The sequence below is a fragment of the Nocardia sp. NPDC058176 genome (assembly GCF_042883805.1).
Classification (GTDB): Bacteria; Actinomycetota; Actinomycetes; order Mycobacteriales; family Mycobacteriaceae; genus Nocardia.
Genome location: NZ_JBHVVA010000007.1, coordinates 288,357 through 344,291, shown reverse-complemented (window position 1 = coordinate 344,291; position 55,935 = coordinate 288,357). Strand labels below are relative to the sequence as shown.

The window sequence follows — 55,935 nt, the reverse complement described above, 5'->3', positions numbered from 1 at the left end:
GCGTGCGCCTGATCCAGCCGGTACCGCTGGCCGCGGTCGGCCAGATCGAACTCGGCACCCGCCTCGAAGCCGCCTTCTTCACCGTCGACCGCGGAGACTCCGTCGCCATCGATTTCGCCGCCCTGTCCTGATCGATCGACCACCTCGAATGGTCGTAGTCCGAGTGTTGGCGTGTGTCCGTTCTTTTCGCCACTGGCCCGCACACTCAGCTGTTCAACGCGGTGGCGCCGGGTAAGCTCGCGCCATGACGATCCCGGCCGTGGACTCGCTGCCGCATCAGATGACGGAAGCGCAGTATCGACAGCTTCCCGAGGAGGTCTCCCGGGAGATCGAAGTGGTGCACGGGCACGTCATCGTCTGTGAATCACCCACTCCCGAGCACAATCGCATCGCCCGTCGGCTGGCGAACGCGATGGAGGATTTGCCGAGCACCGAAGCGTGCATTCGGGCCGAGACCGACATCGACGTGGTGCTCTGGCGGGTGCCGAAGTTCACTTTCCGGCGGCCCGACGTGACTGTTTACAGGTGCCTCGATGAACCTGGGGACAAGCCGGAAGCAGGTGACACCCTGATTGTCGTTGAGGTGTCTTCGCCGTCGACCGCTGCCGAGGACCTGCTCGACAAGAAGGCCCAGTACGCGCGCGTCGGTATCCCGCTTTACCTCGTCGTCATGCTGGATACCAAGTTCGATATCGCCGAGGTGCTCGAGTTCCGGCTCGACGCACATGCGCGTGAGTACCGGCTCCACCAGATTCATCGCGAGGGGTTGCTTCACCTCGAACATGTGATCGTCGGCGACATCGCGTTCGCCGAACTCACCCGCTGAATCAGTTGGCGCCAGGTCGGCCGGCTTCTGGCTGCGCCCGTTCGCGCAGGACGCGTTCGCCGGCGTCGACGTAGGTGGTGAACAGGTCGGTGACATCGCGGAGGCGTTGGGTGGCGTGGGGGGTTTCGGTGAGTTGTTCGGCGGAGCGGAGGTTGCGGATGAAGACGCGGGTGCGTTCGTGGCTGGCGGCGAGGAGTTGTTCGAATCCGCCTGCGGCTTCGACGAGGAGGCGGCGGCTGCCCGCGCTGGGGATGGTGCGGGCCAGGCCCCAGGAGACCAGCTCGCGGGTCGCGGTGCTCACCGCCCCGGAGCTGAGCGCCAGTGCCGAGCGCAGTTGGTCCGACGTGGACGGGTCGCCCTGTAGCAGCAGATATCCGTAGACCCGCCCGGTCGCGCGCGAGAGGTGCCAGGTCGCCAGCGTGTCGCCCATGGCGTTCACGAACTGCTCTTGCTCGGGGTTCATCACGATTCGCCTTGTTCGGTGGGTAGGCGACCGAGATCCCACTGTTTGAGAATGCGCAGCAGTGTTTCCGAGGTCGCCTCTGGTGCGTCCCAGGTGAGGATATGGCCAGCGTCCGCGACGACGTGCTCGGTCACTCCTTCCGCCTCCGCCCACCGCGGCATCGCCGTCGCGATGTTCCCGGTGCGATCCAGCGCCCCGCGCACCAGGGCCAGCGGCACCGGCGTCCGGTAGGCCGGATCCGGATCGACGAACGACACCGTCGCCCGCCACACATCGAGGAAGACCCGCTTGGGCATCCGCGCGAAGGTGGCTTCCGTCCTGGCGATCGCGGACGGAGTAACCGCCGACGCCTTCGCCATGAGCCCCGGCAGCGTCCGCGCCGGAATCATCGCCAGCGACGGCGCCGCCAGCCGCAGCGCGAACCGCTCGAACCCCGTCAGCGGCCCGGTGTTCCACGTCGAATCCAGCACGATCAGCCCGCCCACCCGATCGGCGTGCGCGCGAATGAACGCCTGCGCCAGATTCCCCCCGAGTGAATGCCCGACCAGCACACCCCGATCCACCCCGCACTCCCGCAACAGCGCCGCGAGATCCTCCAGCGCGTCCACCGCCCCGAACCGCACCCCCGGCGCCAGCACCGACTGCCCATGCCCCCGCAAGTCCCACGTGATCACGCGATAGCCCTCCGTGGCCAGCGCATCGACCTGCGCCTCGAACATCGCGTGATCCATCCCGGCCCCGTGCACGAACACCACCGCCGACCCATCACCACCCGAATCCCCGAACGCGATCTCAGCCCCCGGCCGCCCAAGCCGCCGATCAAGTTTCACCATTCTCTGAATATAGATCACATTCCGCCCGGTGGTCGGGATCGATAGTCTTTCAGTGGAGAAGGGGGAGTCGCCAGTGAACGAATCGATGGCACTGCGGATGGCGGGATCCTGGATGGACGGCCGTAGGGCCCGTCATCTGCTCGCGGCGGGCCTGGGGATCGCCGGCGCGCTGCTGTGGGCGATGCAAGCGCTCGGCGGGTGGCTGCAGTCCCACGAAGGCAAGTGGCAGAACAACGACTACCTGTCGGTCGGCAACTCGACGATCACCGCCGACGATCTGCTGACGATGGTCTCCCTGGCCTCCCTGCTCATCGCGGGCCTCCTGGGGCTCGGCGCGACACTCCTCCTGTGCGGCAGGGTATCCGGGCGCCACCCACTGTTGGCGGGAGCGTGGCTGGTGGTCCTCGGCCAGCTGTTCGCGGCGGTACTCGCGTGGATCCCGATCGACGCCTTTTACCACTCGACCCCCGCGAACATCGTTTTCGCGACGCCGCTGGTGGCCTTGCCCCTGCTGACGATTCTCCTTCTGACAGAAGGACACGCACCTACGAAAAAGACCGGGTTTCAGCGGTGAGTGAGCCGCCGAAACTCGGTCTCCGGGTGCTGTGAGACGTCAGCCCTGCGAGATGGTGGACCAGCCCGCGACCTCTTCCGGGGTGCGGGGGCCGGGGCCGGTGTAGATGGCGGCCGGGCGCACCAGCTTGCCGAGTTGCTTCTGTTCGAGGATGTGGGCGCACCAGCCCGCGGTGCGGCCGCAGGTGAACATGGCGGGCATCATGTGGGCGGGGACCTCGGCGAAGTCGAGGATGACGGCGGCCCAGAATTCGACGTTGGTTTCGATGGCGCGGTCGGGGCGGCGTTCGCGGAGTTCGGCGAGGGCGGCCTGTTCGAGGGCGGCGGCCACCTCGAAGCGGGGGGCGTCGAGGCGCTTGGCGGTGGCGCGCAGGACGCGGGCGCGGGGGTCCTCGGCGCGGTACACGCGGTGGCCGAAGCCCATCAGCTTCTCTTTGCGGTCCAGGATGCCCTTGACCAGGGCGCGGGCGTCGCCGTCGCGTTCGACCGCTTCGATCATCGGCAGCACGCGGGCGGGGGCGCCGCCGTGCAGCGGGCCGGACATGGCGCCGATCGCGCCGGAGAGCGAGGCGGCCACGTCGGCGCCGGTGGAGGCGATGACGCGGGCGGTGAAGGTGGAGGCGTTCATGCCGTGCTCGGCGGCGGAGACCCAGTAGGCGTCGATCGCCTCGGTGTGCGCCGGGTCGGGGTCACCCTTCCAGCGGGTCATGAATCGCTCGGTGACGGTGGCACACTCGTCGATCTTGCGCTGCGGGACGGCGGGCTGATAGATGCCGCGCGCGGACTGGGCGACATAGGACAGCGCCATCACCGAGGCACGGGCGAGGTTCTCGCGCGCGGTCTCGTCGTCGATGTCGAGCAGCGGCTCGTAGCCCCAGATCGGGGCGAGCATGGCCAGCCCGGCCTGCACGTCGACGCGCACGTCACCGGTGTGCACCGGCAGCGGGAACGGCTCGGCGGGCGGCAGTCCGCGGCCGAACTGACCGTCGACCAGCAGGGCCCACACGTCACCGAAGGTCACGCGGTTGGCCACCAGGTTCTCGATGTCGACGCCGCGATATCGCAGCGCCCCGCCATCCTTGTCCGGCTCGGCGATGTCGGTGGTGAAGGCCACCACGCCTTCCAATCCGCTGACGAAATCCTGTGGTACCGAGCTGGTAGTCATGGTGACTCTCCTTGCAGGGGCATGCCGATCTCCCTGAACCATAGACCCGCAGGTACCCCGGAGTAACGTCGCCCCTATGCGTGAACTCGACCCTTCCGCGGTGCCCGCGCCCGACGCTGTCACGGTGTCGGCGGCGGCACTGGCCGACGCGGTGATCTCCGGCGCCGTCGACCTGAGCGCCATGCGGGTGGACTACGGCGATCCGCGGTCGGCGCCCGCCACCGAGGCCGACCTCGAGGAATCGTGGGTGTCGGACGGCTGGGAACCGTTGCTGCGCAACTGGATCGATCAGGCGCGCACCCTCGGCGTCGCCGAACCCAACGCGATGGTGCTGGCCACCGTCTCCCTCACCGGGCCCGCGCCGCGACCGGTGGCGCGCACGGTGCTGTGTAAAGGCCTCTCGCCCGAGGGCGTCACCTTCTATACGAACTACGACTCCGCCAAGGGCAATCAGCTCGCCGCCGACCCGTACGCCGCCGCCAGCTTCGTCTGGCCTGCACTGGCCCGGCAAGTGCACGTGCGCGGGGTGACCGAGCGGGTGTCGGCCGAGGTGACCGCGGCGTATTGGCAGGAGCGACCCCGGGAATCCCGGCTGGGTGCCTGGGCTTCGGCGCAGTCGCAACCGATCGCCACCCGCGCCGAACTCGATCGGGCGCTGGCCGAGACCGAGGCCCGCTTCGCCGAGGTCGACGACATCCCGGTCCCGCCGTTCTGGGGCGGCTACCTGCTGCGCCCCGACGAGGTGGAGTTCTGGCAGGGCAGGCGCGGACGGCTGCACAACCGCATCGTGGTGCGGATCGACGGCGCGAGCACGACCGTCGAACGTTTGCAGCCCTAACGAGCGGTGGGCTTTCTCACCGCGCGCAACCATTCTCGGATGCCGCGGCGATGGCTAGCCTGCGGCGAGTGAAACTGCTCGCCGACACCGAACCCCTGCGCAATCGGGACTATCGCAGGCTGTGGACCACCAATATCGTCACCGTCATCGGCGCGCAGCTCTCGGTGGTCGCGGTTCCGCTGCAGATCTTCCAGATCACCGGCAGTTCCGGTTATGTGGGGCTGGCGGGGTTGTTCGGCCTCGTCCCGCTGGTGGTGTTCGGGCTGTGGGGCGGCGCGCTGGCCGATGTGATGGACCGGCGCACACTGCTCATCATCACCACGGCGGGCACCGGCGCGACGGCGGTGGCGTTCTGGGTGCAGGCGGCGCTCGGCATGACGAATGTCTGGCTGGTGCTGTGTCTGTTCGCCGCGCAGCAGGCGTTCTTCGCGGTCAACCAGCCCACTCGCAGCGCGGCCATCGCCCGGTTGCTGCCGCCCGAGCAGATCGCCGCGGCCAGTTCGCTGAACATGACGGTGCAGAACACCGGCATGATCGCGGGTCCGGTGCTGGCCGGTGTGCTCGTCCCGGTGATCGGCCTGTCGACGCTGTATCTGATCGACTCCATCGCCCTGCTGGCGACGCTGTGGGCGGTGTGGCGCATGCCGGCGATCCCGCCGACCGGTACGGCCCGGCGCGCGGGCCTGCGCGAGGTGTTCGACGGCTTCCGTTATCTCACCGCGCACAAGGTCCTGCTCGCCTCCTTCGTCGTCGACATCATCGCCATGGTGTTCGGCATGCCGCGCGCGCTGTTCCCGCAGATCGCGCACGAGACCTTCGGTGATCCGCCCGAGGGCGGCGTGGCGGTGGGCCTGCTGTTCGCGGCGATCTCGCTGGGCGCGGTGCTCGGCGGGGTGTTCTCCGGCTGGGTGCCACGTATCCGCAGGCAGGGCCTCGCGGTGATCATCTGCATCATCGTGTGGGGCGTGGCGATGGGCGGGTTCGGGCTCGCGGTCGGCCTGGCCGGGCACTGGTTCGGCCTCGGGGTGTGGCTGTGGATCGCGGTGGCGTTCCTGGCGCTGGGCGGCGCGGTCGACATGATCTCGGCGGCGCTGCGCACGGCGATGTTGCTCAACGTCGCCACCGACGAGATGCGCGGCCGTTTGCAGGGGGTGTTCATCGTGGTCGTCGCAGGTGGGCCGCGAATCGGTGATGTTGCCCACGGTTTCGCCGCGGCGAGCCTGGGTACTGCTGTAGCTGCCGCCGGTGGTGGTGTGCTCGTGGTGATCGGGGTGGTGCTGGCGGCGCTGGCCTTCCCCGCATTCGTCCGCTACAGGATCACTCGCGCACACGCGGCGGTGTGAGAACACCGCTGAGTAACCCCTGGTTGCTCGTTCGGACCGAACAAGAGTTAGCGTTACATCGAGCGCCTGTGCCGACCGCATCGGTGCCTCACGGTTCGGCGCCGGGTTTCAGGGCTCGGCGAGAATCTCAACTAGCCTGAGAGGGATCCTTCCGTGCCCGCTGAGAACATCACCAACGTCGCCGACGCCAAGGCGGTACTGCAGTACCCCGGTGGCGAGTTTCCAATCTCGGTCACCTCGGCCGCGGAGGGCAACGACGGACTCGACTTGGGCAAGCTGCTGGCCAGCACCGGTTACGTCACCTACGACCCCGGTTTCATGAACACCGCCTCGACCAAGTCGGCGATCACCTACATCGACGGTGAAGCGGGCATCCTGCGCTACCGCGGGTACCCGATCGACCAGCTGGCGGGCCGCTCGACGTTCATCGAGGTCAGCTACCTGCTCATCTACGGCGAGCTGCCCACCCAGGCCCAGCTCGACGAGTTCACCGATCGCATCCGCCGCCACACCCTCCTGCACGAGGACCTCAAGCGGTTCTTCGACGGCTTCCCGCGCAACGCGCACCCCATGCCGGTGCTGTCGTCCGCGGTCAACGCCCTCTCGGCGTACTACCAGGACTCGCTGGACCCGCGCGACCCCGAGCAGGTCGAGCTGTCCACCATCCGCCTGCTGGCCAAGCTGCCCACCATCGCGGCCTACTCGTACAAGAAGTCGGTCGGCCAGCCGTTCCTCTACCCGGACAACTCGCTGAGCCTGGTCGAGAACTTCCTGCGGATGACCTTCGGCTTCCCGGCCGAGCCCTACGAGGTCGACCCCGAGATCGCCGCCGCGCTGGACATGCTGCTGATCCTGCACGCCGATCACGAGCAGAACTGTTCCACCTCGACCGTGCGCCTGGTCGGCTCCTCCGACGCCAACCTGTTCACCTCGGTCTCCGGTGGCATCAACGCGCTGTGGGGCCCGCTGCACGGCGGCGCCAACCAGGCCGTGCTCGAGATGCTCGACGAGATCAAGGCCAATGGCGGCGACGTCAAGGAATTCATCCGCAAGGTCAAGAACAAGGAAGACGGCGTGAAGCTCATGGGCTTCGGGCACCGCGTCTACCGCAACTACGACCCGCGCGCGACCCTGGTCAAGCAGGCCGCCGACAAGATCCTGTCGAAGATCGGCGGCGACGACCAGCTGCTCGACATCGCCAAGCAGCTCGAAGAGGCCGCCCTCACCGACGACTACTTCGTCTCGCGCCGCCTGTACCCGAACGTCGACTTCTACACCGGCGTCATCTACCGGGCCATGGGCTTCCCGACCCGCATGTTCACCGTGCTCTTCGCCATGGGCCGCCTGCCGGGCTGGATCGCGCACTGGCGTGAGATGCACTCCGAGCCGCTCAAGATCGGCCGTCCGCGCCAGATCTACACCGGTTACGGTGAGCGCGACTACCGTGACATCGCTGGCCGTTAGTCCGAACTGAAACTATCGAAGGGGATAGCCGCATGACCAAGCCGGAGATCGAATTCCAGGAGGGCCCCGCGCCCACCGAGCTCGTGATCAAGGATCTCGTCGAGGGCGAAGGTGCCGAAGCGGTGGCCGGTGGCACCGTCGAGGTGCACTACGTCGGTGTCGAGTTCGAGAGCGGCGAGCAGTTCGACTCCTCGTGGGACCGTGGCGAGTCCCTCGTCTTCCCGCTGCGTGGTCTGATCCAGGGCTGGCAGGACGGCATCCCGGGGATGAAGGTCGGCGGTCGTCGTCAGCTCACCATCCCGCCGGAGCTGGCCTACGGCCCGGCCGGTGCGGGTCACCAGCTCTCGGGCAAGACCCTGGTCTTCGTGATCGATCTGCTCAAGGCGAACTGACCCGAAAAACATAACTGCGGCCCGCTTTCCAGGATGGAAGGCGGGCCGCAGTCGTGTTCGCTGGGGCATTGCGGGAATTCGGTTGTGCGAATTTGCTATCAGAGCTGTCATCCGCTACGAATGCTCGTGTCCATGACAGTGAGCTGATCGATTCGCCCGAGGTTCGGGGCTTCTTCGGGGGTTTCGGAAGGAGATTCTCGATCATGTTCCACAGCAAGAGCGTTCGGCACCTGCTGGCCGGGGTACTGCCGGTGGCGGTGGCGATGAGCCTGGTCGGCGCGGGAGTCTCGGCCGCCGAGACCGATCAGCAGGCGCGCTACGCCGCCGGGCTGTCCAGTGTGGGCGAGACCGATGGGGTCGGGTACCGCAGCACGGTCTCGCCGGATCTGAAGACGGTGTCCGCCTCGCTCGACGAGGGCCGGTTCGTGCTCGCGCCCGACGCGGGCGCGGTGATCGTCGAGTCGGCGACCGGTAGCCCGATCGGCGAGATCCCCGCCTCGTTCACCACGGCCGCGGGCAATGTCATCAACCTGGCCACCGAGATCGCCGCCGACGGCCGCGGCCTGACGGTGACCCCGCAGATCACCGAGGCCGCCGCGACCGACCTGAAGGACATCGCGACCAGCCCCACCGCCCAGTTCCCCGACCCGGTGCAGAACGGCGCCGCGGCGGGCGCCGGTATCGGCGCGCTCATCGCCGCCGTGGTCTGCCTGCCCTCGCTGATGGCCTTCCTGATCGTCTACGTGCCGTGCGTGGGCCTGGTCGGCCTGCCCAATGCCCTTGTCGGCGCGCTGATCGGCGCCGTGGTGGGCGCGGTGGCCCCCGAGGTCATCCCGCAGGTTCTGCCCTAGTCGCCACTCGTACGACGGCCCGGTCGCCTCGACCGGGCCGTTGTCGTGCTCACTCGCGCACGACCTCCACCGGATCGGTCAGCGCCAGCGCCAGCGCGGACTGCTGGGCCTGACCGCGCGGGGGCAGGGCGTCGAGCGCCTTGCCGGTCTGATCGGTGAGATTGCCGACGATGTTCTGCAGCGCGCCGACGCCGCCGGTGAGCTGCTCGATCGCCGAGACGAGCTGGGCGCCACCCTGTTCGGCCAGGGCGGGCAGGCCCTCGGCGAGTTCGGCGCCCTGGGTGAGCTGGTCGCGGGCGCTGTTGAGCCGGTCGACGACGGTGCGCAGCAGGGTGCCCAGGTCGGTGTTCGGGTCGACCGCGGAGCCGGTGAGCTCGGCCAAGCCGTCGAGCTGGGTGCCCGCCTGGTTCGAGACCCCGCGCAGTGCCTCGAGTTTGGTGATGATGTCGGCCAGCTGCGGATCGCCGGCGAAGGGCAGCCCGTGCAGCAGCGGCAGGATCTGGTCGAGGCCGGAACCGAGCGCGGCGGCGCTGTTCTGGACACCGGCGATGGTGACCCCGGTCGCGCCGAGCGCGTCGGCGAGCTGATTCGCCTGCTTGGCCGCGCCGTCGACGGTCTGGTTCAGCAGCTCGATGGCCGAGGTGAGCTGGCCCGCACCCTCTTTCGCGAAATCGAGGAAGCCGAGCATCTCCTCGGCGCCGCCACTGAACTGGTCGGCGCCCGCGGCGGCGGCGTTCACGCCCGCGTTGAGCAGCTGCGCGGTGAACTGCACCGAGGTCATCTGATTGCGCGCCTGCGAGACCGCGGCCAGCGCCGCGTCCACCCCCGACGCGCCGATCCGGTGGGTCACCACGTCGACCGCGCCGTTCACGGTGCCATGATCGGCACCGTCGTGCGTGGTCACGGTGACCTTGGCGCGCTGCGGGTCCGGGGTCGCCAGGGTGGCCATCGAGGAGGTGAGGTCGGCGGGCAGGGTGATCACCGCGGCGTAGTCATCGGCGTCGACCTCGCCCGGCTTGGCCACCGTCCACTCGTAGCCGCCCGCGTCCTGGACCGCCTTGGCGACTCGTTCGCCGGTCGGGCCGGTATCGGCGTTCACCAGGGCGATGCCGGTCGGCGCGGAGTCCGTGCCCGCGCAGGCGGCGACGGCGCCGCCCGCCAGCAGGACGGCGGTGGCGAGGCAGAGCAGGCGAACTCGTTTGTCGATCACGACGGCGACGGTATCGGGTGTCTTCGTGCTGGTCGTGGGGGATGTCTGAGAGTTCGTTGAGGAAGTGCCCGCCGGGTGTCCGCCGGGCGGCTCGCGCGCGATGGTGGCGATAGTGCGTCGAGGTCAATATGTGTTGCGTCACAACAACTCCCGGACGGGTGCCTGATCCGGTACAAATCTTGGGTCAATCGACATCGAATTGTTTCGATTCGTCCGGGGGGTTCGGGGATTCTTCGGGGGCGTCGGGAGGGAGTTCTTCGAACATGTTCCACCGCAACATCATTCGCACGGGCCGTCGCGCGGTCATCGCCGCGCTGCCGCTGGCCGTCGCCGTCTCGCTCGTCACCACGGGCACCGCGGCCGCCGACGTCACCGCCGAGCAGCAGGCCGGGATCGCCACCGGGCTGTCGAGCGAGGGTGTCGCCGACGGCGTCGGCTACCGCACCGTCGTCGCGCCGGACCTGCGCACCATCTCCGCCACCGTCGACAACGGCCGGTTCGTGCTCACCCCCGACGCGGTGAACGTCGTCTCCGACACCGGCGCCACCGTCGGCACGCTGCCGCTCAAGCTCGACACCGTCACCGGCAACGCGATCGCGGTGGCCTCGGTGGTCTCCGCCGACGGCAAGACGCTCTCGATCGCCCCGCAGCTGTCGGCCGACACCACAGGCGAGCTGAAGGCCATCGCCACCAACCCCGAGGCGGCCAACCACGACCCCGTCCAGAACGGTGCCGCCGCGGGCGCCACGGTCGGTGCGATCGCCGCGGCGATCCTGTGCGTGCCCGCGCTGGCCGCGTTCATCATCGGCTACGTGTTCTGCGCGATCCCGTCGGTGATCTCGACCGCCATCACCGGTGCGGTGATCGGCGCCGTGATCGGTCTGGTCATCCCGGAGGCCGTGCCGCAGGTGCTGCCCTGATCTGATGGCCCGCCATCGGTAGAACCGCCGCGCGCCCGTGACTTTCGAGTCGCGGGCGCGTTGTCGTGTGCGGGGTCAGTGGGCCGGGCGGATCGGCAGGACCAGGACCAGGCGCGCGCCGCCGAGGCCGCTCGCCTCGAAAGAGGCGCTGCCGCCGTGTAGTTGGGCCTGCTGGGCGACCAGGGCGAGGCCGAGGCCGGAGCCGCCCTTGGTGGCGCGGCTGCCGCGGAAGAACCGCTGGAACACGGCCTCGCGTTCGGCCGGGGGGATGCCGGAGCCGTTGTCGTCGACCGCGATGACGATGTGGTCGCCGTGGCGGTGCGCGGAGACGATCGCCTCGGTGGCGCCGCCGTGGCGCACGGAGTTGGTGAGCGCGTTGTCCACGGCCAGCCGCAGACCGGCGGGCAGGCCGCGGGTGATCAGCGCGGCGTCGGTGTCGATGCGCACCGACAGCCCGGGGTTGTGGCGCATCGCGTCGTGGGCGGCCTGGTCGCACAGGTCGGCCACATCGGTGCGCACGTGATCGGCCTCGGCGGTGAGGTCGCCGCGGGCCAGCCGTTCCAGTGCGGTGAGGGTGCTCTCCACGCGGGTTTCGTTGCGGGCGAGGTCGTCGAGGATCTCGCGGCGCTGCTCGTCGGTGAGGTCGAGGGTGCGCAGGACCTCGAGGTCGGTGCGGATCGCGGTGAGCGGGGTGCGCAGTTCGTGGGCGGAGACGGCGGCGAAATCGCGGGCGGTCTCCAGCGCGGCGGCGGTCTCGGCCTGTGCCTCGTCTACGCGGGCCAGCATGGTGTTGACCGCCTCGGCGAGCTTGACGGCCTCGTCGACCCCGGAACCGTCGACCGGCTGCGCCGTGGCGTCGGGCGCGCCGAAGGCACTGCGCGCCGACACCTGCCTGGTGAGCTTCACGATCGGGCCGACGGCGCCGCCGGCGAGCAGCCAGCCCAGCGCCGCGGCCGCCGCCACCGCGATCGCGGCACCCGCGAGCACCCAGCGCTGCTGATCGGCGGTCGCCCGCGCGGCCTCGGTGGTCGGAATGGCGAGCGAGACGGTTCGCCCCTGCGGCTGGTTCTCGGTGGTGGTCAGTACCCGGTAGGGCTGGTCGTTCACCTCGACGGTCTGCGAGCCGGGGGCCAGCTCCGGCAGCTGGGTCGAGCTCGACGCCGTCACCTGACCGTTGTCGCGCACGGTGAGCGCCATGGTGTTCTGCAGGCCGGTCAGATTGACGAATCCGGTCGCGAGGACCGGCTCGATCAGCACGATGCGCGAGGCGATCTCGAGCTGCTGATCGGTTTGGGTCACATTGTTGCGTTCGATGGCCTGGAATCCGACGAAGGCGGCGATCGACACGATGATCACCGCACCGGCCGCGGCGGCCCCCGCGACCCGAGTTCGCAACGAAAACGATTGTCTCCGACGGCGTTTCGGTGGGGGCTCGGTCATTTCGGTTCCCTGAGCACGAATCCTACGCCACGAATCGTATGCAGAATCCTTGGCGTGTCATCTATTTCGAGTTTGCGGCGCAGGTATCCGACGAACACATCGACGACATTCGTATCGGCGATGAAATCGTAGCCCCACACCAATTCCAGCAGGCGTTCTCTGGTGAGCACCACACCGGCATTCCGTGCCAACGTCGACAGCAATTCGAATTCCCTTTTGGTGAGCTCGATTTCCTGCCCGCGCACCAGCGCGCGATATCCCGCGACGTCGAGTTGCAGCGGTCCCACGGTGATCGTCCCGGGTGCCACGGCCTCGGGCGTGTCGGTGCGGCGGCGCAGCAGCGCGCGGATGCGGGCGACCAGCTCGGCGAGTTCGAACGGCTTCACCAGATAGTCGTCGGCGCCGGACTCCAGCCCGGCGATCCGGTCGTCGACCGAGGCGCGTGCCGACAGCACGCAGATCGGCACGTCGTTGCCCATCGCGCGCAGCGCCGTCACCACCCCGGCGCCGTCGAGGACGGGCATGTTCATGTCGAGCACCAGCGCGTCGGGTGCCTGCTCGGCGACCGCCCGCAGCGCGGCCGCGCCGTCGCGCGCGACGAGCACCTGGAAACCGGAAAGCCGCAGGCCACGTTCGACCGAGGCGAGGACGTCCTCGTCGTCGTCGACGACCAGGACGGTGGAGGCAGCGCTACGTTCGGTCACGCGGTAATCCTATTGGCGCGCCCCCGGGGGCAGCGCCCGCGCCGCTCAGGAGGTCGGGGCCACCGGATCGCCGTCGCGGTCGGGCGCGGTGCCCTCGGCGGGCGGGACGGGGGTGCCGAGCGGGGGATTGGCGAGGATGCGATCGGAGAGCGCGGTGAGCACCGCGGGGTCCTCGATGGTGGCCGGGGTCTCCACCTGTTCGCCCGCGGTGAGCTGGCGGATCGTCTTGCGCAGGATCTTGCCGGAGCGGGTCTTGGGCAGCCCGGTGACGATGATCGCGTCGTGCAGGGTGGCGATCGCGCCGATCTGGCCGCGGACCCGCTCGATCAGCTCGTCGCGCAGCTGCTCTGGGTCGATCTCCACGCCCTGCTTGAGGACCACGTAGGCCAGCGGCAGGCTGCCCTTGAGCTCGTCGGGCATGCCGATCACCGCGCATTCGGCGATGGCTTCGTGCCCGGAGATCGCGGCCTCGATGCTGCCCGCCGAGAGCCGGTGCCCGGCGATGTTGATCACGTCGTCGCTGCGGCCCAGGACGTAGAGGTAGCCGTCCTCGTCGAAGTAGCCGGAGTCGCCGGTGAGGTAGTGACCGGGGAAGGTCGCCAGGTAGGAGCGGATGAACCGCTCCCGGTCGCGCCACAGGCCGGTCAGCGTGCCGGGTGGCAGCGGCAGCCCGATGACGATGTTGCCCTCGACGCCGGTCGCCACCGGATTGCCGTTCGCGTCGAGCACCCGCAGCCGGTAGCCGGGCACCGGCACGCACGCCGAACCCGGCTTGACGGGCAGTTCCTGCAGGCCGAGCGGGTCGGCGCAGATGGGCCAGCCGGTCTCGGTCTGCCACCAGTGATCGACCACGGGGCAGTCGTCCTGACCGGCGAGCAGCACCTCGGAGGTCCACTCGAAGGTGGCCGGGTCGAGGCGCTCGCCCGCGCAGAACAGCGCGCGCAGCCGGGACAGGTCCGAGCGGTGGGCGATGGCGGCCTCGGGGTCGGCGCGGCGAATCGCGCGCAACGCCGTCGGCGCGGTGAACAGCACCCGGACGTCGTGCTCGTCGACGATCCGCCAGAAGATCCCCGCGTCGGGGGTGCCGACCGGTTTGCCCTCGTAGAGCACGGTCGTCGCGCCGATCAGCAGGGGCGCGTAGATGATGTAGGAGTGGCCGACCACCCAGCCGACATCGGAGGAGGCCCAGAACACCTCACCCGGGTTGACGTTGTAGATGTTGCGCATCGACCACGAGAGCGCGACCGCGTGCCCACCGTTGTCGCGGACGACGCCCTTGGGCTTTCCGGTGGTCCCCGAGGTGTAGAGGATGTAGAGCGGATCGGTCGCGGCCACCGAGACCGGCTCGGCGGGGGACACGTCGGCGACGGTGGCGTCCCAGTCGACCCAGCGGGCCGCGACGGTCTGCTCCGAGGACGGCAGCACATCGGTGGCGGGCAGCGCGGCGGAGAACTCGATGGTCGGGAACTGCGGGCGCTGCTTGACGATCACCGTGCGCACCGAGGCCGTCGTCGTCAGGTCGAGTGCCTGCAGCACGATCGGCGGGTAGTCGATGCGGCGGTTGGGCTCGAGCCCGCCCGAGGCGGTGATCACCAGGACCGGTTCGGCGTCGTCGATGCGGGCCGCGAGCTCGGGCGCGGCGAACCCGCCGAACACCACCGAGTGCACCGCGCCGATGCGCGCGCAGGCCAGCATCGCGACGACCGCTTCGGGGATCATCGGCAGATAGATCACCACCCGATCACCGGCCACCACACCGAGATCGCGCATGGCTCCGGCGAATCGGGCTACTTCGTCGAGCAATTCGGCATACGTATAAACGGAAGTGGTGTCCGTCATAGCGGAGACATATATGAGGGCCGGTTGATCGGCGTGTCCGCCCTCGGCGACGGTGCCCGCCCGTACATGGCGATCCAGGGCGTTCACGCAGGTATTGAGCCGGGCATCGGGGAACCAGCGGGCCGAACGCTTGTCGGCGGCGTCGAGGATCTGCTGGGGTTCGACATCCCACTCGATGCTCTGAGCTGCGGCGGACCAGAACTCGGCCGGGTCGACCAGACTGGTCTGATAGACCGGCCGGTACTCGTGTTCGGTGTCCAACCCCGTGACTCCCTAGCCTCGCTTCGATGCCCGCTCGATAGATCCTGATGATTGTGGCAGACTTCACGCGACACCCGAGGGGGTGCCGCGACCTTTGGTTTTGCCTGGAACGGGCAGGTCATCGCGCGGACCTCGACCGGGAGTCAGCCAAGAAGTTATTGATCCGTTAGAATCTGATGTCACTTATTCGGGCAGTCGTAGACGCAATTTCTCGGCCAGCCGCAGTTCTCGGCCAGCACCGCCTGGCGAGCCAGCATTGCGCGTGTGGAGGTTCGCTGATGGCGCTTGGTAGACGAGGCCAGTTTGGAAAGTGAGTGGGAGATGCGTGACGCCGCTAGGTCCGGCAGCAAGCGCTGGGCGCTCGGCAACTGGGACCTGCGTTGGAAGGTTACGGCCGTGCTGGCCGTGCCACTCGCGGTCGCGGTCGGGCTCGGCGTGTCGAGAATTACCGCTGAGTTCTCGGAGGCCAACCGGCTGTCGAGCATCAACGAGCAGGTAGACACGATTCCATCGGTCACCGGGCTGAGCGCTGTCTCGGCCAGGGTGACGGGTAGCCAGATGGTGCCCGCGGGACCGGGGGTCACCCTGGTCACCGACCAGGACCTCACCGATCTCGACGGCGCGATCGGCGCGGCCGAGGGCTCGCTGGGCAGGCTCACCGAGCTGCCGAAGGCGCACGACGCGCTCGAGCGGATGATCGCGCAGGCCAAGTCCGTGCGCGCGCAGGGCAAGGCGCTGACCTCCTCGGCCGAACCGGCGCTGGCCGCCGTCGACCAGATGCGCCGCGACAGCGTGTCCATCGTGGAGACCACCGTCGCGCAGGTGAGCGATCCGGTGATGGACACCGCCAAGCTGCGCCTGGTCGACGCGCTCAACACCCGCTCGGTCCTCGTCTCCGAGCTGGCCGCGATCTCCGAGATCCTGCGCGGCCTGCCGACCGGTCAGCAGAACTACCTCACCGGCGTCAGCACCGAGCGGCACATGCTCGACGTGCTCGCCAACCGCCTGCCCGACGGCAACCAGGTGATCGCCGATCTGCAGAGCCAGGCCGACATCCGCCAGAACCTGATGAGCGGGCCCGAGGTCCAGGCGGGCAAGCTACCCGTCGGCGAGATGCGTACCTCGCTCTACACCAGCCTCGTCGGCTACCAGGGCCTCGTGGACGAGGCCTCGCGGGACATCGAGATCGCGATGAACGATCTCACCTCCTCGGCCGCGACCGGCGCCTGGACCTATACCGGCGTCGTCATCGCGACCATCCTCGCCGCGCTCCTGCTGGCGGTGTTCGTCGCCCGCTCGATGATCGTGCCGCTGCACCGGCTGCGGTTGGCCGCGCTGCGCGTCGCCGAGTCCGATCTGCCGCACGAGGTCGCCCAGCTCCGCAACGGCGCCGCCCCCGAGGACGTGCCGCTCGAGCCGATGCCGGTGCGCTCCGACGAGGAGATCGGCCAGCTGGCCCGCGCCGTCGACGACATCCACGGCCAGGCGCTTCGCCTGGCCAGCGACCAGGCGCAGATGCGTTCCCAGGTCAACGACATGTTCGAGACCCTGGCCCGGCGCTCCAAGTCGCTCGTCGACCATCAGCTCACCCTCATCGAGGCGATGGAGTACGACGAGAAGGACCCGCGCCTGCTCGAGAACCTCTTCCGGCTCGACCACCTCGCGGCGCGCATGCGCCGTAACGGTGACAACCTGCTCATCCTCGCCGGTACCAAGCAGCGGCGCACCAAGTCCGCGCCGGTCGAGATCGCCGACGTGCTGCGCGCCGCGATCTCCGAGGTCGAGGACTACGAGCGGGTCAAGCTCGGCGCCACCCCGCGCGGTTCGCTGGTCGAACCGGCCGCCTCCGACCTGGCGCACCTGTTCGCCGAGCTGCTCGACAACGCGCTGCGCGCCTCCCCGCCGGAGACCGACGTCAAGTTCACCTTCGCCCAGGCCCACGATCAGGGTCTGCTGATCGAGGTGGCCGACCGCGGTATCGGTATGCCGCCCGCGGAGATGACCGACATCAACCGCAGGCTCGAGCAGACCGCCGAGCCCGGTCCCGACACCGCCCGCCACATGGGTCTGTTCGTGGTCGGCAGGCTGGCCGAGCGGCACGGGCTCACCGTGCGGCTGCGTCCGACCTTCGACACCGCGCGCGATCCCGGCGTCACCGTCACCGTGCACGTGCCGGTCGGGCTGATCGTCGCGGGCGCCGGTGGGCCGATGGTGCCGCCGCAGCAGCCCTCGCAGCAGCAGCGCCCGAACCCGCAGAACCAGCCGCAGCCGCAGAACCAGCCGCAGCCGAGCACCATGCAGACCCGCGCGATCACCCGCACCCCGGGTGGCAACGTGATGGTCACCGTCGACCCCGGTGTCAGCGGCCCGATCCCGGCCGGTGCCGGTGGTGGGCTGCCGCAGCGTTCGCCGGGCAACTCGATGGCGCAGGGGCTGCAGCAGGACGCGGCCGAGCAGTCCTCGCCGACCCTGCGTCCGCCGACGCCCGGTCAGGGCAATGTGCCGCAGCGCGGCAAGCTCGCCGCCGCGAGCCTGCCCAAGCGTTCGGTGACGCCGGGTGGACCGCCGCGTTCGCCGGGCGCGCCTGGTGCGCCGGGACCGCAGGGCGGGCCGGGTCAGCCGGGCGAGCAGAAGCCCGCGGCCGCGGCGCAGTCCTCGGCCGGTGGTCTGCCGGTGCGTCAGCCCGGTGCCAACGGCGCGCCGTCGCGTGCCGACGCACCGCAGCCGCCGCGTGATGCCGCGCCGCCGCAGCGGGGGAGCACCCCGGGTGGTCTGCCGCAGCGTTCGCCGGGCGCCAACGGTGCCCCGCAGCGCGATCCGTCCTCGGGTCTGCCGCAGCGCGATCCGTCGAACCGGTTGCCCCAGCGGGACCAGACGGGCGGCCTGCCCCAGCGTGAGCCGACCGGTGGCCTGCCGCAGCGTGACCAGACCGGCGGGCTCCCGCAGCGTGATCCGGCGACGGGTCTGCCGCAGCGGGACCCCAGCGCGACCGGTGGTCTGCCCCAGCGTGATCCGGCGACCGGCCTGCCGCAGCGCGGTGGCGCCACGCCGCAGCGTGACTCCGAGCCGGTGCAGCGTGATCCGTCGACCGGTCTGCCGCAGCGCGCGGCCCCGGTCAACGGGCTGCCCCAGCGTGATCCGGTACCGCGTCTGCCGCACCGGGACCAGACCGGTGGTCTGCCCCAGCGTGATCCGGCCACCGGCCTGCCCCAGCGTGACCCCGGTGCTCAGCGTGAGCAGACCGGCGGGCTCCCGCAGCGTGATCCGTCGTCCGGTCTGCCGCAGCGCGAGTCGACCGGTGGTCTGCCGCAACGCGATCCGGCGAGCGGCCTGCCGCAGCGTGAGCCGACCGGTGGTCTACCGCAGCGGGACCCGGCCAACGGTCTCCCGCAGCGTGAATCGACCGGTGGTCTCCCACAGCGTGATCCGGCCAACGGTCTCCCGCAGCGCGGCGACCGGCCGAACGGTCTGCCCCAGCGTGACCCCGCGGGCGGGCGCCCGGCCAACGGTCTGCCGCAGCGTGATCCGGCCGACAACGGCGGACCGCAGCGTTCGCCCGCGTCCGGTCTGCCGCAGCGGGAAGCGCCCACCGGCCCGGCTGGGCCGAATGGGCTGCCGCAGCGTGCTCCCGGGGCTACTGTGGTACCGCAGGCGAACGCTGAGCCCGGAGTGGCTCTGCCCCAACGGGATCGGGATCCTGCAGGGCCGGAGGGCGCTGCGTCGGCAGGGCGCGATCCGGGTCGGCACAGCTACCGGTCGAATCCGGCCAAGGCTGCGTCGTTCTTCCAGACCAGGTTGCAGCCGGCACCGGAAGGCGATTCCGTCATGGGCGGCACGCCGATCTTCGCGGAGATGATGTCGGCGTGGCTCACGGACGAGAATTCCGACCGGTCCCAGATGGCCGCCGCCTTCGAATCACCCGGTGATGAAGGATGGCAGGCCGCGCGCGCGGCCAGCGAGGCCAAGCCAGAGGTGCGCACCGCCGCGGGCTTGCCTCAGCGCAACCCGGGCGGAAGGCTCGTACCCGGTGGCGTCACCGGTAAGGCCGACACCACCGCGCACCGTGATCCCGAAACGATCAGGTCCAGCTTGAGTCGTCACCAGCAAGGCGTCCGGGATGGCCGAGCGATGAAGGCAATGAACCTAACCGGAGATAAAGGAGACCGATGAACCCCGATCTAGGTGGTACGAACCGTCAGCTGGATTGGCTGGTTTCGAACTTCGCCAACGAGGTTCCTGGCGTAGCCCATGCCGTCCTGGTCTCGGCTGACGGCCTGCTGATGGCCGCGAGCGCACAACTACCGGTCGACCGCGCGGAGCAGCTCTCCGCCGTCACCGCCGGACTGGCGAGCCTTTCCGTCGGCGTGTCGAATCTGTTCGAAGGCGGTACGGTACTGCAGTCCGTCGTCGAGATGGAGCACGGATACCTACTGCTCATGGCAGTCGGCGACGGCTCGTATCTCGCGGTCCTGACCAACACCTCCTGCGACATCGGTCAGGTCGGATACGAAATGGCCTTGTTGGTCGAGCGTGTGGGTCAGACCGTGCAGGCCACGCCACGCGTCACGATGGGTTCCTGATGGTGGGATGGACATAGACGATCACCGCATGGGGAGCGCCGAGCCCAGCCTCGTCCGCCCGTACTCACTGACTGCCGGTCGCACCAGACCGGCGGTCGAGTTGGCGCTGGAGGCACTCGTCGCATCGCATCCGGTCGCCATGGAGCGGCAGTTCGAACTGAACAACCTCGAGACGTCCATCGTGGAGTTGTGCAGGCAATCGCCGTCCGTTGCTGAGATAGCCGCTCAATTGGGTATCCCGATCGGGGTGGCGCGGGTACTCGTGGCCGACCTCATCGAGGCCGGTCATGTGCGGGTCTCGGCGACTTTGAAAGACGATTCCAGCGACGATGAACGTCGCGAGCTGATCGAAAGGGTTCTCAGTGGACTCCGGCGTATTTGATTCGACGGCGCAGGTCGACACCCGCACGAGCAAGCCGACTTCGGCGAAGATCGTTGTCGCCGGTGGCTTCGGTGTCGGTAAGACCACGTTGGTCGGTGCGGTGTCGGAGATCGTTCCGCTGCGCACCGAGGCGTTGGTGACCAACGCCAGTACCGGAATCGACAACCTGACCGGCATCCCGATGAAGTCGACCACCACGGTGGCGATGGACTTCGGCCGGATCAGCCTCGCCGACGACCTGGTCCTGTATCTGTTCGGCACGCCCGGCCAGTACCGGTTCTGGTTCATGTGGGACGACCTGATCCGCGGCGCGATCGGTGCCGTGGTGCTGGTCGACACCCGCAGGCTGGAAGACAGTTTCGCCGCCGTCGACTACTTCGAGGCGCGCGGTCTGCCGTTCCTGGTGGCGCTCAACGAGTTCGACGACGCACCGAAGTACCCGCTGGAGGACATCCGCCAGGCCCTCGCGGTTCCCGCCGACGTGCCGATCATGTCGATCGACGCCCGGCGCCGCGAACCGGCCAAGCAGGCCCTGGTCTCGCTCACCGAGTACGCGCTACGCAAGGTGATGCAGGGCTACTGAAACCGAGCCGGGGCTGCCGCGATGAAGGCCGCAGCCCCGCACTCGTTTCCGGGTCAGGACTCCGGTTCGGGGTCCGGTCGCGTCCACCCCAGGATCATCGCCGGTGCGCAACCACCGGCCATCAGTGCTGCCATCATCAAGAGCCCGCCCGCGTAGGCGGTGCGATAGGCGTCGGCTTGCGGCGCGAACGTGCCGGCGAGAATCAGGTAGCCCAGCGGTGGCAGCGTCAACGACTGGGTGAGGGCCAGGCCCACCGAGCGCGCCTTGTTGCGTTCGGCGATCTCGAATTCGTCGAGCATCGGGTCCGGCGCGTTGTCCTGTCCGCCGCAGGCGATGCGCAGCATGGTCCAGCTGGGCAGGAACAGCAGTACCGCGACGGCGACGACGATCGGCGCCACGCCCAGATCCAGTGCGGCGAGCAGGCCAGCCACCGTCAGGCCGAGCAGGGCGATCACCACGGTGACCACGAGAACGCGGCGCCGATGCCGGGTCCGCCAGGTCGTCAGCATGCCCGCGCTGCGCTGCTCCTGGACCAGCCAGCGCCGGACGCGATAGTTCTGGTAGCGGTCGAAAAGTCCGGTCGGGCTGGTCATGACGTGCCTTTCGGTCGTGGGTACAGCTCGGCCGAGAGCGGGCCGAATTCGGTGCGGGAGAACACGGCTTCGACGGGCAGCTCGAACACATCGCAGATGCGCAGGGCCAGGTCGAGGCTCGGGTAGTGATCGCCGCGCTCGAGCGCGCCGATGGTCTGGACATTGACGTTGACCGCTTCGGCCAGCGCGGCCCGGCTCATCCGGTGTTCCGCGCGCAGTACCGCGATGCGGTTGAAGATCGGGAGGGTTTCCCCTCGTCTCACTGGGCTCACCTAATAAAGTGTTGTAAAAACACAACAGTATGTCAAGGTTGTCCAATAAAGTGGCTGTTGTGAAGGTGGACGGTGTCGATCACTGCCAGGATGCAGCTGTGTCAGAGTTCCCAGGTCCACGCTCGTTCACCCGGCGCACCCTGCTCGGCGGCGCGATCGGCGCCGGTCTCGTCGCGACGGCGGGCAGATCCCTCGCCGATCCCGGCGCGCGCACGATCGCCGCGCGCACCCGCTTCTTCGGCGCCGCCAATGTCGACCAGGTCACCGGCGCCGTGCGCGGCGATCGGGTGATCCTGTCCTGGTTCGGCTGCACGAGTTTCGCGGCGTCCTTCGGCGGCACCGTCGTCCTGCTCGACGCGTGGGTGCCGCGGGGCCTGCACAGCGGATACGTCCCGACCACCGTGGCGCAGGTCGGTGACCTGCGGCCGGAGGCGATCTTCATCGGGCACGGGCACTTCGACCACGCCGGTGACGCCGGTGCCTTGGCGCAGGCCTCGGGCGCGGTGGTCTTCGGAACGGCCGAGCACTGTGCCCAGATCGAGAGCCAGGTCGATGCGCCGACGTTCCGCACCGTGGCACTCGGCGACGCGCACTCGGCGCCCGGCGAGACCTATCGCCACTCGGTCGGCCCGATCGAGGTGACGGCCGTGCGGCACGTGCACTCGGGACCGAAACCACCGGACCACAGCGAGGCCGGTTCGGCGCCCTTCTTCCCGGTCCCCGACCTGCGCGACGCGATCGCGAATCCGCCCGAGCTGTGCGATCTCGTCGCGCTCGGGTCGAGCCTGTCCGACGAGGAAGGCGGCAGCCTCCTCTATCAGTTCCGGGTCGGTGGCTTCACGCTCACCTGGAACGACTCCGCCGGACCACTCGCCGAGGCCGGGCCGCAGGTGTACGACGTTCTGCGCGGACTGCCCGCCAGCGATGTGCACGTCGGCGCGATCCAGGGCTTCAATCAGCCGTTCAACGGGTTGCGCGATGTCCGCCAGTACATCGAGGCGGTCCGGCCCGAGGTGTTCGTACCCAGTCACCACGACAACTGGCTGCCCGGTCTCACGGCGCGCGGCGACACCTATCAGGTTGCGTTGCAGGGTGAATTGGACCGCATTCCGGCCGATCGTCGCCCGAGTGTGCGTTTCCTCGCCGATCCGGGCGACTACCTCCGGCCGGACTCGCTCACGTTCACTCTCTGAACCACAGTCGAGCTAGGCTCACCGCGTGCGCATGTCGGCGGATGAGCTGCTCGGACAACTGCTCGATCCCGGCTCGTTCGTGAGCTGGGATCGCCCACCGGTCGAACCCGCGGTCTCGCCGCGTTACCGCCAGGATCTGGTCGCCGCGTCGCGCCGGGCGGGCACCGACGAGGCGGTACTGACCGGCGAGGGGCTGCTGCGCGGCCGCCCGGTCGCCGTGATCGCCTGCGAATTCGCCTTTCTCGCAGGCTCTATCGGCGTCGCCGCGGCCGAGCGGATCGTCACCGCCGTGGAGCGGGCCACCGAACGCGGCCTGCCGCTGATCGCCTCACCCACCTCCGGCGGCACCCGAATGCAGGAGGGCACTGTCGCTTTCGTGCAAATGGTGAAGATCGCGGGTGCGGTCGCGGTGCACAAGGCGGCCGGTCATCCCTACCTGGTGTACCTGCGCGATCCGACGATGGGCGGAGTGTTCGCCTCGTGGGGTTCGCTGGGCCACATCACCTTCGCCGCGCCCGGCGCGCTCATCGGCTTCCTCGGCCCCCGTGTGTACGAAGCCCTGTACGGCAAGCCTTTTCCGCCCGGCGTGCAGACCGCCGAGAACCTCTACCGCAACGGCGTGATCGACGGCGTGGTGACCGTCGAGGTGTTCCGGCGGATCGCGCACCGGGCATTGAGTGTGTCCAGCGGCTCGGTCGACCCACGCCATGTGGAGCCGGGATGGGCTGAGCCCGTGCGCAATCCCGTCGCGACCTTGCTCGCGGCTGACTCGATGCCCATGGCCTGGGAATCGGTGCTCTGCACCCGTAGGCCGGGCCGCCCCGGTATCCGCGATCTGCTTCGCCATGCCACCCAACGGGTTCCGCTCAGCGGTACCGGACAGGGCGAGTCCGATCGCACCGCACTGCTCGCGTTCGCGCGTTTCGTCGGCCAGCCCTGTGTCGTCTTCGGGCACGACCGCGCGGGCCGGGCGGACGAGCAGACCATGGGTCCGGCCGCGCTGCGCGAGGCGCGCCGGGCGATGGCGCTGGCCGAGGAGCTGCGCCTGCCGCTGGTGCTGGTGATCGACACCGTCGGTGCCGCGCTGTCCAAGGAGGCGGAGGAACGCGGGCTCGCCCCCGAAATCGCCCGCTGCCTGGCCGATCTGGTCACCCTCGACACCCCCACCGTCTCGGTCCTGCTCGGTCAGGGCACCGGGGGCGGCGCGCTCGCGCTGCTGCCCGCCGACCGGGTGCTGGCGGCCAGGCACGGCTGGCTCGCCCCGCTGCCGCCGGAGGGCGCGAGCGCCATCGTCTTCCGCGATACCGAGCACGCACCCGAACTCGCTGCGGCACAGGGGATCCGGTCGGCGGATCTGCTGGCCGACGGTGTGGTCGACCGGATCGTGGCGGAGTATCCCGACGCCGCCGACGAACCGGTCGCCTTCGCCCGCCGGATGGTGCTCGCCATCGCCGAGGAGCTGGCCGGACTGCGCGGCCGCCCGGTGGCGGAACTGCGGGGCCTGCGACAGGCACGCTACCGGCGGATCGGACTCACCGGGGCCGTTTACTGACCAGCGCCCCGTTTCCTACCCAATCGAGGACTCGGCGAAACACGCGAGGTGTCGTCGTTGACGCTTCGCCCAAGCACTTCTACGGTCGGAAGGGTGACCTTCCGTAGCGCCGCCAGCCCAGTTCCCACCATCGTGCTCAACGACGGGAACGTGATCCCGCAGCTCGGCTACGGCGTGTGGCAAGTACCGGAGGACGAGGTCACCGGAGTGGTCGCCGAGGCGCTGCGCGTCGGCTACCGCAGTATCGACACGGCCGCGGTCTACGGAAACGAGGAAGGCGTAGGCCGCGCCATCCGTGAGTCGGGGATTCCCCGCGACGAGATCTACGTGACCACCAAGCTATGGAACGCCGACCAGGGCTACGACAGCACGCTGCGCGCCTTCGACGCCAGCCTGGAGCGTCTCGGCCTGGACTATCTGGATCTGTATCTGATCCACTGGCCGGTGCCGTCGGCGGGCCGCTACGTCGACACCTTCCGCGCGTTCCAGGCGCTCAAGGCGCAGGGCCGGATCGGCTCGATCGGCGTCTCCAACTTCCGCGTCATCGACCTGGAGACCCTGATCGCCGACGCGGGCGAGGTCCCCGCCGTGAACCAGATCGAGCTGCATCCCACCCTGGCCCAGCGTGACCTGCGCCAATACGACGCCAACCACGCCATCGCCACCGAGGCGTGGAGCCCGCTCGGCCAGGGCACCCTGCTGGACAACCCGGCCATCGTCACCATCGCCAAGGAACTGGACCGCACGCCCGCGCAGGTGATCATCCGGTGGCACCTGCAGCTGGGCAACATCGTCATCCCCAAGTCGGTCACGCCCTCGCGCATCGCCGAGAACTTCGACGTGTTCACCTTCGAGCTCGACGCGCAGGCCATGGAGGCGATCAACCGCCTCGACAACGGCAACCGGGTCGGCCCCGACCCGGCCACCCTCAGCGCCGGTCTGGACTGATCCCCAGGTAGCCGGTCAGTTCGGCGGCCGCCGCCCGGCCCGCCCGATTGGCGCCGATCGTGCTCGCCGATGGCCCGTACCCGATCAGATGGATGCGCGGATCGACCGCCACCTGCGTCGCGAGTCGCCCGGTCATGGTGATGCCGCCGCCGGGTCCGCGCAGCCGCAGTGGCGCCAGATGATCCAGTGAGCTGCGGAAACCGGTGGCCCAGAGGATCACGTCGGCGGGTTGGAAACTGCCGTCCGCCCAGCGCACGCCAGCGGGCTCGATGCGTTCGAACATGGGCTGCCTGCGCAGCACACCCCGGTCGCGGGCGGCGCGCAGGCGCTCGTCGAGCCGCAGGCCGGTCACCGAGACGACCGAACCCGGCGGCAATCCGCGCCGCACCCGGTCCTCGACCATGGCGACCGCGGCGCGCCCGTCCTCTTGCGCGAAGGGCTCGGACCGGAACACCGGCTCGGATCGGGTGACCCATGTGGTGGACGTCACCTGGGAGATCTCGTCGAGCAACTGCACCGCCGAGATGCCCCCGCCGACGATGACGACGTGTTTGCCCGCGAACTCCGCGGCCGTGCGGTAGTCGCGGGTGTGCAGCTGGCGGCCGGCGAAGGTGTCCGCGCCCGGATAACGCGGCATGAACGGGTGCTCCCAGGTACCGGTGCCGTTGATCAGCCCCCGCGTCCGCAGGGTGCCCGCGCCCTCGGTCTCCACGTGCAGCACCTCGCCCCGCCCCGCGCAGCTCTGGCCGTCGGCGGTTCGATCGCACACCACGTTCACCGAGACCTGCCGCTGAACCCGCAGGTCGAAGCGCTTTTCATAGAGTTCGTAGTAGTGCGGCACCGCGGTGGCCGCCGGGGCGGATTCCGAGCCGGGCGCCAGCGTCTCGGCGAACGACATCCCGGGCAGATCGTGCACCCGGTTCACCGTGGTCAGCGTCAGCGAGGGCCAGCGGAACTGCCAGGCCCCGCCCGGTCCCGGCGCGTGGTCGACGATGAGGAAATCGCGTTCGGGCGCCAACCCGAGCCTGCGCAGGTGATAACCGGCGGAGAGCCCGGCCTGACCCGCGCCGATCACCACGATGTCGAAGTCGGTCGCCACAGCCGCCGATGCTATCGCCTTACCGGGCGCCGACGGCTGGCTGTGGCAGAGTTAAGACATCCACGTTGTCCGGTACTTCTGGGGAGGATGCATGCTCGGCGTGACCCGCGACGGTGACGTGATCACCATCGAATTGCAGCGCGAGGAACGGCGTAACGCGCTCAACGCTGATCTGGTCGACCAGTTGCGCACCGCCGCGCTCGACGCGGTGGCCCAGGGTGCGCGCGCCATCGTGCTGACCGGGCGCGGCCCGATCTTCAGCGCGGGCGCCGACCTGTCCGGCGTGTACTCCGAGGACTTCCTCACCGGCCTGCTCGACATGCTGCACACGATCGAATCCGTTCCGGTGCCGGTGATCTCGGCGATCAACGGCGGCGCGCTCGGCGCGGGTGTGCAGCTGGCGCTGGCCTCGGACCTGCGGGTGATCGAACCCGACGCCTACATCGCGGTTCCGGCCGCCAAGCTGGGCATCTCGGTCGACCGCTGGACGGTGCGCAGGCTGGTCTCGCTGATCGGCGGCGGCCCGGCGCGCACCATCCTGCTCGGCGCGGAGCCGGTCTCGGCCGCCGACGCCTACGCCTACGGCTTCGCCAACAAGCTCGGCACGGTCGCCGATGCCCAGGACTGGGCCAAGTCGATCGCCGCGCTGGCGCCACTGTCGCTGCAGGCGATGAAGCTGGTGCTCAACGACGACGGCACCCGTGATCCGGCCAGCGCCCAGCAGCGCGCCGCGCTCGAGGCCGCCTGGGCCAGCGATGACGCCAAAGAAGGTCGGAAGGCGCGGCAGGAGAAGCGCCCGGCGAAATTCCTCGGCCGGTGACCCGCCTCACGCGTTTGGCCGGGTCGGTGGCGAGCACCGTCGGTCTCGCCTGGGTCGCCCGCGCGGTCTGGGGGCTGCCCACCGCGCTCGGCGCCGGACCGTCCGCGATCGAACCGACCGCGCTGGGTAAGTCCTCTTACCGGGACGGCCGCTTCCACAACACCGAGCCCGCCAGCATGCTCGCCGCGGGCGCGGCGCCGTCGCTGCTGTGGTCGGGACTCACCAAGGGCCGGGTCGGGCGCCCCGCGCGCCCGGTTCCGCTGGTCACCCCCGAGCTGCCCGAGCAGGCCGCGCCGCTGGCGGTGACCTGGTACGGGCACGCGAGCGCGCTCATCGAACTCGACGGCTACCGCGTGCTGGCCGACCCGGTGTGGAGCGAACGGGTCTCCCCGTCGCCACTGATCGGCCCGGCCCGGCTGCACCCGGTCCCCGGCGCGCTCGCGGAATTGCCGACCGTCGACGCGGTGATCATCTCCCACGACCACTACGACCACCTCGACAAAGCCACCGTGGACGAGCTCGTCCGCGCCCAGCACGCGCCGTTCGTGGTGCCGACGGGCATCGGCGCGCATCTGCGCCAGTGGGGCGTGCCCGAGTACCGGATCATCGAGCTGGACTGGGGCGGTTCGGTCTCGCTCGGCCACGATCCCAGCGATCGCGGCCTCACCATCACCTGCGCCGAGGCCAGGCACTTCTCCGGCCGCGGCCTGGTCCGCAACACCACGCTGTGGGCGTCGTGGGCGCTGGCCGGTCCGACCAAGCGGGTCTATTTCGGCGGCGACACCGGCTACACCAAGGCCTTCGCCCAGGCCGGTGCGGTGCTCGGACCGTTCGATCTCACACTGCTGCCGATCGGCGCCTACGACGAGCGCTGGACCGACGTGCACATGAACCCCGAGGAGGCGGTGCGCGCGCACGCCGACCTGTGCCTCGGCGACGCGAGCCACGGACTGCTCGTGCCGATCCACTGGGCGACGTTCAATCTGGCCTTCCACGAATGGTCCGAGCCGGTCCGCAGGCTGGTGTCGGCCGCCGCCGAGGCGGGTACTCCCATCGTGGTGCCCAAGCCGGGCGAACGGGTGGTTCCGAATGACCTCCCGCCACGGGTTTCGTGGTGGGAAGATGTGGAGTGAACCTTTCGGCTTCGTGCAGCGACGGGCAATCGCGCCAGACTGGGAAAGGAACATCGGCAGATGAGTCTCGTGGACACCTTGAAGGGCCTGCTCGGTAAGGGCAAGGACACGGTCGAGCAGAACGCGGACAAGATCAACGACGCGGTCGACAAGGCCGGGTCCTTCATCGATGAGAAGACCGGCGGCAAGTACAGCGACAAGATCGAGAAGGGCAAGGAGGCGGCCAAGAAGGTCGTCCCGCCGCAGCCCGGCACCGATCCCGGCCCCGCGACCGGCGGCACCACCCCGACCGACCCCGGTCCCGCACCGACCGATCCGGGACCGAAGGCCTGATTCGGTGCGCGGGGACCGAGCTGATCGGTCCCCGCCACTGAACCGCGTCGATGGTCCGCCGGGAGTTCCGGGGCGCACCGGGTGAACCGGACATCGAGGTTGAGCTCAGCAACCTCGACAAGGTGCTGTATCCGGCCACCGGAACGACCAAAGGTGAGGTGATCGCCTACTATTCGGCGATCACCGAGGCGATGCTGCCCCATCTCGCGGGGCGCCCGGTCACCAGGAAGCGGTGGCCGAACGGGGTCGACGATCCCGACTTCTTCGAGAAGAACCTCCCCGAGCACGCGCCCGCGTGGATCCACCGCGTCGCGATCGAGCATTCCAGCCGCCGGGTGGTGTACCCGGTGCTCGACTCCGAAGCGGGCCTGGCCTGGCTCGGACAGCAGGCGGCGCTGGAAGCCCATGTGCCGCAATGGCGTTTCGACGGCACCGAGCGTGGGCCGGCGACCAGGATCGTGTTCGATCTCGACCCTGGGCCGGGCGCCGGGCTGGCCGAATGCGCGCGGGTCGCGCTGGCCGTGCGCGACATGGTCGCCGAGATCGGGATGCGCGCGTTCCCGGTGACCAGCGGCAGCAAGGGAATTCACCTCTACGTGCCGCTGGACCGGCCGGTGAGTTCGCGCGGCGCCTCCACCGTCGCCAAGCAGGTGGCCACCAATCTCGAACAGCTGCACCCGGATCTGGTGACGGCGACGATGGCGAAATCGGCGCGCACCGGGAAGGTGTTCCTGGACTGGAGCCAGAACAACGCCGCCAAGACCACCATCGCCCCCTACTCGCTGCGTGGTCGCACCGAACCCAATGCGGCGGCACCGCGCGAGTGGTCCGAGATCGAGGACGCGAAGTCCCTGCGCCAGTTACGTTTCGACGAGGTGCTCGCCCGCTGGAAGGCCGACGGTGACCTGCTCGCCGACCTGGACCCGCCCTTGCCGCGCCATCCCGATTCGCTGACCAAGTACCGCAGCATGCGCGATCCGCGGCGTACTCCCGAACCGGTGCCCGCCGACGCTCCCGAGCCGGGGCCCGGTGACCGGTTCGTCGTGCAGGAGCATCACGCGCGCCGCCTGCACTGGGACGTGCGCCTGGAACACGAGGGGGTGCTGGCCTCGTGGGCGGTGCCGAAGGGCCCGCCGACCGAGCCGAAACACAATCGGCTCGCCGTGCGCACCGAGGACCACCCGCTCGAATACCTGCACTTCCACGGCACCATTCCGAAGGGGGAGTACGGCGCGGGGGAGATGACGATCTGGGATTCGGGCACCTACGTCACCGAGAAATGGCGTGCGGACGAGGTGATCGTCGAGCTCGACGGGCAGCGGCTGCAGGGGCGCTACGCCTTCATTCAGACCAAGGGTGACCAGTGGCTCATGCACTACATGCGCGACCAGAATCGGCGAGAAATCGTGTCGGACAACGGTTCCGCCGGGTTGCCGCGCAGGCTGTCGCCCATGCTGGCCACCGCGGGCGAGGTCGATTCGCTGGCGGCGGGGGAGTGGGCCTTCGAGACCAAGTGGGACGGATTCCGGGTCATCGTCGAGATCGACGACGGTGCGGTCGTCGTTCGCAGCCGAGCGGGCAATACGGTCACCGCGCGATACCCGCGACTGGCCGCCCTCGGTACCGAATTGGCCGGGCACAGGGTGGTTCTCGACGGTGAGGCCGTGGTGCTCGACGACAAGGGGATTTCGGATCTGGCTGCCCTGCAAGCGGATTCGGCGCGCGCGATCTTCGTCGCCTTCGATGTGCTCCATCTCGACGGCACCTCGTTGCTGCGCAAGAAGTACACCGACCGGCGCGCGGTGCTCGAAGCGCTCGGCAGGCTCGCGCCCTCGATGAATGTCGCTGGGCTGCTGGCTGGTTCGGGTGCCGAGGCGATGGAACTCAGCCGTGAGCAGGGGCAGGAGGGGGTCGTCGCCAAGCGGGTCGACTCGGTGTATCAGCCGGGCAAGCGCAGTCAGACCTGGCTCAAACAGCGCAACTGGCGCTCGCGGGAAGTGGTGGTCGGCGGCTGGCGGCGCAGCGCCGCACGGCCGTTCAAGTCGCTGCTGCTGGGGATTCCGCACGAGAACGGGCTCGTCTATGTGGGGCGGGTCGGAACCGGTTTCGGGGCGGAACAGCAGCGTCGGATAGCGGCGCACCTGCATCGCCTGCAGCGCAAGACATCCCCGTTCGCCAACGAGATGACCACCGAGGAGTGCCAGGACGCCGAATGGGCGACGCCGTCGCTCACCGGCACCGTGCGCTTCCAGGCCTGGACCGACACCGGACGGCTGTGGCATCCCGTCTGGGATGGGCTGACCAGTACGCCGGACTGACGCTCGCCACGAAAGCTGTGCCGTTGCTAGGGTGATCGCGTTGTACCCGGTTCGAATCAGCGAGGAGTGCACGGTGGATTTCAAGAACCTGGCGGGCAAGGCGATGGACCTGGCCGCCAAGAACGCCGACAAGGTCGACGGCGTCATCGACAAGGCCGGTGACGTGGTCGACGCCAAGACCGGCAACAAGTTCGCCGGTCAGGTCGACGCCGCGCAGGCCGCCGCCAAGAACGCTCTGCGCGAGAAGTCCTGAATTCCACGGCGGGCCGACCGCCATCGGCCCGCCGTGTACTCGCCGGATAGCTGCTAGTTGGCCTGCTGGGCCCACTGGGTGGTGCCCGGCGGGGCGTTCCAGGTGTTGATCAGGTCGATGCCGGCGATGATCAGGGTGGGGCCGCCGACGATGAGGGTGCCGATGATGCCGCCGACCGTGGCGCCGGTGATGAAGCCGGGGATGGCGCCGACGCCGGGGATCACGACGCCGCCGACGATCAGGCCGATGACCGCGCCGAGACCCATGCCGACGAAACTGCCGATCGCGGTGGCCAGGCCGAAGGTGGACGCGAAATTCGACTGTGCCGCATAGTTTTCCGCGGGTGAGGCGACCGGCGTCAGGTTCGGTTTGGCGGCCGCGACATCCTTCACCGCGGTCAGCTCGAGCACCGTTCCGTCCGCGCTGATCTTGTGCGGCAGCGGGTATTCGAAGCTGCCGTCGCGGACCGAGAGCGGCAACGACATCAGGGTCGCGCCCGATTTGTCACGGATGTCGACCGCGCCCCCGGTGGCGGTGAAGACACCGTCGGTGAGAGTGGTTACGAGGGTGTTGCCGACGACGTCGGTGCGGTAGCCGACGTCGGGTGTCGCCGGGTCGGCATGTGCCACACCGGTACCGACCAGTGCTGCCGCGAGCACCGGAATCGCCGCTGCGGCGAACTTGCGGATGATCATGTGAACGTTCCCATCTGGCTCATCAGGTGAATGCCCAAACGAATGCGCCGTGATCGTGGCTCCCCCGAGAAGCTATGGCGGCGCGTGAAGCGGTCCAGCTCGAATTGTCGACTCGACCATAGCTCGCTGCAGGGTTGCCGATCAGTGAATTCGAGTTTTAAACCTGGAATTTTTCCTTGATAATTGTGGCGCCGAGCCGTGCCGCGCTACAGCGCCGCGCTCAACCCGATCGCGCCCGCGCACACCGCGACGACGATCACGAGCGCGACCGCATCGCGCCTGGTCGGAGCGCTGGGATGCGCGGTCAGCATGCCGGTGCCGCCCCGCGCGGTGATCGCCTCACCCAGCTCGCCCGCGCGCCGGGTGGACACCGCCATGCACGCGGTGAGGATGTCGATGAGCGGATTGTCGGTGGCCCGGTGCAGCCAGTTCTCCTTGGGGCGCAGTTTGCGGGCCGCGCGCAGCACCCGGATCTCGTCGAGCAGCAGCGGGAGCCCGCGCAGGGTCAGCGCGACGACCACCGCCCACTCGTCCACCGGCAACCGCAGCTTGCGCAGCGGCGCGCCCAGCTTGGCCAGCGCGGGCGCCACCTCGCCCATCGGCGTGGTGAACGCGATCAGGAGCGAGGCGCCGACCAGCACCATGCCGAACACGAACACCTGCGCGTACGCCAGCACCGCCCGTCCGCCGACGGGCAGGTTGATCAGCCCGCCGAGGACGACGATGCCCCAGAACCACCACGGCAGCCGGGGCAGCGCGCCGATCGGCAACCGGGCGAGAACGAAGATCACCGCGAGGAACACGATGATCACCCCGAGCACCGGCCACGACGGCAGGAACATCAGCAGCAGGCTGAGCAGGAAGGCCGCGATCATCTTCGTCCCCGCCCACAGGCGGTGCACGACGCTGTCGACCTGGACCTCACGCAGGAGCACAGTGCTCATCGGACGACTCCGTTCCCCGGCTCGTTGCGCGGTGAATTGTCCAGGCGCCACACGGCTTCCGGCCGCGCGGGCAGCATCGCGGTGGCATCGGTCTCGACCGGCCTTCGCGCACCGGCGGTTTCGACGACGACGCCGGCATCCAGGTGCACGGTCCGGTCGCAGACCGCGGCCACATCGGTGACATCGTGTGAGATGACGATCAGGGTGAGCCCGGAATCGCGCAGGCGGGCAAGCAGTTCCACGATCTCGGCCCGGCCCTGCGGGTCGAGTCCGGCCAGCGGCTCGTCCAGCACGACCACCTGCGGATGACTGGCCACCATCGCCGCCAGCACCACCCGCTTGGCCTGCCCGCCGCTGAGCTCCTCGACCGAGCGGGCGGCGAGGCGTCGATCCAGCCCCACCGCGTCCAGCGCCCGGCCGACCGCGCCGGAGCCGGTGGCCCGGCCGCCCCAGTCGCCGATCTCGGTGCCGACGGTCTGCTTCTGCAACTGCAGGCGGGAATGCTGGAAGGCCAGCGCGACGCGCCCGATCTGCTTGTCGACCGGGCGGCCGCGCAGTTCGCAGCGGCCCGAGCTCGGCGCGATCAGCCCGGCGATGATCCAGGCCAGCGTCGACTTGCCCGAGCCGTTGCCGCCGACGATCAGCAGCGCCTCGCCCTGGCGCACCGTCAGGTCCACGCCGTGCAGCGCGGGCGCCTCCCACGGGGTGCCGCGGTTGTAGGTGTGGCGCACGTCGGCCAGTTCGAGGATGGTCGAACCCATCGGGCTGCGGCGCTGATCGCGGGCGGGTGTCGGCCAGCTGGCCAGGTGGTCGACCATGCGGCCGTTGGCCAGGTGGATCACCCGGTCGGCGGCGGTGGCATCGGCCTCGTGGTGGGTCACCAGGACGACCGCGGTGCCGTGGCGGCGCGGCAGTTCGGCCAGCAGCGCGACGAGGTCGCGGCGGCCGTCGGGGTCGATCATCGAGGTGGCCTCGTCGGCGATGAGCAGGGCCGGGCGACGCGCCAGGGCGGCGGCGACGGCGAGGCGCTGTTGCTGTCCGCCGGAGAGGGTGGCGGTCTCGCGTTCACCCATGCCGTCCAGGCCGACCTCGGCGAGCAGGCCGTCGACGTCGACCTCGGCGGCCAGTTCCGACGGCAGGCCCCACACCACGTCGTCGGCGACCGAGACGCCGAGGGTCTGACTCTCGGGTCGCTGCAGCACCAGCGCGGTGCCGCCGAGCTTGCCCAGGCCCGCCGAGCCGGGGCGATCCACCGTGCCGAAGGTCGGCGGTCGACCGGCCAACACCCTGGTCAGCGTGGATTTTCCGGAGCCGTTGTGGCCGACGACGGCGACGAACTCACCCGATCGGATGGTCAGATCGATATCGGCCAGCGCCATGGCGTCGGCACCAGGGTAGTAGTAACTGACGCCCTGCAGACGCACGGGCAGCGGGGCGATCGGGCGGTCGTCGTCGGGCGCGTCGAGGCGGTCGCTGCCGGGCAGCCAGGCCAGCCGGTCCAGGACCGAACCGAGGACGAACCAGGCCACGACAGCGCTCACCAGCACCCCGAGCGCCACCGATCCGCCCACGTACAGCCACCACCACTGCAGCACCACATCGGTGGCTTCCGAGGCCATCCGCCCGAGCGGTTCCAGCTGGGACTGGCGGGCGGCCAGGTTCTCGATGCCCTCCGCGGTATTGCGGATCGCGGTGAAGAACAGCTCCCTGGTGCGGCTGAACACCAGCAGCATGCCGACCGAGAACAGAGCCCACGCCGCACCGGCCACGAGCGCCGCCGCGACAACGGTGGCCAGGCCACCGCCGCGCCGCTTCACGGTGCCGATGATGCCCGCGACGGTGGCGGCACCGAAGACGCCCAGCGCGGGCATCATGCCCGCGGCGACGAAGGTGACCAGCCCGGCCGCGATCGTCGCCGTGAGCAGGGCGCGCAGGCGATACCGGTGGGCCAGCAAACCCAGCGGAACCGCGGCCACCAGCTGCAGGGCGGCGGCCATGGGGACCAGCGAGCCGACGGTGATCAGGCCGACGGTGAGGCCGCCCATCACGGCGCCGGTGGCCAGTTCGATCGGGCGCAGGGGTCCGCGGGGAAGCTCCACGGGCTTGTCTCTCACGTGTCCAGTCTGCCAGGGGGGTATGTGCGGAGCGTGAGAGCGGGCGTGGGGGTTGTGTGTGGAAGTTGCGGCGGGTTCGCGCGCACTCAGGCCGGGGGCTCCGACAGCCAGCCGCCCATGGCCACTGTGCGGAAGTGGGTGGTGAGGGTGTAGTCGTCGTCGATGACGTGGAGGGCTATCGCCGGGTCGGGGGCGTAGTCCATGACGCGGTGGGGTGGGGTGACCTCCCATTCGCCGCCGAGGACGGAGGCGGTGCTGGGGGCGGTGATCATGGGTTTGCCCGCGAAGGTGGTGGCGATGGGGGAGTGGGCGTGGCCGGTGAGGACGCCGATGATGCGGGAGTCGCCGGCCACGATGGCGGCGAGGCGGCCGGGGTCGGCGAGGGCGATGACATCGACGACGGGGCTGTACAGGGGCTTGGGCGGGTGGTGCAGGGCCAGCAGGATGGGGCCGTCGGGCGGGGCTTCGGCGAGGGCGCGGCGCAGCCAGGCGTAGGTGTCCTCGTCGAGCAGGCCGCTGGGTTCGCCGGGAATGCTGGAATCGAGCATGAGCACGGTGAGCGGGCCGATGCGATGGGCGCTGTTCACGGGGGCGCTCGAGGCGGGTTCGCCGAGCAGCTCGGTGCGCAGGGCGGCGCGGTCGTCGTGATTGCCGGGGAGCACGTGGACGGGGATGTCGGCCCGCAGCGCCAAGCGCGCTTCGGCGTACTGTTCGGGCTTGCCGGAATCGGTGATGTCACCGGTCACCAGGATGACGTCGGGACGGCGCGGCAGGTCGGCCAGATAGGCCATCACCGCCTCCACGCGTTCGACATTGCGCGCGGTGAGGTCGAAGTGGGTGTCGCTGAGCTGAGCCGCCAGGATCATCGGCAGTCGCTTTCTTCTCTGGGATCGCTCCGTTGCGTCAGAGTGCGCCGGTATCGCTCATCGGCACCTCTCAAGGCTAGATGACCTGGGCTTATCCGTCTTCATGAGGCGTACCACGGACCGAAACCCGTCCGGTGGTCTGTGTCACCTCTCACGCCGGAAATCTCGCCGATCCGGCGCGCTCGGCGAGCTGTTGTAGTACCCGCAGGAAGGTGTCGCGGTCGGCGGCGGGCAGGTCGGCGAACAGGCGTCGTTCCTGCTCCTGGATGTCGCGTCGGGCACTGTCGCGCAGCCGCGCCCCCGCCGCCGTGAGCCGGACCAGGTTGACCCGGCGGTCGGCCGGATCGGGTTCGCGCTCGAGCAGTCCGCGGCGCTGCAGATCGTCGAGAACGGGGATGATCCGCGTCTTGTCCGCCCCGATCGCCTTGGCCAGCGCGGCCTGGGTGTGCACCGGCTGTTCGCCGAGCCCGAGCAGGACGACATAGCCCCACATGGTGAGTCCGTGCCGGTCGAGGACGGGCCGCTCGGCCTCGGCCAGCGCGCGGCCGAGCGGCACGAGCATGGCCGCGAGGTCGGGGCGGGTGGGTTTCGGCATGCCCGAAATCTACTGCGCCGAGATGGTGGCGCTCGTACACCTTGGCAGATGATAAGCAGATGAATATGATCTGCATATGCTTACGATTATGGACAATCGAGTACTGCTGGCGCGGCACGAGCGCGCGGTGCGGCTGAGTGCCGACGCGGTGCACGCGGCCGAAGGTTTGCCGCTGGATCTCGAAACGCCTTGCGCGGGTTGGGATCTGCGTGCCCTGCTCACGCACATGAGCACCCAGAACCGGGGTTTCGCCGCCGCCGCGCGTGGCGAGAACGACCCGGCGGTCTGGGAAACGCGCCGCACCATCGACCCGGTCGGCGACTACCTCCGCTCGGCCGACGAGGTCGTCGCCGCCTTCGCCGCCCCCGACGCGCTCACCCGAACCCTGCCCCTCCCCGAGATCCCACCCGGCCGCTTCCCCGCCCCGCTCGCGGTCTCGTTCCACCTCATCGACAGCGTCGTCCACGCCTGGGACGTCGCCCGCGCCCTCGGCAACACCATCGACCTCGACCCGGACCTGGCCCCCACCGCCCTGTCCATAGCCGAAGCGGTCCCCACGGGCGCAACCCGCCTCACCCCCGACGCCGCCTTCGCCCCCGCCATCGACACCCCCGCCGAATCCGCACCCCTGGACCGCATCCTGCGCCTCCTCGGCCGCTCCCCGAGCTGGACCCCCGCCTGACCGACCCGGCCCCGCGCTCATGCCGAAGCGGTCGCGCCCGACCTGGACCGTTGATCACCACGCTCTGGTGGCGTTCGCTTCTCGGCCGATGCTTACCTGAGAGCGTGGTGATCAACTGTCCAACACCTGGCGTTGCCGTCAGGGGCGCGGGACGGGTTGTGCGAGTGCGGCTCGCCACGGGCGGGACGATGCCCTGGGGAGGGGTGTGGATGGTTCGGGCCTAGAAGCTGCCGAGCTGTTGTGTGGCGGTGTGGAGAAGTTCGACGCACTCGTCCGCGTCGTCGGTGAGTGGTGTCCAGAAGGACGGGTCCGGAGTGGCTTCGAGGTCGAGGACGGGTGGGGTGAGCCAGTCGGCGTCGAGGCGCAGTTTCCAGGAGTGCAGGTGGGTGCGGGGGAGGGTGGCGGTGCGGTCGAAGAGGGGGTCGCCGAGGATCGGGTGGCCGATCCAGGCGAGTTGCACCCGGATCTGGTGGCGGCGGCCGGTGACCGGCTCGAGCGCGAGCAGCGCGTGGTCGTCGCGACGGGCGACGGTGCTGAACCTGGTCAGCGAGGGATAGTTCTTCGCGGGCAGCAGATCGGCGTCATCGACGAACCAGCGCTCACCCTCGCGCCGGATCGCCTCACGCGGCGCCGCGATCCGCACCCGATTCTTCCGCCCCACACTCAACGGCAGATCCAGTTCACCCCGATCGGGCAGATCCGCCCCCGCCACGACCGCCAGATACGCCTTACGCGCGGTCTGCTTGTTGAACTGCCTGGTCAACTGCCCGTGCGCGGCCAGATCGGTCGCCAGCAGCACCAACCCTGAGGTCACCTTGTCGATCCGATGCACCGGATACACCTGCGTCCCCGCCGCCTGCGCCACCTCGACCAGATCCGTATCGTGCCGCTCCCCGGTCACCGAGATCCCGGCAGGCTTGTTCAACGCCACCACCGCGTCATCGACGAACACGGTGTATTCCTCCCGCACCCTCTGCCAGTCCAAGTCCACCCGGACACCCTAGGCAGCATCCGAAACGCCGCAATGCCCGGTGCATGGTTGATCTGTTTCCCTGTCTCGGCAGGTGGCGCGGGGATATCGTGTGCGGGTGTTCTCTTCGCTTGCGGCACAACGAATCCGATCGCGGGTTCTGGTCGGTGCCATGTCCGTTCCGCTGTCGCTGGCCCTGTTCGGGTGCAGCGCCTCGTTCTCGATCGGCGGGCCGGATTACGGGGCGCTCGAGAAGGAGATCGCCACCGAGCTCGACAAGTCCTACGAGTCGATCTCGCGCAAGGTCGACTCGGTCGAGTGCCCACGCCCCGACAAGAAGCCGAAGGCCGGCGAGACGTTCCTGTGCAACGCCACGGTCGACGGCAAGGTCGTGCGCGTCGAGGTGACGGTCGAGGACGATGAGGACAAGGTGCGGTTCGAGAGCATCGACCTGGCCTTCGACCTCGAAGACACCGCGCGCCTGCTCACCACCGACGTGTCCGACAAGGCCGGCTTCCCGGTGACGGTCGACTGCGGGCAGGGCCTCGAAATCGTCGCGATAGGCGACACCTTCACCTGCACGGCCCTCGACGACAGCGGCGGTTCGGCGATCGTCGAGATGACCGCGGGGCCCGGCGGCTCGAGCAACTGGAAGCTGATCGAATAGCGGCGTCAGGCGTGGCGGAGGCGGTGGGGGCGGAGGCGGTTGAAGCCGCGGACGCGGACGCTGCGGAGGTGGCGGATGGCGAATTCGGGGTGGTCTTCCAGGGCTTCGGCGGCGGCGTCGTCGATGAGGATGTTGCCGGGGCGGGCGACGCCGGTGAGGCGGGCGGCGATGTTGACGACCGAGCCGTAGAGGTCGCCGAGGCGTTGCAGGACCTCGCCGTAGGCGAAGGCGACGCGTAGTTCCGGTGTGCCGCCGACCAGCATGGTCGACTCCTGGATGGACAGGGAGATGCGGGCGGCGTCGGCCGCGGTCTCGGCGGCGAACATCACCTCGTCGCCCACGTTCTTGATCACCCAGCCGCCGTTGTCGGTGATGGCCGAGGTGGTGGTCGACTCGAAAGCCTCCAGCAGCGTGGACAATTCGTCGGGATGCAGGTGCCGGGTGAGCCGGGTGAAGCCGACCATGTCGGCGAATCCGACCGCCAGTGTCCGCGTGGACCCGTCCCCGGCCACATCGTTGGACCGCGCGACCGCCGCCGCCAGATGCCGCCGCCACACATACGACTGCAACTGCTCGATGCTCGCCATGGTCGACTCGGTGGCCACCCGGACCCGCTCCGCGAGCGGTATCGCCGGATCGGCCGCGGCGGCCCGCGCCTTGATCTCGGCCAGCACCAGATCGGCCTGCCATTCGGCCAGCCGCGCCATCCCCTGACCGATGGTCCGCGCGGCCGCCGCCTGCTGCCGGATATCAGCGGCGGCAACGACTTTCATGCTGCGGAAGTTGCTGACGGAGGTGATGTCGAGCTGGGTGTAGTCGACTTCCTCGTCGGTGTTGGCCGGAAACCCCAGCGCCGTCCACAGCCGCCGCGACTCGGCCTCCGCCACGCCCGACTGCTCGGCGACCTGCGTCCTCGTATAGCGGCGCGGCCCACCGAGGAGCGCCTCCTCGACGCTGCGCTGCACCAACTCGGTCATTTCGGCGTCCGACATACCGAGACTCTACGACGCGCGCCCCCGGGCCAGGTCGATCTCGCGGGGCATCGGGAACCTTCACAAGGCCGTGACCCCGACCACACCTGCCCGAAGCCGACCCCGCTGACCTGGACGGTTACCCGGACGTGCGCAACTCCGGTCACAAGTGCGTACTTGTCGGCCCACTCGGCCCGCGCCGACACTCGGAACCCCGAGGTCAGGCCGACCTCGCCACTGATCGGAGCGACATGAGCACAGCGAAACCGCCGGTGACCGTCCTCGGCGCCGGGTCGATGAGCAGCGCCCTGGCCCGCGCCTTCCTCGACGCCGCGTACCCGACGCACGTCTGGAACCGCACCATCGACCGCGCCGAGCCCCTCGCCGACGCGGGCGCCACCGTCCACCCCGCCATCGCCGACGCCGTGCGCGCGGGTTCGGTGATCATCTCCTGCCTCACCACCGCCGCCGCCACCCGCGAGAGCCTGCTCCCGGCGGCCGATCAGCTGTCCGGCCGCGCCCTGATCACCCTGCACACCGCGGTGCCCGCCCAGGCAAGGGAATTCGCGCACTGGACCGAGGAGGTCGGCGCCCGCTACCTGGGCGGTGCGATCAAGAATGTCCCCGCGGCAGTGGGCAATCCGGACACCCTGCTCTATTTCGGCGGCGATCGTGAAGTCTTCGACGAGCACACCGAGACCCTGCGTGTCCTCGGCGGCGATCTCGAATTCCTGGGCCCCGAACCGGATCTCGCCGCACTCTACGAATCCGCGGTCGGCGCCACCCTGCTCCCCGCGCTGCTCGGCTTCCTGGAAGGCGCCGCGGTACTGGCCGCCCGCGGCCTGCCCGCGCACACCATGGTCCCGTACTCGGTGAAGTGGCTCCAGATGATCGAATCGCTGCTGCCCACGCTGGCCGAGGAGATCGATACCGAGGACTACACCCGCCTCGGCGCCTCGGTCGGGTTGTTCCACGGCGCCCTCGCCGACGACGACCAGCTCGCCGCCGACACCGGCGTCGACATGTCCTGGCACGCGCCCATGCGCGAACTACTGCGCCGCGCGGTCGCCGAGGGCCGCGGCGAACAGAGCGTCACCGCGCTGTTCGAACTGCTCGCCGCGCCCAGATAGGTCAGTACAGCACGGCGTAGGTGGCCGCGAGCGTGAAGCCGTGCTCGCCGACCTCGCAGGTGACGGTGCCTTGGTAGCCGACACCGCAGGTGGTGTTCTCCCTGGTGATCCGATGCCCCTCGGGCAGCACCAGCGCGTCCGGGTGGGTGAAGGTCGGTTCCTCGGACTGGACGAAATGCGCCGCTTCGAGAATGCCGACGCGCAACTGGTTGGTGCCCTCCGGCGCGTCGATCGGCACCGCGTCACAGCCCGCGGGGCCGTTGTTCCAATAGATGGCGCAGTTCCGTCCGTCCGGGGTGGTGAAGAAGACACTGCCCGCGTATTCGGGTCCGGGGACCAGGTATTCGTTGGGGTCGACCGGGGTGTAGTCGTCGAGTTCGGATTGCGCGGCGGCCGGTCCGGCGGCGAGGATCCCGGCGACCAGTGCGGCGCCGGACATGACGGCGAGAGCGGATCGATACGACATGGACGTCCTTTCTCGATCGGGTACCTAGGTTTGTCTACCCGGGCCCCCACACCGTTAACCGAGGCGCGCGGATCTCACCCACAACGTGTGACGCGCGGTGGCGCGCGCCCGGCCTAGCGTCGCCGTATGGGCTCAGTCATCGGTGATCTGCTCCCCCTGGCGGTGGGTGTGGCCATCTCGCCGATCCCGATCGTTGCCGCCATTCTGATGATCCTGTCCAAGAACGCGGGCGGTGCGGCGAAGGGTTTCGCCGCGGGCTGGGTGGCCGGAATCCTGGCCGTCACCGTGGTGGTGACCCTGCTCTCCGGGGCGCTCGGCTCGGCGGACAAGGAACCGTCGGTCGCGGTGTCCTGGATCAAGATCGTGCTCGGCGTGCTGCTGGTGCTGCTCGCGTTCGAGCAGTGGCAGTCCAGGACGGACACCTCGGTGCCCGGCTGGATGCAGGCGATCGACACCCTCACCGTCGTCAAGGCGGCCGGTCTGGGCGCGCTGCTCTCGGCGGTGAATCCGAAGAACCTGCTGCTGTGTGTTTCGGCGGGCATCGCCATCGGCGCGGGCGGGCTGAGCGCGGGCGGCGACATCGTCGCGATCGCGGTGTTCACCCTGCTCGCCTCGACCACCGTGCTCGCGGTCGTCCTCGGCTACGCGGTGGCAGCCGACCGACTGGGCCCGGCCCTCGACAGCGCCCGGCAGTGGTTGCAGGCCAACAATCACGCCGTGATGGCGATCGTGCTGCTGGTGATGGGCGCGGTCGTGGTCGGCAAGGGCGTCGGCGGGCTCTGAGGGGGACGGTCATGAAGTCGTTGCCGGTGTTCGAATCGCTGCACGGGTACCAGCGCTCCTGGATCCGGCCCGATGTGATCGCGGGCCTGACCGTGTGGGCGGTGCTCGTCCCGGAGGCGCTGGCCTACGCCTCGATCGCCGGGGTACCGCCGGTGGTCGGCCTGTATGCAGCTGTCCCCGCGCTGATCCTGTACGCCCTGGCGGGCAGTTCACGACACCTGGTGGTCGGCCCGATGTCGGCGACCGCCGCGCTCTCGGCCGCGATCATCACCCCGCTGGCCGGCGCCGACGGCGGCCGCTACATCGCGCTCTCGGCCGCGCTGGCCGTCGCGACCGGCATCATGGGCCTGCTGGCCGGGCTGATCCGGCTCGGCTTCATCGCCTCGTTCATCTCCGAACCGGTGCTCAAGGGCTTCATCGTCGGCCTCGCCCTGACGATCATCATCGGCCAGGTCCCCAAGCTGTTCGGCGTGCCCAAACACGAGGGCAACTTCTTCGAGCAGGCGTGGGGAGTGCTGCGCGAGCTAGGCGACACCCACTGGCGCACCCTGCTGATCGGCCTGTTCGGCCTCGCCGTCGTGCTCGGGCTGAAACGCTGGCTCCCGCTCGTCCCCGGCTCGCTGCTGGCGGTCCTGCTCGGGATCGTGGCGGTGGCGCTGTTCGACCTCGACGACAAGGGCGTGGCGATCGTCGGCCACATCGATTCCGGCCTGCCCGCGCTCGGCCTGCCCGACGGGCTCGCGCTGCGCGACTACCTCGACCTGCTCGGTCCCGCGGTCGGTGTCCTGTTCATCGGCTTCGCCGAGGGTCTCGGCGCGGCGAAGACCTACGCCGCCAAGGCCGGATACTCGATCGACGCCAACCGGGAGCTGCTCGGTCTCGGCGCGGCCAACCTCGGGTCGGGCCTGAGTTCGGGAATGGTGGTCAACGGCAGCCTGTCCAAGACCGCCGTCAACGGCGCGGCGGGCGCGAAAACCCAGGTCAGTGGCCTGGTCGTCGCGGCGCTCACCATCCTGACATTGCTGTTCCTGACCGGCCTGTTCGAGAAGCTGCCCGAGGCCACCCTGGCCGCGGTGGTGATCGCCGCCGTCATCGAACTCGTCGACATCGGCGCGCTGCGCCGCCTCTACCAGGTGTGGACGCGCCTGCTGGCCAGCATCTACGGCCATGCCGCGCGCGCCGACTTCCTCGCCGCCATGGCCGCGATGTTCGGTGTGCTGCTGTTCGACACCCTGCCCGGCCTGCTGATCGGGGTCGGCGTCTCGATCCTGCTGCTGGTGTACCGCGGCTCGCAGCCACACATCGCCCAGGTCGCGAAGTCCGACGGCGTCTGGCTGGACATGGCCCGTCATCCCGACCTGCGCTCGCGCCCCGACCTGCTCGTCGTCCGGGTGGAGGCCGGTTTGTTCTTCGTCAACGCCGACTACGTGAAGGAGCGGATCCAGCACCTGTGCACCGAGGACACCCGGCTGGTCGTCCTCGACGCCGAGACCTCGCCCGGCCTCGACGTCACCGCCGCGGCGATGCTGCTCGACCTGCGCAACGCCCTTGCCCACCAGCGCATCGACTTCCGGATCGCGCGCCCGGTCGCCCAGTTCGGCGACACGCTCGGCTCGGCCGAAGGCGCCGACAGCCCGATCGGGGTCTACCCGACCGTCGCCGCGGCCGCCGCCGATCTGCCCGAAACCCCGCCCACCCGATGAGGAGCTGATGTTTCCGATGGCACTCGACTACGACGACCGCACCGACTTCGACAACGCCGACCGTGGATTCATCGAGACGCTGACGCCGATGCGGATCACCAAGGACGACGGCACGGTCGTCTTCGACACCTCCGGCTACGGCTTCCTCGACGGCCCCTGCCCCGACACGGTGAACCCGAGCCTGTTCCGCCAGGCCCAGCTGGTGGTGAAGAACGGGCTCTACGAGGTGGTCGACGGGATCTATCAGATCCGCGGCTTCGACATCTCCAACATGACGATCGTCGAAGGCGACACCGGCATCATCGTCATCGACCCGCTCATCTCGGCCGAGTGCGCCGCGGCGGGACTGAAGCTGTATCGCGAACATCGCGGCGATCGCCCCGTCACCGGCGTGATCTACACCCACTCCCACGGCGACCACTTCGGCGGCGTCGACGGTGTGCTGCCCGAGGGCCGGGGCAGCGTGCCGATCCTCGCGCCGCACGGCTTCATGGCCGAGGCGGTGTCGGAGAACGTCTACGCGGGCGTGGCGATGACCCGGCGCGCCATCTACATGTACGGCACCGGCATGTCGCCGGGCCCGGAGGGACAGTGCGGCACCGGGCTCGGCATCCAGACCTCGACCGGCACCTTCGGCCTGATCCCGCCCACGATCGACATCACCCACACCGGTCAGCAGGAGACCGTCGACGGCGTCTCGATCGTGTTCCAGATGACCCCGGGCACCGAGGCGCCCGCGGAGATGAACTTCTACTTCCCGCGCCACCGCGCCCTGTGCCTGGCCGAGAACGCCACCCACAATCTGCACAACCTGCTGACCCTGCGCGGCGCGCAGGTCCGCGATCCGCGGATCTGGTCGCACTACATCGACGAGGCGATCGAGATGTTCGCCCTCGACGCCGATGTCGCCTTCGCCTCGCACCACTGGCCCACCTGGGGCGTCGACAACATCCGCTCGTTCCTGTCCACGCAGCGCGATCTGTACATGTACCTGCACGATCAGACCCTGCGGATGATGAACGTGGGGATGACCGGGTCCGAGATCGCCGAGGCGATCGAGTTGCCGCCCGGCCTCGACGACGCGTGGAGCGCGCGCGGCTATTACGGCTCGGTGAGTCACAATGTGAAGGCGATCTACCAGCGCTACCTCGGCTGGTACGACGGCAATCCGAGCTCGCTGTGGCAGCGGCCGCCGACGGAACTGGCGACGCGCTACGTCGAGACCATCGGCGGTCTCGACGCGGTGATCGCCAAGGCCGAGGAGTACGCGGCGAAGGAGGACCTGCGTTTCGCCGCGGAGTTGCTCAAGCACGCCGTGTTCGCCGAGCCACAGAGCACCGCGGCGAAAGAGGCACTGGCGCAGATCTATCAGAAGCTCGGCTTCGGCTCCGAGAACGCCACCTGGCGCTGTATCTACCTGACCGGCGCCAACGAACTGCGCGACGGAATCCAGCCCACCGCACTGGATCTGGGCGGCGGGATGGCGGCCGCGCTGACGATCGAGCAGCTGTTCGACACCCTCGCCATCCGCGTGAACGGCCCTCGCGCGGCGAAGGATTCCTTCCTGATCGAGTTCCATTTCACCGACCTGGACACGGTCATGCGCCTGACCCTGTCCAACGGCGTCCTGATCCGCACGGCCGACCCACGCTCGAAGGTCGACAGCGACCTCACCCTCACGCTCACCAAGACCCAGCTCCTCGGAATCCTGGCGGGCAAGGGCCTCGACGGCATCGACCACACCGGCGACCCGGCGGTGCTGCGACGCCTGTTCGCCCTGCTCGACACCCCCGACCCGGACTTCCCGATCGTCACACCGTGACCATCTCGATTCGGGTACGGGATCGCTAGCATCGGTAACGTTCTGCCTGATCCGGGCGAAGATCACTTCGACATAGGAGGAGTTCCATGAAGAAGACGATTTTCGCGGCCGCACGCCTTGCGGCCGCCGGCGTTTCGGGTCTGGCCTTCGTCGCGATCGTGGGTTCGGGGGCCGCCCAGGCGGCGCCGCAGGACTGCGTTGTCGAGCGGGATCTCTTCGGTGCGTCGGCAGTCTGCCAGCCCGACGGCGGAAGCAACTACGTCCTGCGGGTCGAGTGCTTCGGCCTGTACGCCAGCGGTCCGTTCCCGCTGTACGGCATCGGTCCCTACCACTCGCTCAGCTACCCGTTCACGCCGAACGGGGAGCGCGTCAACGCGGGCTGTACGGGCATGGGCCCCGGCGTCGTCGCGGTGACCACCAATGCCTTCGTCGAGGTCTATCAGGGCTAGGCGATCCCGCTGAGCGGGAGATCCTCGCGTTCGGACTCGCCCGTCCCGTCACCCTCGATAGGGTCGGCGGGACGGGCGAACTGGAGGACGACGTGGGTGTGAAGCAGCGGGCCGCGGTGCAGATGACCGCGACGGAGATCGCGGAGTTCCTCGACCGCAGCCGGGTGCTCACCCTGGCCACCCTCGACGCCGACGGCAAACCGCACCTGACCGCGATGTGGTTCGGCCACGTCGACGGGACGATCTACTTCGAGACCAAGGCGAAGTCGCAGAAAGCCGTCAACCTGCGTCGCAATCCCACCCTGACCTGCATGGCCGAGGCGGGCGACACCTACGACCAACTGCGTGGCGTCTCGATCGAGGGCACCGCCCGGCTGATCGAGGACACCACCGACGAGCAGTACTGGGCCGCGGCGATCTCGGTCTTCGAGCGCTATGTCGGGCCCTACACGCCCGAGTCGAAGCCGCTGGTCGAGGCCATGATGAACAACCGCATCGTCGTGCGGGTCGAACCGAGCCGGACCCGCTCCTGGGATCACCGCAAACTCGGATTGCCCGCCATCCCACTGGGCGGCAGCACCGCGGACGCCCCGCCCTGACGGCGGTGTCGATGGCGTTCAGCTCAGGAAGCGGTTGGTCGGATCAGCTCGGTCAGCGCCGCCGCGGCATCGAGCAGCGCGAGAGAGCGTGCGGTGATCGCGGTATCCCGGGCGGACAACGCCTCGCGTAAATCCTCGGACCGGTCGGCTCGTCGCAATTCCGGCAGTACCGCGCGCAGGCGGGGAATCCGGTATCCGGCTCGCCGCAGCTGATGGACGATCCGCGCGTCGCGCACCTGTGCGGGGGAGTAGTGGCGCGCGCCGGTGGAGGTGCGGTCCGGCACCGCCAAACCTGTTGCGTCCCAATGCCTGAGGGTCGAGGTCGGGATGCCGAGCGCGACAGCGAGTTCAGCGATGCTCATCGCATCGGACCCGCGCACCTCACCGATCGGCTCGGTCGAGATGGCCGCCGCGGCCGCCATGGCGAGTTCCAGGTCGACGCGTTCGGTGTGCAGATCGGCGTGCACCGCGTCCAGCAGCGCCAGTGCCCGCCCGCGCTCACCGGCGTGCACCGCCCGCAGAATCCGCTTGGCCTCGACCGGACCCGCGCCCGCGGCGAGTGCCCGATACGCCAGCGCCGACCGCAGATGGATCTGCCGGTAGACCCGATGACCACCGCCGGTGCGATCCGCCGGCGGCAGCACACCATCGCGCTCGAGGTCGCGCACCTGCTGCACGGAGTACCCGGAGCCCCGCGCGACATCGACGGTGCGGCCGACCAGCGAATGTAGGTTTTCCACACGAAAACCCTAGTCATCGACGGAAAAGTCCACACAAGCACTTCAATGAGACGCTGGAAGTATGACGACAGCGGAAATCATCGAATACGTGTCCGGCCTCGGCGGCGTCCTGAAGGTCAGCCCCGCCGAGGGCAGCGAATGGCCCGCGATCAGCTGGGGCGACACCTTCTTCTACTACGCCCCCGACGGCGTCGTCCCGACCACCGGCCAGCCCTTCGCCACCCTCGTGACCAAGGACTACCCGGACGACCGAACCTCCCGCCTCGACCGCCCCGACACCTTCCGCGTCAACATCGCCGTGGGCAAAGAAGCGTTCACCGAGTGGACCGGCCACGCCCCCGGCCACGGCCCTGCCGACACCGACGCGAGCGTCACCGACACGGTCATCGCCCACCCCGTCTACGGCACCGCGGGCTGGCTCGCCGTGCTCAACCCCGGCCCCCGAACCGCCGCCCCCGTCCGCGATCTGCTGCGCATCGCCCACGACCGCGCCCGCACCCGCTTCGAACGTCGCCCGCGATAGACACACCCTTGGATCAAGATCACCAGGCTCTGGTGCAGGACGCCTCTCGGCCGATGCCCGCACCAGAGCCTGGTGATCATTGGTCCAAGTCAGGTGGTGGGGATGCGGGTGATATCCCATGGCGCGGTGCGGGTGAGGTTGGTAAGACAGTTGGCGTATCGACCGATCGCGTGCCGAAGGAGCCCTGTGCCCGAATCTATCCCCGCCGACCCGACCGTGCTGCACCCGATGCCCGGTCAACCGCGGGTGGTGCTGCTGAAGCCGCTGATCACCTCGCCGCTGATCGAGGTGGGGGAGTACTCCTACTACGACGACCCGGACGATCCGACCGCGTTCGAGACCCGGAATGTGCTGTACCACTACGGCCCCGAGAAACTGATCATCGGGAAGTTCTGCGCCATCGGCACCGGCGTGCGGTTCATCATGAACGGGGCCAATCACCGCATGGACGGCCCGTCGACCTTCCCCTTCCCCACCATGGGCGGCTCCTGGTCGGACCACTTCGACCTGCTCACCGGCCTGCCGAGCCGGGGAGACACGATCGTCGGCAACGACGTCTGGTTCGGCAACGGCGCCACGGTGATGCCCGGCGTGCGAATCGGCCACGGCGCGATCATCAGCACCGGCTCCGTGGTCACCGCCGATGTCCCCGACTACGGCATCGTCGGCGGCAACCCGGCCCGCCTCATCCGCACCCGCTACGACGACGAGGACATCGCCCGGCTGCTGGCGATCGCGTGGTGGGACTGGCCCGCCGAGCACATCACCGAGCACGTGCGAACGATCATGTCGGGCAGCATCGCCGACCTCGAAGCCGCCACCCCGGAATCGACGCACCCGCCGCGTGACAGTTCATAGGCCGTGGCCTCGTCCAACATGGTCCATCGATCCTCTTCGTCGAGAGCCATTGTCGCTCAGTCGAATTGACCGGATGCCGCGCGAATCGCGGCCGTGATGCGGTCCACGTCGATGTGTTCCTCCGCGGGCAGCGGCGCCCCCACTTCGTCGCGCGCCGCCGCCGCGGCCGCGAGCAGGCGGCGGGCTTCGTCGATGTCCCCCGCGAGAGCGGCGGCCCCGGCGAGCCCTTCCTGCGCGAGGGCGATCGCCCGGGGGTCGCCGGTGCGCTGGGCGACCGCCATCCCTTCCTTGTGGAAGGCGCGGGCCTGGTCCGGGTCACCGCGCAGTTCGGCGATGAAGCCGAGTTCGGCCAGGCTCTGGGCGATACCGGGGGCGTAGTCGACGAGGCGGTTCCAGTCCAGGGACGCCCTGGTGTGTTTCTCGGCGTCGTCGAGCCGGCCCTCGCGCCGGGCGCCGAGGCCGAGGCCGACCTCGGCGAAGACCCGCCCACGTTCGTGGCCCTGGCTCACCGAGAGTTCGCGCGCCCGCTCGTGGAGCAGCCGCGCCTGCGTCAGATCCCCGGTCAGCAGGGACAATCGGCCCAGGCCCGCCAGCATGTCGGCGACCTGGGGCCAGAGTCCGAGTTCGTCGGCCCTGGCCAGGCCGTCGTGGTGCAGCCGCGCGACTTCGCTGTAGTCGCCGATGATCTCGGCCCTGCGGGCCAGCAGCTGGGCGGTCCGCAACTGTCCCCACCGGTCGCCGAGGAGCGCGAACAACCGGGCGCTCTCGGTGGCGTCCCGCTCCATGGCCGCCAGGTCACCGCGCAGCAGCGCGTGGTGGGCGGTGCTGCTCAGCGCCGCCGCGCAACCCCAATCATCCTGGGCCGTACGGAATCCGGCCAGTGCCCGATGGGCGAGCTGCTCGCCGACCGACTGATCACCGCCACCGAGCAACGCCTCCGACAGCAGCCATTCGATGAACGCGCGACCGGCCGCATCGTCCACCCGATCGAATCCCGACAGCCCAGCGTCGACCAGTGCCAACCGGTCCGAATCGCTACAGCTGAGCAGCATCAGCGCCGACCGCCACCCGTTGGCGCGAGCCCACAGCGCCTCCTCGCCCGGCATGCTCAGCACCGCCTGGAGCAGGCGGATACCCTCCCCGGTGCGTCCGCGCAGGAACCAGTACCAGGACACCGCGTCGACCAGCCGAAGCGCGCCGCGAGCATCACCCCTGCGCACCGAATCCTCCACCGCGGAACGCAGATTCGCGTACTCGGTGTCGAACACCGCGAGCCACCGCGGCTGATCCGCCCCGCGCAGCTGGTCGCGCGCCCGCTCGGCCAGCTCGGCGTAGTACGTATTGCGCACCTCGCGCACCAGATCGGCCTCACCGGCTTCGCTCAGCCGATCCGAGCAGTACAGCGCGACCGATTCCAGCAGCCGATAGCGCGGCTCGCCGTCGGAATCGGTCATCGCGACGAGCGAACGATCCACCAGCCGGGCGAGCAGGTCGAGGACCCGCCCGTGCGGCAGGTCCGCCACCGCGCAGATCCGCTCGGCGGCGGCCAGCCCGAACCCGTCGGCGTGCACCGAAAGACGTCGCAGCACAGCCTGTTCCGGCTCGGTGAGCTGCTCCCAGCTCCAGTCGATCACCGCGCGCAAGGTCTGCTGTCGACCGGGACCGCCCCGGTGCCCGGCGACCAGCAGCTCGAATCGATCGTCCATCCGCGCGGCCAGTTCCCGCACCCCGAGCGCCCGCACCCGCGCGGCAGCCAGCTCCAGCGCCAGCGGAATCCCGTCGAGCCGACGGCAGATGGTCGCGACCGCCGCCGCGTTCTCCGGGTCGATGGTGAACCCGGGCGCCGCGGCCGCCGCACGGGCGGTGAACAGGCGGACGGCGCTGAACTTCGGCAGCGTCTCCGCGCTGACATCCCCTGGCGAATAAGGCAATTCGAGTGGGGCGACCGGATAGAGGGCTTCACCCGAGACGCCGAGCGGTTCACGGCTCGTGGCCAGAATCCGCAACCCCGGCACCGATCGCAACAGTCGTTCGGTCAGCTCGGCGACCACGGCCACCAGGTGCTCGCAGTTGTCCAGAACCAGCAGCACCCGCTGACCGTCCAGCGCGGTGATCAGCCGATCGACCGGACCGGCGGGGGACCGGATGTCGTCGCGGATGCCCAGAACCGCGTGCACCGTGTCCACGATGGTCGTGAGCGAGTCGTCGGTCGCGTCGATCCCGGCCAGCTCCACGAACCACACACCGTCGTGCTGCTCGGTGATCAGCGTGCGCGCCGCCTCGATCGACAGTCGCGTCTTGCCGACCCCGCCGGGGCCGATGAGGGTGACCAGCCGGTACTCGCCGAGCAGTCCGCGCACCTCGTGCGCCGCCTCCGCCCGCCCGATCAACTCGGTCAGCTGGCCGGGCAGGTTCGTCGTGGCCACGCGGGGCGCGAGCACCGGATCCTGGGCGAGGATGGCCCGGTGCACGGCGACGATCTCCGGGCTCGGATCCACCCCGAGCTCGGACCGCAGCCGCTCCCGCAACTCGGTGAACCCGGCCAGCGCCTCACTCTGCCGCCCGGATCGGTACAGCGCCCGCAGATGCGCCGCCCGCAATCGTTCGCGCAGTGGATGTTCGGCGACCACCGGCGCCAATTCGCCGACCAGCGCGGAGTATTCGCCGAGTTCGAGCAGCGCCTCGGCCCGCGACTCCACCGCGGACAGCCGAAGTTCCTCCAGCCGAGTGGCTTCGACCGCCGCGAACTCCTCGTCGGCGACATCGGTGAACGCCGCACCGCGCCAGAGCCCGAGCGCGGTGGTCAGCGCCTCGGCCCGCGATCCGGCATCGGTTCCGGCGTGCGCGAGCAACTCCTCGAACCGCCCCGCGTCCACCGCGTCGGCCGTGACATCCAGGCTGTAGCCCGCGGCCCGCGAGATCACCAGCGCGCGGGCGGACGGTTCGGCCGCGGCCAGGGCACCGCGCAGCTGCGACACCTTGACCTGCAACGCGGCCGCCGCGTCCTTGGGCGCCCGCCGCGGCCACAGCACGTCGATGAGCCGGTCGCTCGACACCGAACGCCCACGGTGCACGAGCAACACCGCGAGCACCGTGCGCACCTGCCCGGCCGGAATCGTGACCGGCTCGCCCTGATCCGTCCACACCAGCAGTGGGCCGAGCACGCAGAACCTCATATCCGTGACGATACGGACGTGCCCGGACACCGTGTAGGGCGGATGTAGGGGACGCGTAAGCCGGTCCGGCGATCGTCGTGGAACAACGACTTCCGCCCGGAAAGGCAGATCCGATGCAGACAGACTCCCTGCGCGTGGCCATCATCATCGGCAGCACGCGAGCACAGCGCTTCGGCCCGACCGTCGCCGACTGGTTCCACAAGCACGCCGCCGCGCACGGCGGCCTCGACCTCGACCTGATCGACCTCGCGCACGCCGGACTCTCCGATGTCCTCGCCGACGATCCCGACCCCGCGGTCCTCGCCCTGGCACCGCGCCTGGCGCAGGCCGACGCGTACGTGGTGGTCACGCCCGAGTACAACCACGGCTATCCGGCCCCGCTCAAGACCGCCATCGACTCCTACGTCGACGAGTGGAAGGCCAAGCCGGTCGCCATCGTCTCCTACGGCGGCGTCTCCGGTGGCCTGCGCGCCGCCGAACAGTTGCGCCAGGTGTTCGGCGAACTGCACGCCGTCACGATCCGCGACACCGTGAGCTTCCACAACTGCTGGAACAAGTTCGACGACGCCGGTCAGCCCCTCGACCTCGCCGGTGCGGGCGCCGCCGCGACGGCGCTGCTCAACCAGCTCACCTGGTGGGCCCACGCACTGCGCGAGGCCCGCGCCGCCCGCCCCTACTCACTCTGATGAAGGACACGATGATGAGACGCCCGGCGACAACCCTGGCACTACTGGCCTTCTCCAGCCTGATCACCTCGCTGGACTTCACGATCATCTACGTCGCGCTGCCCGATATCGCCCGCGACGTCGGCTTCTCCGGGCACTCCATGCAGTGGGTGGTCAGCGCCTACGCCATCTTCTTCGGCGGCCTGCTGCTGCTGGGTGGCCGATCCGCCGACCTGCTCGGCAGGCGACGGATGTTCGTGCTCGGGATGGTGCTGTTCGGCGCCGCCTCGCTGCTCGGCGGCATCGCCACCACCACGACCGCGCTGATCGCCGCCCGCGCGATCCAGGGCATCGGCGCCGCGCTGCTGTTCCCCGCGACGCTGTCGCTGGTCAACACCATGTTCGAGGAGGGAAGGGAGCGGATCCGCGCGCTCGCGGTGTGGGCGATGGCCGGTGCGGGCGGGCTCAGCCTCGGCGCCCTGCTCGGCGGCGTGCTGACCAGCGCGTTCGGGTGGCAGGCCGTGTTCTTGATCAACATTCCGCTGGTCGTCGTCGGTGCGGTGGCGGCGTTCCCGCTGCTGCGGGCGGACGGGCCGCGCGATCGCGGACGCGGATTCGACGTGCCCGGCGCGGTCACCGGAACCGTGGGCGTCACGCTGCTGGTGTTCACCGTGGCGCAGGGGCCGGAGTCGGGTTGGGGATCGGCGCCGGTCCTCGGCGGTGGCGTGCTGGCGGTGGTGCTGCTGGCCGCGTTCCTGGCCATCGAGGCGCGCAGTTCCAGCCCGCTGATGCCGTTGCGCCTGGCCCGTGCGCTGGGACCGGTGCTCGCCGTGATCTTCGTGTTCGGCGCGAGCATGCAGAACATCGTCTACTTCCTCACCCTGTTCCTGCAGAACGTGTGGCGCTACAGCGCGCTGGTCACCGGGCTGGTGTTCCTGAGCCTTTCGGCGGTCATCGCGGTCGCGAACTTCGTCGCCGAGCGGCTGATCGTGCGGATCGGCATCCGCACCACGCTGATCATCGGCCTGCTGCTCGGGGCGGTGGGCGGTGCGCTGCTGGCCGCGGGGATGGTCGTCGACGGTTCCTACCTGACGATCGTGCTCGGCATCCTGGTCTACGGCGCGGGGATGGGCTCGGTGTACCCGACGATGTACGCCGCCGCCGGAACCGGTGTCGCCGACCAGGAGCAGGGGACCGCCGGTGGGATGGCGAACACCGCGATGCAGGTCGGGGTCGGCGTGGGGCTGGCGGTGCTGGTCGGCGTCGCGCACGCCGGGACGGCCGGGCTCGACGGTGAGGCGTTGCGGCTCGCGTCCGCGGATGGTCTGCGCGTGACGGTGGTCGTCGCTGCCGCGCTCACCCTCCTCGGCCTGCTCGCCGCGGCATCGCTGCGGGGAGATCGAAACACGAACGCGCACAGCGACTCCGGGGCCACGGATGCTGAATCCGCTGCGGTCCCGGCCGCGTCTTGACCTCAACGATGGTTGAGATTCTAACGTCTTTCACGAGTTACGAGAACGGAGAACGATGATGATCGCAGTACTCGGTTTGGGTGAAATGGGCTCCGCACTGGCCGCCGCCATGCTGGCCGCCGGTCACGAGACCACCGTCTGGAACAGGTCGGCGGACAAGGCCGTGCCGCTGGTGGCCAAGGGCGCTCGCCTGGCCGATTCCCCCGAGTCCGCCGTGCGCGACGCCGAGCTGGTGATCGTGAACGTCCAGGACGGCGCGGTCGCGGGGAAACTGCTGGCGGCGGCGGGCACGGCACTGGCGGGCCGCACCGTGGTCAACCTGACCGACGGCCCGTCCGAGCAGGCCTCGGCGGCCGCGGAACTGGTGGCCGACCTCGGTGCCGACTACCTGCACGGCCAGATCATGACCATCGCCCCCGCGATCGGTTCGCCGGACACGGTGATCTTCTACGGCGGCCCCCGCGCGGTCTTCGACAAGTACGAACCGGTGCTCCGGATTCTCGGCGGCCGCGGCACCCACGTCTCCGATGACCCGAGCGTGCCCCTGCTCTACGGCATGGCCATCCACGACATCATGTGGGGCCTGCTCAACGGATTCCTCCACGCCGCAGCTCTTCTCGGCGACGCCGGCCTCCCGCTCACCCGCTTCGCCGACCAGGCGGCACCCTCCCTGTCCGCCCTGCCCACCCTGTTCCCGATGCTCGCCACCGAGATCGACCGCGCCGAATACGCCACCCCCTTCGGCGCCCTCAAACACCACCTACCGTCCATCGACGACGTGATCGCCGAAAGCCATTCCCGCGGAGTCGACACCGAACTCCCCACCTACACCAGAAAACTCGTCGCCGACGCCCTCGCCGCCGGCCACGGCGACGACAGCTACTCCCGCCTGATCGAACACTTCGCCCCCCGATAACCCAGCAAGCGGGCCGCGGCACCCCCGCGGCTCGCTTTCATCGTGCGGTGAGGTCACGCCCCGACATGTCTCGACGGGGCGAAACGCTGCTGCTGCCAGTGCATTCGGTTGCGGACGAGGGTGGCGGCGAGGCCGGAGTCGGGGACCGGGATGCGGATGGGGGTTGCGCCGGGGGCTGTGGGCTGGAGGAGAAGTGTCTCTCGGGATTTGGTCATCATCGGTAGGTCGTTGACCAAGGCGATCGGTTGAGGCACGACCAGCCAGCAGTAGGGGAGTTCGTCGGCGGGTAGAACGACCGGCCATACCGCGCGGATCTCGTCGAATCGGATTTCTCCGAGAACAGTTGGTTCACGGTAAACCTTGGCCCACCGGCGCCCGGCCGGCAGGACCCAGCCATCCCTGCCGTGATTCCGTTTCCAGACGATGGCATCGGCCTCCAGCACCGCCTCACCCAGGTGCCACTTCAGTCGCTCCGACGACAGTGCGAGCGGGTCGTCGGACGCGGCCCTGCCCACCGCGAGGACGTGCCCGACCTTGAAAGTCGCCGACCAGGTGCAGAACCTGGTCGCGAGGATGCCGACAACGCTCAGCCCGGCGACAAGACCGTGCGGAAGCACCGGTAACCGGGCATAGAGCAGGGCAGCGACCTCGAAGGCGATGATCACGAACTGCGCCGCCGCGCCCAGGTTCCCCACCGTCCACCGGTCCGGCGGCCACGGCCCACCCCGTCGTAACAGGACCACGGCCAGGATCGACGGCGCGGCGATCACCAGCACGTGCAGTGGGAGTGCCCAGGCACGGACGGATGGGGCGATGACCAGGGACAACGTCAGGGTGCTCGCGATGACGACGATCGCCGGAATCACGAGATGGGCGAGCCGCAGATGGGTGGTCACCCGCGCCCAGCGCCGCGCCAGCGCCGCCGCGGCAACCGGATCCGCGAGCGCG

At 69.4% G+C, this 55,935-nt stretch carries 55 protein-coding genes (2 of these 55 running past the window's edge); 34 read left to right on the top strand and 21 right to left on the bottom strand.

Annotated features, from left to right (window positions below; translation table 11 throughout):
• Together ACFVVM_RS29590 and ACFVVM_RS29585 are read left to right on the top strand one after the other, a co-directional pair.
• Nucleotides 1-131: the 3' portion of a hypothetical protein gene (locus ACFVVM_RS29590; protein ID WP_387625008.1), read on the top strand. 505 nt of this gene lie to the left of the window's left edge; only the last 131 of its 636 coding nucleotides appear in the window; the start codon falls outside the window, past its left edge; its stop codon occupies nt 129-131.
• 113 nt (nt 132-244) lie between these two features.
• The gene (locus tag ACFVVM_RS29585; protein ID WP_387625006.1) at nt 245-826 is read left to right on the top strand and encodes a Uma2 family endonuclease; all 582 of its coding nucleotides are present in this window, start codon (nt 245-247) and stop codon (nt 824-826) included.
• A 1-nt stretch (nt 827) separates the two neighbouring features.
• On the opposite strand, the gene ACFVVM_RS29580 is transcribed toward ACFVVM_RS29585, so the two are convergent.
• Nucleotides 828-1,289 carry a GbsR/MarR family transcriptional regulator gene (locus ACFVVM_RS29580; RefSeq protein WP_387625004.1) on the bottom strand — a complete coding sequence of 154 codons (462 nt, stop codon included), beginning with the start codon at nt 1,287-1,289 and terminating at the stop codon, nt 828-830.
• Nucleotides 1,289-2,044: an alpha/beta fold hydrolase gene (locus ACFVVM_RS29575; RefSeq protein ID WP_387625002.1), complete on the bottom strand. Its 756-nt coding sequence runs from the start codon at nt 2,042-2,044 to the stop codon at nt 1,289-1,291. Before ACFVVM_RS29575 ends, ACFVVM_RS29580 begins: the two co-directional genes overlap by 1 nt.
• A gap of 151 nt (nt 2,045-2,195) precedes the next feature.
• Between ACFVVM_RS29575 and ACFVVM_RS29570 the strand changes: the two genes are divergently transcribed.
• Nucleotides 2,196-2,696, top strand: a complete 501-nt coding sequence (locus ACFVVM_RS29570; RefSeq protein ID WP_387625001.1) for a hypothetical protein — start codon at nt 2,196-2,198, stop codon at nt 2,694-2,696.
• 39 nt (nt 2,697-2,735) lie between these two features.
• On the opposite strand, the gene ACFVVM_RS29565 is transcribed toward ACFVVM_RS29570, so the two are convergent.
• Nucleotides 2,736-3,860 (bottom strand): citrate synthase 2, encoded by a 1,125-nt coding sequence (locus ACFVVM_RS29565; RefSeq protein WP_387624999.1) that lies wholly within the window; start codon nt 3,858-3,860, stop codon nt 2,736-2,738.
• A gap of 76 nt (nt 3,861-3,936) precedes the next feature.
• Here ACFVVM_RS29565 and pdxH point away from each other — a divergent pair, with 76 nt between their 5' ends.
• The 5 genes from pdxH (at nt 3,937) to ACFVVM_RS29540 (ending at nt 8,748) form a co-directional block, all read left to right on the top strand.
• Nucleotides 3,937-4,698: a pyridoxamine 5'-phosphate oxidase gene (gene pdxH, locus ACFVVM_RS29560; RefSeq protein WP_387624997.1), complete on the top strand. Its 762-nt coding sequence runs from the start codon at nt 3,937-3,939 to the stop codon at nt 4,696-4,698.
• A gap of 50 nt (nt 4,699-4,748) precedes the next feature.
• Nucleotides 4,749-6,041: an MFS transporter gene (locus tag ACFVVM_RS29555; RefSeq protein ID WP_387624996.1), complete on the top strand. Its 1,293-nt coding sequence runs from the start codon at nt 4,749-4,751 to the stop codon at nt 6,039-6,041.
• A 153-nt stretch (nt 6,042-6,194) separates the two neighbouring features.
• Nucleotides 6,195-7,505: a citrate synthase gene (locus tag ACFVVM_RS29550; protein ID WP_387624994.1), complete on the top strand. Its 1,311-nt coding sequence runs from the start codon at nt 6,195-6,197 to the stop codon at nt 7,503-7,505.
• A 32-nt stretch (nt 7,506-7,537) separates the two neighbouring features.
• Nucleotides 7,538-7,897, top strand: a complete 360-nt coding sequence (locus ACFVVM_RS29545; protein ID WP_387624992.1) for an FKBP-type peptidyl-prolyl cis-trans isomerase — start codon at nt 7,538-7,540, stop codon at nt 7,895-7,897.
• Nucleotides 7,898-8,100: 203 nt separating this feature from the next.
• Complete coding sequence (locus ACFVVM_RS29540; RefSeq protein ID WP_387624990.1) at nt 8,101-8,748, top strand: hypothetical protein; 648 nt, start codon at nt 8,101-8,103, stop codon at nt 8,746-8,748.
• A 49-nt stretch (nt 8,749-8,797) separates the two neighbouring features.
• On the opposite strand, the gene ACFVVM_RS29535 is transcribed toward ACFVVM_RS29540, so the two are convergent.
• Entirely contained in the window at nt 8,798-9,958 is a 1,161-nt protein-coding gene (locus tag ACFVVM_RS29535; protein ID WP_387624988.1) for a hypothetical protein, read from the bottom strand.
• A 263-nt stretch (nt 9,959-10,221) separates the two neighbouring features.
• On the opposite strand from ACFVVM_RS29535, the gene ACFVVM_RS29530 reads away from it, so the two are divergent.
• Complete coding sequence (locus ACFVVM_RS29530) at nt 10,222-10,878, top strand: hypothetical protein (protein ID WP_387624986.1); 657 nt, start codon at nt 10,222-10,224, stop codon at nt 10,876-10,878.
• A 75-nt stretch (nt 10,879-10,953) separates the two neighbouring features.
• On the opposite strand, the gene ACFVVM_RS29525 is transcribed toward ACFVVM_RS29530, so the two are convergent.
• From ACFVVM_RS29525 to ACFVVM_RS29515, 3 genes are read right to left on the bottom strand one after another with little or no spacing between them, the layout of a single operon-like run.
• On the bottom strand, nt 10,954-12,318 hold the full coding sequence (locus tag ACFVVM_RS29525; protein ID WP_387624983.1) for a sensor histidine kinase: 1,365 nt from the start codon (nt 12,316-12,318) through the stop codon (nt 10,954-10,956).
• Nucleotides 12,315-13,022 carry a response regulator transcription factor gene (locus ACFVVM_RS29520; RefSeq protein ID WP_387624980.1) on the bottom strand — a complete coding sequence of 236 codons (708 nt, stop codon included), beginning with the start codon at nt 13,020-13,022 and terminating at the stop codon, nt 12,315-12,317. Before ACFVVM_RS29520 ends, ACFVVM_RS29525 begins: the two co-directional genes overlap by 4 nt.
• Before the next feature lie 45 nt (nt 13,023-13,067).
• Nucleotides 13,068-15,122, bottom strand: coding sequence for an AMP-binding protein (locus tag ACFVVM_RS29515; protein ID WP_387624977.1), 2,055 nt, complete (start codon nt 15,120-15,122; stop codon nt 13,068-13,070).
• 321 nt (nt 15,123-15,443) lie between these two features.
• Here ACFVVM_RS29515 and ACFVVM_RS29510 point away from each other — a divergent pair, with 321 nt between their 5' ends.
• Genes ACFVVM_RS29510 through ACFVVM_RS29495 form a run of 4 tightly spaced genes read left to right on the top strand, consistent with a single transcriptional unit; the run spans nt 15,444 to nt 20,667 of the window.
• Nucleotides 15,444-19,292 carry an ATP-binding protein gene (locus ACFVVM_RS29510; protein WP_387624974.1) on the top strand — a complete coding sequence of 1,283 codons (3,849 nt, stop codon included), beginning with the start codon at nt 15,444-15,446 and terminating at the stop codon, nt 19,290-19,292.
• Entirely contained in the window at nt 19,289-19,702 is a 414-nt protein-coding gene (locus ACFVVM_RS29505) for a roadblock/LC7 domain-containing protein (RefSeq protein ID WP_011207200.1), read from the top strand. Before ACFVVM_RS29510 ends, ACFVVM_RS29505 begins: the two co-directional genes overlap by 4 nt.
• 7 nt (nt 19,703-19,709) lie before the next feature.
• On the top strand, nt 19,710-20,084 hold the full coding sequence (locus tag ACFVVM_RS29500; protein WP_019044950.1) for a DUF742 domain-containing protein: 375 nt from the start codon (nt 19,710-19,712) through the stop codon (nt 20,082-20,084).
• Complete coding sequence (locus tag ACFVVM_RS29495; protein WP_019044951.1) at nt 20,065-20,667, top strand: ATP/GTP-binding protein; 603 nt, start codon at nt 20,065-20,067, stop codon at nt 20,665-20,667. The genes ACFVVM_RS29500 and ACFVVM_RS29495 overlap by 20 nt, the downstream gene beginning before the upstream one ends.
• Before the next feature lie 53 nt (nt 20,668-20,720).
• Here ACFVVM_RS29495 and ACFVVM_RS29490 read toward each other — a convergent pair whose 3' ends face one another.
• Nucleotides 20,721-21,260, bottom strand: a complete 540-nt coding sequence (locus ACFVVM_RS29490; RefSeq protein ID WP_387624970.1) for a hypothetical protein — start codon at nt 21,258-21,260, stop codon at nt 20,721-20,723.
• The gene (locus ACFVVM_RS29485; RefSeq protein ID WP_302875554.1) at nt 21,257-21,532 is read right to left on the bottom strand and encodes a helix-turn-helix transcriptional regulator; all 276 of its coding nucleotides are present in this window, start codon (nt 21,530-21,532) and stop codon (nt 21,257-21,259) included. The genes ACFVVM_RS29490 and ACFVVM_RS29485 overlap by 4 nt, the downstream gene beginning before the upstream one ends.
• 98 nt (nt 21,533-21,630) lie before the next feature.
• On the opposite strand from ACFVVM_RS29485, the gene ACFVVM_RS29480 reads away from it, so the two are divergent.
• The 3 genes from ACFVVM_RS29480 to ACFVVM_RS29470 all read left to right on the top strand — a co-directional run bounded on the left by ACFVVM_RS29480 (nt 21,631) and on the right by ACFVVM_RS29470 (nt 25,225).
• Nucleotides 21,631-22,725 carry an MBL fold metallo-hydrolase gene (locus ACFVVM_RS29480; protein ID WP_387624967.1) on the top strand — a complete coding sequence of 365 codons (1,095 nt, stop codon included), beginning with the start codon at nt 21,631-21,633 and terminating at the stop codon, nt 22,723-22,725.
• 31 nt (nt 22,726-22,756) lie between these two features.
• Nucleotides 22,757-24,277, top strand: coding sequence for a carboxyl transferase domain-containing protein (locus ACFVVM_RS29475; RefSeq protein ID WP_387625063.1), 1,521 nt, complete (start codon nt 22,757-22,759; stop codon nt 24,275-24,277).
• Between the two features lie 93 nt (nt 24,278-24,370).
• Nucleotides 24,371-25,225: an aldo/keto reductase gene (locus tag ACFVVM_RS29470; RefSeq protein ID WP_387624964.1), complete on the top strand. Its 855-nt coding sequence runs from the start codon at nt 24,371-24,373 to the stop codon at nt 25,223-25,225.
• On the opposite strand, the gene ACFVVM_RS29465 is transcribed toward ACFVVM_RS29470, so the two are convergent.
• The gene (locus tag ACFVVM_RS29465) at nt 25,206-26,324 is read right to left on the bottom strand and encodes an NAD(P)-binding domain-containing protein (protein ID WP_387624961.1); all 1,119 of its coding nucleotides are present in this window, start codon (nt 26,322-26,324) and stop codon (nt 25,206-25,208) included. The genes ACFVVM_RS29470 and ACFVVM_RS29465 overlap by 20 nt on opposite strands.
• 91 nt (nt 26,325-26,415) lie before the next feature.
• Here ACFVVM_RS29465 and ACFVVM_RS29460 point away from each other — a divergent pair, with 91 nt between their 5' ends.
• From ACFVVM_RS29460 to ACFVVM_RS29440, 5 genes are all read left to right on the top strand, one after another.
• Nucleotides 26,416-27,144, top strand: a complete 729-nt coding sequence (locus ACFVVM_RS29460) for an enoyl-CoA hydratase (RefSeq protein WP_387624958.1) — start codon at nt 26,416-26,418, stop codon at nt 27,142-27,144.
• A complete protein-coding gene (locus ACFVVM_RS29455) occupies nt 27,141-28,277 on the top strand; it encodes an MBL fold metallo-hydrolase (protein WP_387624955.1) in 1,137 nt (378 codons plus the stop codon). Before ACFVVM_RS29460 ends, ACFVVM_RS29455 begins: the two co-directional genes overlap by 4 nt.
• 60 nt (nt 28,278-28,337) lie before the next feature.
• The gene (locus ACFVVM_RS29450) at nt 28,338-28,610 is read left to right on the top strand and encodes an antitoxin (protein ID WP_387624952.1); all 273 of its coding nucleotides are present in this window, start codon (nt 28,338-28,340) and stop codon (nt 28,608-28,610) included.
• Between the two features lie 50 nt (nt 28,611-28,660).
• On the top strand, nt 28,661-30,928 hold the full coding sequence (locus ACFVVM_RS29445) for an ATP-dependent DNA ligase (RefSeq protein ID WP_387624950.1): 2,268 nt from the start codon (nt 28,661-28,663) through the stop codon (nt 30,926-30,928).
• Nucleotides 30,929-31,001: 73 nt separating this feature from the next.
• Nucleotides 31,002-31,181, top strand: a complete 180-nt coding sequence (locus ACFVVM_RS29440; protein WP_387624947.1) for an antitoxin — start codon at nt 31,002-31,004, stop codon at nt 31,179-31,181.
• 53 nt (nt 31,182-31,234) lie between these two features.
• Here ACFVVM_RS29440 and ACFVVM_RS29435 read toward each other — a convergent pair whose 3' ends face one another.
• The 5 genes from ACFVVM_RS29435 to ACFVVM_RS29415 form a co-directional block, all read right to left on the bottom strand.
• Complete coding sequence (locus ACFVVM_RS29435) at nt 31,235-31,876, bottom strand: ammonium transporter (RefSeq protein WP_387624944.1); 642 nt, start codon at nt 31,874-31,876, stop codon at nt 31,235-31,237.
• Nucleotides 31,877-32,082: 206 nt separating this feature from the next.
• Nucleotides 32,083-32,820, bottom strand: a complete 738-nt coding sequence (locus ACFVVM_RS29430) for a CbiQ family ECF transporter T component (RefSeq protein ID WP_387624941.1) — start codon at nt 32,818-32,820, stop codon at nt 32,083-32,085.
• Nucleotides 32,817-34,934: an ABC transporter ATP-binding protein gene (locus ACFVVM_RS29425; protein WP_387624938.1), complete on the bottom strand. Its 2,118-nt coding sequence runs from the start codon at nt 34,932-34,934 to the stop codon at nt 32,817-32,819. Before ACFVVM_RS29425 ends, ACFVVM_RS29430 begins: the two co-directional genes overlap by 4 nt.
• Before the next feature lie 86 nt (nt 34,935-35,020).
• Nucleotides 35,021-35,800 (bottom strand): metallophosphoesterase, encoded by a 780-nt coding sequence (locus tag ACFVVM_RS29420; protein ID WP_387624935.1) that lies wholly within the window; start codon nt 35,798-35,800, stop codon nt 35,021-35,023.
• A gap of 151 nt (nt 35,801-35,951) precedes the next feature.
• Nucleotides 35,952-36,395 (bottom strand): MarR family winged helix-turn-helix transcriptional regulator, encoded by a 444-nt coding sequence (locus ACFVVM_RS29415; protein ID WP_387624932.1) that lies wholly within the window; start codon nt 36,393-36,395, stop codon nt 35,952-35,954.
• Nucleotides 36,396-36,483: 88 nt separating this feature from the next.
• Here ACFVVM_RS29415 and ACFVVM_RS29410 point away from each other — a divergent pair, with 88 nt between their 5' ends.
• Entirely contained in the window at nt 36,484-37,077 is a 594-nt protein-coding gene (locus tag ACFVVM_RS29410) for a TIGR03086 family metal-binding protein (RefSeq protein ID WP_387624930.1), read from the top strand.
• 220 nt (nt 37,078-37,297) lie between these two features.
• Here the strand turns inward: ACFVVM_RS29410 and ACFVVM_RS29405 are convergent, their stop codons facing one another.
• Nucleotides 37,298-38,068 (bottom strand): RluA family pseudouridine synthase, encoded by a 771-nt coding sequence (locus tag ACFVVM_RS29405; RefSeq protein ID WP_387624927.1) that lies wholly within the window; start codon nt 38,066-38,068, stop codon nt 37,298-37,300.
• Between the two features lie 151 nt (nt 38,069-38,219).
• Between ACFVVM_RS29405 and ACFVVM_RS29400 the strand changes: the two genes are divergently transcribed.
• Nucleotides 38,220-38,714, top strand: a complete 495-nt coding sequence (locus tag ACFVVM_RS29400; protein ID WP_387624925.1) for a DUF4333 domain-containing protein — start codon at nt 38,220-38,222, stop codon at nt 38,712-38,714.
• A 5-nt stretch (nt 38,715-38,719) separates the two neighbouring features.
• Here ACFVVM_RS29400 and ACFVVM_RS29395 read toward each other — a convergent pair whose 3' ends face one another.
• Entirely contained in the window at nt 38,720-39,706 is a 987-nt protein-coding gene (locus ACFVVM_RS29395; RefSeq protein WP_387624922.1) for an adenylate/guanylate cyclase domain-containing protein, read from the bottom strand.
• Between the two features lie 230 nt (nt 39,707-39,936).
• Between ACFVVM_RS29395 and ACFVVM_RS29390 the strand changes: the two genes are divergently transcribed.
• Nucleotides 39,937-40,815, top strand: a complete 879-nt coding sequence (locus ACFVVM_RS29390; protein WP_387624920.1) for an NAD(P)-dependent oxidoreductase — start codon at nt 39,937-39,939, stop codon at nt 40,813-40,815.
• A 1-nt stretch (nt 40,816) separates the two neighbouring features.
• Here ACFVVM_RS29390 and ACFVVM_RS29385 read toward each other — a convergent pair whose 3' ends face one another.
• On the bottom strand, nt 40,817-41,281 hold the full coding sequence (locus ACFVVM_RS29385) for a hypothetical protein (RefSeq protein ID WP_387624918.1): 465 nt from the start codon (nt 41,279-41,281) through the stop codon (nt 40,817-40,819).
• Between the two features lie 126 nt (nt 41,282-41,407).
• On the opposite strand from ACFVVM_RS29385, the gene ACFVVM_RS29380 reads away from it, so the two are divergent.
• The 5 genes from ACFVVM_RS29380 to ACFVVM_RS29360 all read left to right on the top strand — a co-directional run bounded on the left by ACFVVM_RS29380 (nt 41,408) and on the right by ACFVVM_RS29360 (nt 46,637).
• Nucleotides 41,408-42,064, top strand: coding sequence for a GAP family protein (locus ACFVVM_RS29380; protein ID WP_387624915.1), 657 nt, complete (start codon nt 41,408-41,410; stop codon nt 42,062-42,064).
• Nucleotides 42,065-42,075: 11 nt separating this feature from the next.
• The gene (locus tag ACFVVM_RS29375) at nt 42,076-43,767 is read left to right on the top strand and encodes a SulP family inorganic anion transporter (RefSeq protein WP_387624913.1); all 1,692 of its coding nucleotides are present in this window, start codon (nt 42,076-42,078) and stop codon (nt 43,765-43,767) included.
• Nucleotides 43,768-43,783: 16 nt separating this feature from the next.
• Complete coding sequence (locus ACFVVM_RS29370) at nt 43,784-45,589, top strand: alkyl/aryl-sulfatase (RefSeq protein ID WP_387624910.1); 1,806 nt, start codon at nt 43,784-43,786, stop codon at nt 45,587-45,589.
• 86 nt (nt 45,590-45,675) lie between these two features.
• Nucleotides 45,676-46,038, top strand: coding sequence for a hypothetical protein (locus ACFVVM_RS29365; protein WP_387624908.1), 363 nt, complete (start codon nt 45,676-45,678; stop codon nt 46,036-46,038).
• Between the two features lie 92 nt (nt 46,039-46,130).
• Nucleotides 46,131-46,637, top strand: coding sequence for a pyridoxamine 5'-phosphate oxidase family protein (locus ACFVVM_RS29360; protein ID WP_387624905.1), 507 nt, complete (start codon nt 46,131-46,133; stop codon nt 46,635-46,637).
• A gap of 23 nt (nt 46,638-46,660) precedes the next feature.
• On the opposite strand, the gene ACFVVM_RS29355 is transcribed toward ACFVVM_RS29360, so the two are convergent.
• Nucleotides 46,661-47,377, bottom strand: a complete 717-nt coding sequence (locus tag ACFVVM_RS29355) for a MerR family transcriptional regulator (RefSeq protein WP_387624902.1) — start codon at nt 47,375-47,377, stop codon at nt 46,661-46,663.
• 61 nt (nt 47,378-47,438) lie between these two features.
• Here ACFVVM_RS29355 and ACFVVM_RS29350 point away from each other — a divergent pair, with 61 nt between their 5' ends.
• Both ACFVVM_RS29350 and ACFVVM_RS29345 read left to right on the top strand, forming a co-directional pair.
• The gene (locus tag ACFVVM_RS29350) at nt 47,439-47,900 is read left to right on the top strand and encodes a DUF6194 family protein (RefSeq protein ID WP_387624899.1); all 462 of its coding nucleotides are present in this window, start codon (nt 47,439-47,441) and stop codon (nt 47,898-47,900) included.
• 228 nt (nt 47,901-48,128) lie between these two features.
• Complete coding sequence (locus tag ACFVVM_RS29345) at nt 48,129-48,758, top strand: CatB-related O-acetyltransferase (protein WP_387625061.1); 630 nt, start codon at nt 48,129-48,131, stop codon at nt 48,756-48,758.
• Nucleotides 48,759-48,814: 56 nt separating this feature from the next.
• Here ACFVVM_RS29345 and ACFVVM_RS29340 read toward each other — a convergent pair whose 3' ends face one another.
• A complete protein-coding gene (locus tag ACFVVM_RS29340) occupies nt 48,815-51,934 on the bottom strand; it encodes a BTAD domain-containing putative transcriptional regulator (RefSeq protein WP_387624897.1) in 3,120 nt (1,039 codons plus the stop codon).
• 113 nt (nt 51,935-52,047) lie between these two features.
• Here ACFVVM_RS29340 and ACFVVM_RS29335 point away from each other — a divergent pair, with 113 nt between their 5' ends.
• The 3 genes from ACFVVM_RS29335 to ACFVVM_RS29325 are packed head-to-tail and all read left to right on the top strand — an operon-like array spanning nt 52,048 to nt 54,987.
• The gene (locus tag ACFVVM_RS29335) at nt 52,048-52,620 is read left to right on the top strand and encodes an NADPH-dependent FMN reductase (protein ID WP_387624894.1); all 573 of its coding nucleotides are present in this window, start codon (nt 52,048-52,050) and stop codon (nt 52,618-52,620) included.
• 14 nt (nt 52,621-52,634) lie between these two features.
• Nucleotides 52,635-54,071: an MFS transporter gene (locus ACFVVM_RS29330; protein ID WP_387624892.1), complete on the top strand. Its 1,437-nt coding sequence runs from the start codon at nt 52,635-52,637 to the stop codon at nt 54,069-54,071.
• Between the two features lie 58 nt (nt 54,072-54,129).
• Nucleotides 54,130-54,987, top strand: a complete 858-nt coding sequence (locus ACFVVM_RS29325) for an NAD(P)-dependent oxidoreductase (RefSeq protein WP_387624889.1) — start codon at nt 54,130-54,132, stop codon at nt 54,985-54,987.
• A 53-nt stretch (nt 54,988-55,040) separates the two neighbouring features.
• On the opposite strand, the gene ACFVVM_RS29320 is transcribed toward ACFVVM_RS29325, so the two are convergent.
• Nucleotides 55,041-55,935: the 3' portion of a hypothetical protein gene (locus tag ACFVVM_RS29320; protein WP_387624886.1), read on the bottom strand. 68 nt of this gene lie beyond the right edge of the window; only the last 895 of its 963 coding nucleotides appear in the window; its start codon lies beyond the right edge, outside the window; it ends in the stop codon at nt 55,041-55,043.

Coding starts and splice junctions, on each gene's coding strand:
- ACFVVM_RS29585 (WP_387625006.1), top strand. CDS start 245: ATGACGATCCCGGCCGTGGACTCGCTGCCGCATCAGATGACGGAAGCG.
- ACFVVM_RS29580 (WP_387625004.1), bottom strand. CDS start 1,289: ATGAACCCCGAGCAAGAGCAGTTCGTGAACGCCATGGGCGACACGCTG.
- ACFVVM_RS29565 (WP_387624999.1), bottom strand. CDS start 3,860: ATGACTACCAGCTCGGTACCACAGGATTTCGTCAGCGGATTGGAAGGC.
- pdxH (WP_387624997.1), top strand. CDS start 3,937: ATGCGTGAACTCGACCCTTCCGCGGTGCCCGCGCCCGACGCTGTCACG.
- ACFVVM_RS29555 (WP_387624996.1), top strand. CDS start 4,749: ATGGCTAGCCTGCGGCGAGTGAAACTGCTCGCCGACACCGAACCCCTG.
- ACFVVM_RS29545 (WP_387624992.1), top strand. CDS start 7,538: ATGACCAAGCCGGAGATCGAATTCCAGGAGGGCCCCGCGCCCACCGAG.
- ACFVVM_RS29540 (WP_387624990.1), top strand. CDS start 8,101: ATGTTCCACAGCAAGAGCGTTCGGCACCTGCTGGCCGGGGTACTGCCG.
- ACFVVM_RS29530 (WP_387624986.1), top strand. CDS start 10,222: ATGTTCCACCGCAACATCATTCGCACGGGCCGTCGCGCGGTCATCGCC.
- ACFVVM_RS29525 (WP_387624983.1), bottom strand. CDS start 12,318: ATGACCGAGCCCCCACCGAAACGCCGTCGGAGACAATCGTTTTCGTTG.
- ACFVVM_RS29510 (WP_387624974.1), top strand. CDS start 15,444: ATGCGTGACGCCGCTAGGTCCGGCAGCAAGCGCTGGGCGCTCGGCAAC.
- ACFVVM_RS29505 (WP_011207200.1), top strand. CDS start 19,289: ATGAACCCCGATCTAGGTGGTACGAACCGTCAGCTGGATTGGCTGGTT.
- ACFVVM_RS29500 (WP_019044950.1), top strand. CDS start 19,710: ATGGACATAGACGATCACCGCATGGGGAGCGCCGAGCCCAGCCTCGTC.
- ACFVVM_RS29490 (WP_387624970.1), bottom strand. CDS start 21,260: ATGACCAGCCCGACCGGACTTTTCGACCGCTACCAGAACTATCGCGTC.
- ACFVVM_RS29475 (WP_387625063.1), top strand. CDS start 22,757: ATGTCGGCGGATGAGCTGCTCGGACAACTGCTCGATCCCGGCTCGTTC.
- ACFVVM_RS29460 (WP_387624958.1), top strand. CDS start 26,416: ATGCTCGGCGTGACCCGCGACGGTGACGTGATCACCATCGAATTGCAG.
- ACFVVM_RS29450 (WP_387624952.1), top strand. CDS start 28,338: ATGAGTCTCGTGGACACCTTGAAGGGCCTGCTCGGTAAGGGCAAGGAC.
- ACFVVM_RS29445 (WP_387624950.1), top strand. CDS start 28,661: ATGGTCCGCCGGGAGTTCCGGGGCGCACCGGGTGAACCGGACATCGAG.
- ACFVVM_RS29435 (WP_387624944.1), bottom strand. CDS start 31,876: ATGATCATCCGCAAGTTCGCCGCAGCGGCGATTCCGGTGCTCGCGGCA.
- ACFVVM_RS29430 (WP_387624941.1), bottom strand. CDS start 32,820: ATGAGCACTGTGCTCCTGCGTGAGGTCCAGGTCGACAGCGTCGTGCAC.
- ACFVVM_RS29420 (WP_387624935.1), bottom strand. CDS start 35,800: ATGATCCTGGCGGCTCAGCTCAGCGACACCCACTTCGACCTCACCGCG.
- ACFVVM_RS29415 (WP_387624932.1), bottom strand. CDS start 36,395: ATGCCGAAACCCACCCGCCCCGACCTCGCGGCCATGCTCGTGCCGCTC.
- ACFVVM_RS29410 (WP_387624930.1), top strand. CDS start 36,484: ATGGACAATCGAGTACTGCTGGCGCGGCACGAGCGCGCGGTGCGGCTG.
- ACFVVM_RS29400 (WP_387624925.1), top strand. CDS start 38,220: ATGTCCGTTCCGCTGTCGCTGGCCCTGTTCGGGTGCAGCGCCTCGTTC.
- ACFVVM_RS29395 (WP_387624922.1), bottom strand. CDS start 39,706: ATGTCGGACGCCGAAATGACCGAGTTGGTGCAGCGCAGCGTCGAGGAG.
- ACFVVM_RS29390 (WP_387624920.1), top strand. CDS start 39,937: ATGAGCACAGCGAAACCGCCGGTGACCGTCCTCGGCGCCGGGTCGATG.
- ACFVVM_RS29385 (WP_387624918.1), bottom strand. CDS start 41,281: ATGTCGTATCGATCCGCTCTCGCCGTCATGTCCGGCGCCGCACTGGTC.
- ACFVVM_RS29380 (WP_387624915.1), top strand. CDS start 41,408: ATGGGCTCAGTCATCGGTGATCTGCTCCCCCTGGCGGTGGGTGTGGCC.
- ACFVVM_RS29375 (WP_387624913.1), top strand. CDS start 42,076: ATGAAGTCGTTGCCGGTGTTCGAATCGCTGCACGGGTACCAGCGCTCC.
- ACFVVM_RS29370 (WP_387624910.1), top strand. CDS start 43,784: ATGGCACTCGACTACGACGACCGCACCGACTTCGACAACGCCGACCGT.
- ACFVVM_RS29365 (WP_387624908.1), top strand. CDS start 45,676: ATGAAGAAGACGATTTTCGCGGCCGCACGCCTTGCGGCCGCCGGCGTT.
- ACFVVM_RS29350 (WP_387624899.1), top strand. CDS start 47,439: ATGACGACAGCGGAAATCATCGAATACGTGTCCGGCCTCGGCGGCGTC.
- ACFVVM_RS29345 (WP_387625061.1), top strand. CDS start 48,129: ATGCCCGGTCAACCGCGGGTGGTGCTGCTGAAGCCGCTGATCACCTCG.
- ACFVVM_RS29340 (WP_387624897.1), bottom strand. CDS start 51,934: ATGAGGTTCTGCGTGCTCGGCCCACTGCTGGTGTGGACGGATCAGGGC.
- ACFVVM_RS29335 (WP_387624894.1), top strand. CDS start 52,048: ATGCAGACAGACTCCCTGCGCGTGGCCATCATCATCGGCAGCACGCGA.
- ACFVVM_RS29330 (WP_387624892.1), top strand. CDS start 52,635: ATGAGACGCCCGGCGACAACCCTGGCACTACTGGCCTTCTCCAGCCTG.
- ACFVVM_RS29325 (WP_387624889.1), top strand. CDS start 54,130: ATGATCGCAGTACTCGGTTTGGGTGAAATGGGCTCCGCACTGGCCGCC.